At 72.5% G+C, this 56,827-nt stretch carries 52 protein-coding genes (1 of these 52 cut by a window edge); 28 read left to right on the forward strand and 24 right to left on the reverse strand.

Going from position 1 to position 56,827, the window contains the following annotated elements:
• The first annotated feature begins 279 nt into the window (after window positions 1–279).
• On the forward strand, window positions 280–1,734 hold the full coding sequence (locus I6A60_RS11460) for a cytochrome P450 (RefSeq protein WP_203042563.1): 1,455 nt from the start codon (window positions 280–282) through the stop codon (window positions 1,732–1,734).
• Between the two features lie 61 nt (window positions 1,735–1,795).
• Window positions 1,796–2,314, forward strand: coding sequence for a hypothetical protein (locus I6A60_RS11465; protein WP_203017744.1), 519 nt, complete (start codon window positions 1,796–1,798; stop codon window positions 2,312–2,314).
• Window positions 2,315–2,337: 23 nt separating this feature from the next.
• Here the strand turns inward: I6A60_RS11465 and I6A60_RS11470 are convergent, their stop codons facing one another.
• Window positions 2,338–3,705, reverse strand: coding sequence for a CdaR family transcriptional regulator (locus I6A60_RS11470; RefSeq protein WP_203017839.1), 1,368 nt, complete (start codon window positions 3,703–3,705; stop codon window positions 2,338–2,340).
• Between the two features lie 198 nt (window positions 3,706–3,903).
• Between I6A60_RS11470 and I6A60_RS11475 the strand changes: the two genes are divergently transcribed.
• The gene (locus tag I6A60_RS11475; RefSeq protein ID WP_203017742.1) at window positions 3,904–4,968 is read left to right on the forward strand and encodes a TerC family protein; all 1,065 of its coding nucleotides are present in this window, start codon (window positions 3,904–3,906) and stop codon (window positions 4,966–4,968) included.
• A gap of 234 nt (window positions 4,969–5,202) precedes the next feature.
• Window positions 5,203–5,619, forward strand: a complete 417-nt coding sequence (locus I6A60_RS11480; protein WP_203017740.1) for an organic hydroperoxide resistance protein — start codon at window positions 5,203–5,205, stop codon at window positions 5,617–5,619.
• A gap of 20 nt (window positions 5,620–5,639) precedes the next feature.
• On the opposite strand, the gene I6A60_RS11485 is transcribed toward I6A60_RS11480, so the two are convergent.
• Window positions 5,640–7,196 carry a flavin-containing monooxygenase gene (locus I6A60_RS11485; protein WP_374113446.1) on the reverse strand — a complete coding sequence of 519 codons (1,557 nt, stop codon included), beginning with the start codon at window positions 7,194–7,196 and terminating at the stop codon, window positions 5,640–5,642.
• A 307-nt stretch (window positions 7,197–7,503) separates the two neighbouring features.
• Here I6A60_RS11485 and I6A60_RS11490 point away from each other — a divergent pair, with 307 nt between their 5' ends.
• Window positions 7,504–8,721 (forward strand): cytochrome P450, encoded by a 1,218-nt coding sequence (locus I6A60_RS11490; protein WP_203017736.1) that lies wholly within the window; start codon window positions 7,504–7,506, stop codon window positions 8,719–8,721.
• Window positions 8,722–8,916: 195 nt separating this feature from the next.
• Here I6A60_RS11490 and I6A60_RS11495 read toward each other — a convergent pair whose 3' ends face one another.
• The 4 genes from I6A60_RS11495 to I6A60_RS11510 form a co-directional block, all read right to left on the reverse strand.
• The gene (locus I6A60_RS11495) at window positions 8,917–10,053 is read right to left on the reverse strand and encodes a phosphotransferase (RefSeq protein ID WP_203017734.1); all 1,137 of its coding nucleotides are present in this window, start codon (window positions 10,051–10,053) and stop codon (window positions 8,917–8,919) included.
• Between the two features lie 53 nt (window positions 10,054–10,106).
• Complete coding sequence (locus I6A60_RS11500) at window positions 10,107–10,778, reverse strand: hypothetical protein (RefSeq protein WP_203017726.1); 672 nt, start codon at window positions 10,776–10,778, stop codon at window positions 10,107–10,109.
• 6 nt (window positions 10,779–10,784) lie between these two features.
• The gene (locus tag I6A60_RS11505) at window positions 10,785–11,546 is read right to left on the reverse strand and encodes an SDR family oxidoreductase (protein ID WP_203017724.1); all 762 of its coding nucleotides are present in this window, start codon (window positions 11,544–11,546) and stop codon (window positions 10,785–10,787) included.
• Between the two features lie 222 nt (window positions 11,547–11,768).
• On the reverse strand, window positions 11,769–12,656 hold the full coding sequence (locus tag I6A60_RS11510; protein WP_203017723.1) for a PaaI family thioesterase: 888 nt from the start codon (window positions 12,654–12,656) through the stop codon (window positions 11,769–11,771).
• Window positions 12,657–12,811: 155 nt separating this feature from the next.
• Here I6A60_RS11510 and I6A60_RS11515 point away from each other — a divergent pair, with 155 nt between their 5' ends.
• Together I6A60_RS11515 and I6A60_RS11520 are read left to right on the forward strand one after the other, a co-directional pair.
• Window positions 12,812–13,450, forward strand: coding sequence for a superoxide dismutase family protein (locus I6A60_RS11515; protein ID WP_203017721.1), 639 nt, complete (start codon window positions 12,812–12,814; stop codon window positions 13,448–13,450).
• A 174-nt stretch (window positions 13,451–13,624) separates the two neighbouring features.
• Window positions 13,625–14,344, forward strand: a complete 720-nt coding sequence (locus I6A60_RS11520; protein WP_203015576.1) for an HAD family hydrolase — start codon at window positions 13,625–13,627, stop codon at window positions 14,342–14,344.
• Between the two features lie 21 nt (window positions 14,345–14,365).
• On the opposite strand, the gene I6A60_RS11525 is transcribed toward I6A60_RS11520, so the two are convergent.
• The gene (locus tag I6A60_RS11525) at window positions 14,366–14,911 is read right to left on the reverse strand and encodes a dihydrofolate reductase family protein (protein WP_203015575.1); all 546 of its coding nucleotides are present in this window, start codon (window positions 14,909–14,911) and stop codon (window positions 14,366–14,368) included.
• Between the two features lie 254 nt (window positions 14,912–15,165).
• On the opposite strand from I6A60_RS11525, the gene I6A60_RS11530 reads away from it, so the two are divergent.
• Together I6A60_RS11530 and I6A60_RS11535 are read left to right on the forward strand one after the other, a co-directional pair.
• Complete coding sequence (locus tag I6A60_RS11530; RefSeq protein ID WP_203015574.1) at window positions 15,166–16,371, forward strand: amidohydrolase family protein; 1,206 nt, start codon at window positions 15,166–15,168, stop codon at window positions 16,369–16,371.
• A gap of 437 nt (window positions 16,372–16,808) precedes the next feature.
• Window positions 16,809–18,062 carry an ABC transporter substrate-binding protein gene (locus tag I6A60_RS11535; RefSeq protein ID WP_203015573.1) on the forward strand — a complete coding sequence of 418 codons (1,254 nt, stop codon included), beginning with the start codon at window positions 16,809–16,811 and terminating at the stop codon, window positions 18,060–18,062.
• 45 nt (window positions 18,063–18,107) lie between these two features.
• On the opposite strand, the gene I6A60_RS11540 is transcribed toward I6A60_RS11535, so the two are convergent.
• A complete protein-coding gene (locus tag I6A60_RS11540; protein WP_203015572.1) occupies window positions 18,108–18,584 on the reverse strand; it encodes a MarR family winged helix-turn-helix transcriptional regulator in 477 nt (158 codons plus the stop codon).
• 164 nt (window positions 18,585–18,748) lie between these two features.
• On the opposite strand from I6A60_RS11540, the gene I6A60_RS11545 reads away from it, so the two are divergent.
• Window positions 18,749–20,275 carry an MFS transporter gene (locus I6A60_RS11545; protein ID WP_307873639.1) on the forward strand — a complete coding sequence of 509 codons (1,527 nt, stop codon included), beginning with the start codon at window positions 18,749–18,751 and terminating at the stop codon, window positions 20,273–20,275.
• On the opposite strand, the gene I6A60_RS11550 is transcribed toward I6A60_RS11545, so the two are convergent.
• Window positions 20,212–21,372, reverse strand: coding sequence for a type III polyketide synthase (locus tag I6A60_RS11550; protein WP_203042290.1), 1,161 nt, complete (start codon window positions 21,370–21,372; stop codon window positions 20,212–20,214). The genes I6A60_RS11545 and I6A60_RS11550 overlap by 64 nt on opposite strands.
• Window positions 21,373–21,888: 516 nt before the next feature.
• Here I6A60_RS11550 and I6A60_RS11555 point away from each other — a divergent pair.
• On the forward strand, window positions 21,889–22,161 hold the full coding sequence (locus tag I6A60_RS11555; RefSeq protein ID WP_203015566.1) for a UBP-type zinc finger domain-containing protein: 273 nt from the start codon (window positions 21,889–21,891) through the stop codon (window positions 22,159–22,161).
• Window positions 22,162–22,377: 216 nt separating this feature from the next.
• Here I6A60_RS11555 and I6A60_RS43465 read toward each other — a convergent pair whose 3' ends face one another.
• Window positions 22,378–23,490 (reverse strand): DUF2993 domain-containing protein, encoded by a 1,113-nt coding sequence (locus tag I6A60_RS43465; RefSeq protein ID WP_203015564.1) that lies wholly within the window; start codon window positions 23,488–23,490, stop codon window positions 22,378–22,380.
• Window positions 23,491–23,792: 302 nt separating this feature from the next.
• On the opposite strand from I6A60_RS43465, the gene I6A60_RS11565 reads away from it, so the two are divergent.
• Window positions 23,793–24,161 carry a DUF4345 family protein gene (locus I6A60_RS11565; protein ID WP_203015562.1) on the forward strand — a complete coding sequence of 123 codons (369 nt, stop codon included), beginning with the start codon at window positions 23,793–23,795 and terminating at the stop codon, window positions 24,159–24,161.
• 133 nt (window positions 24,162–24,294) lie between these two features.
• Here I6A60_RS11565 and I6A60_RS11570 read toward each other — a convergent pair whose 3' ends face one another.
• Complete coding sequence (locus tag I6A60_RS11570; protein WP_203015560.1) at window positions 24,295–25,014, reverse strand: alpha/beta fold hydrolase; 720 nt, start codon at window positions 25,012–25,014, stop codon at window positions 24,295–24,297.
• A 195-nt stretch (window positions 25,015–25,209) separates the two neighbouring features.
• On the opposite strand from I6A60_RS11570, the gene I6A60_RS11575 reads away from it, so the two are divergent.
• Window positions 25,210–25,836: a TetR family transcriptional regulator gene (locus tag I6A60_RS11575; protein ID WP_203015558.1), complete on the forward strand. Its 627-nt coding sequence runs from the start codon at window positions 25,210–25,212 to the stop codon at window positions 25,834–25,836.
• 207 nt (window positions 25,837–26,043) lie between these two features.
• Here I6A60_RS11575 and I6A60_RS11580 read toward each other — a convergent pair whose 3' ends face one another.
• A complete protein-coding gene (locus tag I6A60_RS11580; protein WP_305038688.1) occupies window positions 26,044–26,493 on the reverse strand; it encodes a peroxiredoxin in 450 nt (149 codons plus the stop codon).
• Between the two features lie 219 nt (window positions 26,494–26,712).
• On the opposite strand from I6A60_RS11580, the gene I6A60_RS11585 reads away from it, so the two are divergent.
• From I6A60_RS11585 to I6A60_RS11605, 5 genes are all read left to right on the forward strand, one after another.
• Complete coding sequence (locus tag I6A60_RS11585; protein ID WP_203042289.1) at window positions 26,713–27,513, forward strand: S1C family serine protease; 801 nt, start codon at window positions 26,713–26,715, stop codon at window positions 27,511–27,513.
• Between the two features lie 88 nt (window positions 27,514–27,601).
• Window positions 27,602–28,588 carry a MoxR family ATPase gene (locus tag I6A60_RS11590; RefSeq protein WP_013425018.1) on the forward strand — a complete coding sequence of 329 codons (987 nt, stop codon included), beginning with the start codon at window positions 27,602–27,604 and terminating at the stop codon, window positions 28,586–28,588.
• Window positions 28,589–28,659: 71 nt separating this feature from the next.
• A complete protein-coding gene (locus I6A60_RS11595) occupies window positions 28,660–29,547 on the forward strand; it encodes a DUF58 domain-containing protein (protein WP_203015585.1) in 888 nt (295 codons plus the stop codon).
• Window positions 29,544–30,545 carry a VWA domain-containing protein gene (locus tag I6A60_RS11600; protein ID WP_203015555.1) on the forward strand — a complete coding sequence of 334 codons (1,002 nt, stop codon included), beginning with the start codon at window positions 29,544–29,546 and terminating at the stop codon, window positions 30,543–30,545. Before I6A60_RS11595 ends, I6A60_RS11600 begins: the two co-directional genes overlap by 4 nt.
• Entirely contained in the window at window positions 30,545–31,663 is a 1,119-nt protein-coding gene (locus I6A60_RS11605) for a VWA domain-containing protein (protein WP_203015553.1), read from the forward strand. Before I6A60_RS11600 ends, I6A60_RS11605 begins: the two co-directional genes overlap by 1 nt.
• Window positions 31,664–31,680: 17 nt before the next feature.
• Here I6A60_RS11605 and I6A60_RS11610 read toward each other — a convergent pair whose 3' ends face one another.
• On the reverse strand, window positions 31,681–32,331 hold the full coding sequence (locus I6A60_RS11610) for a DUF2461 domain-containing protein (protein WP_203015550.1): 651 nt from the start codon (window positions 32,329–32,331) through the stop codon (window positions 31,681–31,683).
• A gap of 418 nt (window positions 32,332–32,749) precedes the next feature.
• Between I6A60_RS11610 and I6A60_RS11615 the strand changes: the two genes are divergently transcribed.
• Entirely contained in the window at window positions 32,750–33,004 is a 255-nt protein-coding gene (locus tag I6A60_RS11615) for a DUF2191 domain-containing protein (protein WP_203015548.1), read from the forward strand.
• A gap of 40 nt (window positions 33,005–33,044) precedes the next feature.
• On the opposite strand, the gene I6A60_RS11620 is transcribed toward I6A60_RS11615, so the two are convergent.
• The 9 genes from I6A60_RS11620 to I6A60_RS11660 all read right to left on the reverse strand — a co-directional run bounded on the left by I6A60_RS11620 (window position 33,045) and on the right by I6A60_RS11660 (window position 45,011).
• A complete protein-coding gene (locus I6A60_RS11620; RefSeq protein ID WP_203015546.1) occupies window positions 33,045–34,538 on the reverse strand; it encodes a rhamnulokinase family protein in 1,494 nt (497 codons plus the stop codon).
• 51 nt (window positions 34,539–34,589) lie between these two features.
• The gene (locus tag I6A60_RS11625) at window positions 34,590–36,656 is read right to left on the reverse strand and encodes a bifunctional aldolase/short-chain dehydrogenase (protein ID WP_203015544.1); all 2,067 of its coding nucleotides are present in this window, start codon (window positions 36,654–36,656) and stop codon (window positions 34,590–34,592) included.
• A complete protein-coding gene (gene rhaI / locus I6A60_RS11630; protein WP_203015543.1) occupies window positions 36,653–37,819 on the reverse strand; it encodes an L-rhamnose isomerase in 1,167 nt (388 codons plus the stop codon). The genes I6A60_RS11625 and rhaI overlap by 4 nt, the downstream gene beginning before the upstream one ends.
• 68 nt (window positions 37,820–37,887) lie before the next feature.
• Window positions 37,888–39,345 (reverse strand): L-fucose/L-arabinose isomerase family protein, encoded by a 1,458-nt coding sequence (locus I6A60_RS11635; protein ID WP_203015542.1) that lies wholly within the window; start codon window positions 39,343–39,345, stop codon window positions 37,888–37,890.
• A 231-nt stretch (window positions 39,346–39,576) separates the two neighbouring features.
• Window positions 39,577–39,927 carry an L-rhamnose mutarotase gene (locus tag I6A60_RS11640; protein WP_203015541.1) on the reverse strand — a complete coding sequence of 117 codons (351 nt, stop codon included), beginning with the start codon at window positions 39,925–39,927 and terminating at the stop codon, window positions 39,577–39,579.
• Between the two features lie 262 nt (window positions 39,928–40,189).
• Window positions 40,190–41,266, reverse strand: coding sequence for a substrate-binding domain-containing protein (locus I6A60_RS11645; RefSeq protein ID WP_203015540.1), 1,077 nt, complete (start codon window positions 41,264–41,266; stop codon window positions 40,190–40,192).
• 88 nt (window positions 41,267–41,354) lie between these two features.
• Entirely contained in the window at window positions 41,355–42,395 is a 1,041-nt protein-coding gene (locus I6A60_RS11650) for an ABC transporter permease (RefSeq protein ID WP_203015539.1), read from the reverse strand.
• Window positions 42,385–43,434 carry an ABC transporter permease gene (locus I6A60_RS11655; RefSeq protein WP_203015538.1) on the reverse strand — a complete coding sequence of 350 codons (1,050 nt, stop codon included), beginning with the start codon at window positions 43,432–43,434 and terminating at the stop codon, window positions 42,385–42,387. The genes I6A60_RS11650 and I6A60_RS11655 overlap by 11 nt, the downstream gene beginning before the upstream one ends.
• Window positions 43,431–45,011: a sugar ABC transporter ATP-binding protein gene (locus I6A60_RS11660; RefSeq protein WP_203015536.1), complete on the reverse strand. Its 1,581-nt coding sequence runs from the start codon at window positions 45,009–45,011 to the stop codon at window positions 43,431–43,433. The genes I6A60_RS11655 and I6A60_RS11660 overlap by 4 nt, the downstream gene beginning before the upstream one ends.
• Before the next feature lie 259 nt (window positions 45,012–45,270).
• Here I6A60_RS11660 and I6A60_RS11665 point away from each other — a divergent pair, with 259 nt between their 5' ends.
• The 4 genes from I6A60_RS11665 to I6A60_RS11680 all read left to right on the forward strand — a co-directional run bounded on the left by I6A60_RS11665 (window position 45,271) and on the right by I6A60_RS11680 (window position 49,321).
• Window positions 45,271–46,284: a LacI family DNA-binding transcriptional regulator gene (locus I6A60_RS11665; RefSeq protein WP_203015534.1), complete on the forward strand. Its 1,014-nt coding sequence runs from the start codon at window positions 45,271–45,273 to the stop codon at window positions 46,282–46,284.
• 67 nt (window positions 46,285–46,351) lie between these two features.
• Window positions 46,352–47,137, forward strand: a complete 786-nt coding sequence (locus tag I6A60_RS11670) for a (Fe-S)-binding protein (RefSeq protein WP_203015530.1) — start codon at window positions 46,352–46,354, stop codon at window positions 47,135–47,137.
• Window positions 47,134–48,603 carry a lactate utilization protein B gene (locus I6A60_RS11675; RefSeq protein ID WP_203015528.1) on the forward strand — a complete coding sequence of 490 codons (1,470 nt, stop codon included), beginning with the start codon at window positions 47,134–47,136 and terminating at the stop codon, window positions 48,601–48,603. The genes I6A60_RS11670 and I6A60_RS11675 overlap by 4 nt, the downstream gene beginning before the upstream one ends.
• A gap of 79 nt (window positions 48,604–48,682) precedes the next feature.
• Entirely contained in the window at window positions 48,683–49,321 is a 639-nt protein-coding gene (locus tag I6A60_RS11680; RefSeq protein WP_203015526.1) for a lactate utilization protein C, read from the forward strand.
• A 629-nt stretch (window positions 49,322–49,950) separates the two neighbouring features.
• On the opposite strand, the gene I6A60_RS11685 is transcribed toward I6A60_RS11680, so the two are convergent.
• Window positions 49,951–50,172, reverse strand: a complete 222-nt coding sequence (locus I6A60_RS11685) for a hypothetical protein (protein WP_041259508.1) — start codon at window positions 50,170–50,172, stop codon at window positions 49,951–49,953.
• A 231-nt stretch (window positions 50,173–50,403) separates the two neighbouring features.
• Here I6A60_RS11685 and I6A60_RS11690 point away from each other — a divergent pair, with 231 nt between their 5' ends.
• From I6A60_RS11690 to I6A60_RS11710, 5 genes are all read left to right on the forward strand, one after another.
• Complete coding sequence (locus tag I6A60_RS11690) at window positions 50,404–51,204, forward strand: SDR family NAD(P)-dependent oxidoreductase (protein ID WP_203015584.1); 801 nt, start codon at window positions 50,404–50,406, stop codon at window positions 51,202–51,204.
• A 50-nt stretch (window positions 51,205–51,254) separates the two neighbouring features.
• A complete protein-coding gene (locus tag I6A60_RS11695; RefSeq protein WP_203015524.1) occupies window positions 51,255–53,207 on the forward strand; it encodes an NAD(P)/FAD-dependent oxidoreductase in 1,953 nt (650 codons plus the stop codon).
• A gap of 175 nt (window positions 53,208–53,382) precedes the next feature.
• Window positions 53,383–54,141, forward strand: coding sequence for a class I SAM-dependent methyltransferase (locus I6A60_RS11700; RefSeq protein WP_203015583.1), 759 nt, complete (start codon window positions 53,383–53,385; stop codon window positions 54,139–54,141).
• Window positions 54,142–54,157: 16 nt separating this feature from the next.
• On the forward strand, window positions 54,158–55,450 hold the full coding sequence (locus I6A60_RS11705) for an acyl-CoA dehydrogenase family protein (protein ID WP_203015523.1): 1,293 nt from the start codon (window positions 54,158–54,160) through the stop codon (window positions 55,448–55,450).
• Entirely contained in the window at window positions 55,447–56,553 is a 1,107-nt protein-coding gene (locus I6A60_RS11710) for a type III polyketide synthase (protein WP_203015522.1), read from the forward strand. The genes I6A60_RS11705 and I6A60_RS11710 overlap by 4 nt, the downstream gene beginning before the upstream one ends.
• A 9-nt stretch (window positions 56,554–56,562) precedes the next feature.
• On the opposite strand, the gene I6A60_RS11715 is transcribed toward I6A60_RS11710, so the two are convergent.
• Window positions 56,563–56,827, reverse strand: the 3' portion of a protein-coding gene (locus I6A60_RS11715) for an FtsX-like permease family protein (RefSeq protein WP_203015521.1). It continues 2,033 nt past the right edge of the window; the window shows 265 of its 2,298 coding nt (coding positions 2,034–2,298); its start codon lies off the right edge, out of view; it ends in the stop codon at window positions 56,563–56,565.

Consider the following 56,827-nt stretch of genomic DNA (forward strand, 5'->3'; position numbering starts at 1 on the left):
GCCGACGGGCAATCCGACAGTGGCCGTCGCGCTGGTCGACCCGGCCGGGCACATCGTCGCGTCGCATCCGGCCGGGGGGGGGGGGGGCCCCCCCCCCCCGCCGGCCCCCGCGGGCGACCTCGCCCTGGTGCTGAAGATCGCTCTGCTCGTGGCCCTCGTGGCGGTCCCGCGTTGACCACATGCGCTCGCCCGTCTCATGGCGGCGACGCGACCCGGCCCCGCCGACACCGATGCCCCGACCAGGACAGACCAGTTTCCGATCATGGAGGACAGCACGCGATGACGCCACCCGCTACCACCGCTCCCCTCACCTCGCAGCCACGGGCCGTCGGCGAGGTTCCCGGCCAGTCCGGCGGCCCACTGGCCGCCGTCCGGAGGCTGCGCGCGGACCCGCTGACCAGGCTCACCCAGCTGCGCGACGAGCACGGGCCGATCGTGCGGCTCTCCACCTGGCCGGTGTCGGCGTTCCTGGTGTCCGATCCCGCGGTGGCCGCTGACGCGCTGGTCAGCGGGCATCGCGCGTACGCCAAGGGCGCCGTCGTGCGGGGCGCCGGCTCCCGAACGAACGTGACCCAGCCGTTGACCTACCTGCTCGGCGACGGCCTGCTGACCAGCGCCGGTGACGTGCACCGCCGGCAGCGGCGGCTGATCCAGCCGCTGTTCCACAAGCACCGCATCGCCGAGTACGGCGAGCAGTTCGTCTGCGTCACGGACGACACCGCGGCGACCTGGCGGGACGGCCAGCGGCTCGATCTGCACGCCGAGATGACCGAGATGACGTTGGGGATCGTCGCGCGGACCCTGTTCGACGTCCCGCTCGACGACGAGGTCGTCACGGTGGTCCGCGACGCGGTGGCCCGTAACCTGCCGGCGGCCCGGCGCGCGGCCCTGCCCGGCTTCACCCGGGTCGAACAGCTCCCGGTGGGCGGGCCGGCGCGCCGGCGCGACAGCCGGGAGGCACTCGACCGTGCGGTCTACGAGATGATCGCCGACCGGCGCGCCACCGGTGCCACCGGCTCCGACCTGCTGTCGCTGCTGCTGGACACCCAGGATGCCGACACCGGCGAGCGGATGAGCGACAGCCAGATCCGCGACGAGGCGATGACGCTCCTGCTCGCCGGCCACGAGACGACCGCGAACGCGCTGGCCTGGACGTTCCACCTGCTCGGCGAGCACCGGGACGTGGCCGCGCGGCTGCACGCCGAGGTCGACGCGGTCCTCGGCGGCCGGCCCCCCACGTTCGAGGACCTCCCCCGGCTGGCCTACACCAACGCGGTCTTTTCCGAGTCGATGCGGCTGTTTCCGCCGGTCTGGGCGATGGGCCGCCATCTCGTCGAGGACCGGGAGGTGGCCGGGTACCTGCTGCCCGCCGGGTCGACGCTGGTCTTCAGCCAGTGGGTGATCCACCGCGACGAGCGCTGGTGGCCGGACCCGACCCGCTTCGACCCGACCCGCTGGCTGGACGCGGACGAATCCGGCGGCACCGGTCAGGAGAGCACGGCCGGCGGCCCGCACGCCCCGGGCCGGCCGCGGTTCGCCTACTTCCCGTTCGGTGGCGGGCCGCGCCAGTGCATCGGGAACAGCTTCGCGGTGGCCGAGGGCGTCCTGGCGCTGGCGACGATCGCCCGGCGCTGGTCCTTCACGGCCGCGACCGGCGATCCGGTCGTGCCCGAGCCGCTGGTCACCCTGCGCCCCAAGGGCGGCCTGCCGATGATCGCCCACCTGCGGCACTGACCCGGTCGCCGCGTCCGCCGGCGGCCCACCATCCCTTCATCATCCAGTTCGGGAGAGATACGTGAACAGTCGGAACCGGCTTGGCCGCTCGGTCCTGCTCACCGGCGGCCTGCTACTGCTCGTGCCGGGATGCCGGGCCGGCGCCGCGGCGGTGTCGACGGCGGACGCCGCGCCCGCCACCGCCCCGGCCGCCGTCGCCGGGTCGAGCGCTCCCGTCGGGGCCGGGACCGGCGGCGCCGGCTCGCTGACGCTCGGCATCACGAGCCCGATCGCCGTCGCGGGCCACGTTGACACCGCCGTGAGCTGTCAGATCGCCGGGCGACGGTACGCCGAGTCCGCGACCGGCTCCGTCGGCGGGTCGACCGTGGCCGAGAGCGTCCGCGTCGCCAGCTACACCGGCCCCGGCTCCTACTCGGCGCTGGTCACCGTCTCCCTGGTCGGGCCCGACGCCGCCCGGTACGCCGTCGACGCGGTGCCGGCGACCGTCATGATCACCTCGACCGGCGGCTCGGTCTCGTTCAGCGCCAGCACCAGCGCCGGACGCACGCTGGCCGGCTCGATCAGCTGGGCCTGCTCCTAGCCCGGCAGACTGCCCCGCCGGTGTCAGGGGGTCGGCGGGTCCCAGTCCAGGAGGCGGGCGCCGAGCACGGCCGTCTGCAGCACGTAGCGGTCTGTCGGTGCGGTCGGGTCGTGCCCGGTGAGCTGGTGCACGCGGTCCAGCCGGTAGGTGAGCGCCCGGGCCGACAGGTGCAGCCGGCGCGCAGCGGCGAGCGCGACGGCGCCCGCCGCGAAGTAGGCGTCCAGCGTGTCCAGCAGCGGGCCCGCGCCACCGCGGGCGGTCCGCAGCGGGCCTAGCACGCTGTCCACCAGCTCGACCAGGGCCTCCCGGTCTCGCAGCAGCACCCGGAAGATCAACAGGTCGTCGGCATGGGTCGGCTGGCGCACGAGGCCGAGACGCCCGGCCAGCTCGACCACCGAGGACGCCTCGGCGAATCCGATCCGCGTGCCGGTCACCCCGGTACGCGGGCGGCTGACCCCGACCCGCCAGGGCGGTGAGCCGGCCGCCGCCGACAGGGCGGCGGTGAGCGCCCCGAGCGCCCGGGGCGCCCCGCTGGAGGCGACGGACGCGTTCCGCAGCGGGGTGAAGAACGACGAGCCTCCCCCGCCTGGCCCCGGCCGGCCGCCCACCTCCGGTCCCTGCTGACCGGCACCGGCCGCGGGTGGGCCGGGCCGCGGCGGCTCGGGCTGGACCGGTTCCGCCGTCGTCGGGTCGTCGGCGGGCTCCTGCGGCACCACGCACACGAGCAGGCCGTCCTTGACCGCGACGAGCGGCTCGGTAGCGCAGGTCGAGCGCAGCGCCGCGTCCACGGCTCGGCTGGTCCCCCGGCCGTCGACGAACCGGCGCTCGCCGGCCGCGACGAACACGACATGCGGGGCCTCCAGGTGCAGTCCGAAGGCGGCGGACCGTTCGAGCACCAGGCCCGGGTCGGTCGACGTTCCGGTCAGCAGGTCGTCGATCAGCTCACGGCGCAGGGCCTCCTCGGCCCTGGCCCGCGCCGACCGGGCGGCCTCGTAGCCCTCGCACACGGCGGCGACCGCGTCGTCGCTGGCCCGCAGCACGGCGGCGGCCGCCGCCCGCGTCCGGTCGGCCTCGTTGCGGGTGCCCGCGGCACGCACGGCGGGCAACGACGGCCAGGCCCGCCAGGTCGCGGACAGATAGAGGTCGACGAGCGCCCGCAGCGACGCCCCCGACTCGGCCGCCGCCTGGCCGAGCCCGTGGAAGCGGGCCAGCTCCGCCGCGGCGAGCCGGCGGCCGGTCTGGGCCGCGGACGCGAGCGTCGGCAGGTAGTCGCCGAGCAGGCTGGCCGGCAGCCGGGCGTCCTGCGCGGCCAGGACCGCCGCCCGGGGCAGCCTGGTCAGGCTGGTGCCCGGCAGGCCCGGCGAGCCCTCGGGCTCCTCGTCAACCGGCACGGTCACCCTCCGATCTCTCGAATCACCAGGGCAGCGAGACCGCCCGGTGCGCGTTTCTTGCCGAGTCTCGGCAATCAGACCCTAGCCAACGTCGCGCACATCGCGCCCTTGCTGCCGTGAGTCCGCAAGGCCGTGGCCCGTTGAATAGGACGTGGGCCCAGCCAGGCCCGACTACCCGGACTCACTGGAGGAACGGTCATGCACGTCCCCATCTGGGCCTGGGCAGCCTTCGTCGCCGCCCTTGTCGCCCTGCTGGCCATCGATCTGCTCGCGCACCGGCGGGCCCACGTGATCAAATTTCGCGAGGCGGCGCTGTGGAGCGCGCTGTGGGTGAGCCTCGGCCTCGGCTTCGCCCTCGTCATCTGGGCCTGGCAGGGGCCGACGGCGGCCGGGCAGTACACGGCGGCCTGGCTGCTGGAGAAGAGCCTGTCGGTCGACAACCTGTTCGTGTTCGCCCTGATCTTCGGGTACTTCAAGGTGCCTCGGCAGTACCAGCACCGGGTGCTGTTCTACGGCGTGCTGGGCGCGCTGGTCCTGCGGTTCGCCTTCATCGCCGGCGGCATGGCGCTGCTCAACGCCTTCCACGTCGTGATCTACCTGTTCGGCGCGTTCCTGGTCTTCACAGCGATCAAGATGGTGCGTGGGTCCGGGGTCGAGATGGACCCGGGCCAGAGCAGGGCGGTCCGGCTGCTGCGCCGGGTCATGCCGGTGACGGACCAGTACGAGGGCCAGCGGTTCCTGCTGCGCCGCCGGGGCGTCCTCGTCGCGACGCCGCTGCTGGCCGTCCTGGTCGCGGTCGAGACGGCCGACGTGCTGTTCGCCTTCGACTCGGTCCCGGCCGCGCTTGGCGTCACCGACCAGACGTTCCTGGTGTACACGGCGAACGCGCTGGCCATCCTCGGGCTGCGGTCGCTGTTCTTCCTGCTCTCCGGTGCGCTCGACCGGTTCCACCACCTGGGCACCGGGCTCGCCGTCATCCTCGCGTTCATCGGCGCGAAGATGCTGCTCACCGACGTCGTGCACATTCCGATCGCCGTCTCGCTCGGCGCGATCGGGGTCGTGCTCACCGCGTCGATCATCTGGTCGCTGGTCACCCCGGCGCCAGAGAAGCCGGCCGAGCCGGAGTCGTCGCACGAGCCCGGTGACCCGCCCGCCGCACTGGAGGGCACCGCCGAGCCGGCGCTGGACGGGGAACTCGTGGGCTCTCCCGCTGGTGACTCGCGATTGGTCGACCAGGGCGCGGGCGACCTCGTTCAGCGGTAGCCCGGTGCACGGGCCGGGTGGTCGCCGGAGCAGCCGGCCACCCGGCCCGCTTTCACGTCCATGATCACCGTTTCGGCCCTCCGGTGGCTGTGGAAGGGCCCTCAGCACAACCATCGGAGGGCCCAGGCAGCGATCTACGACCCTCGTCACCATCCTTGCGTCAGAGAAATAGGGCGCAATATGGTTGTGCACGATCGATCGACTCGCGATCGACCACCGGCGATCGGAGGAACCATGGAAGCGATCTACACCGCCACGGCCACCGCCTCGGGCGACGGCCGCAACGGTCACAGCGAGAGCGACGACGGCCTGCTCTCGGTCGACGTCCGGATTCCCAAGGAGATGGGCGGCCCTGGTGGGGCCACCAACCCGGAGCAGCTGTTCGCCGCCGGCTACGCCGCCTGTTTCCACTCCGCGCTCAAGCTCGTCGGCGGGTCGGAGAAGGCCGACCTGGAGGGCTCGCAGGTCTCGGTCAGCGTGTCGATCGGCGCCCGGCCCGACGGCGGCTTCGGCCTGGCCGTCGAGATCGACGTGCACGCCCCGCGCCTCGACCGCGAGACCACCACGGCGCTCGTCCAGAAGGCGCACGAGGTCTGCCCCTACTCGAACGCGACCCGGGGGAACGTCGAGGTCGCGCTCACCGTCGTCTGACCACGCCCGGCCGCCGCCGGCTAACCGATCTTGAAGCCGGTGTACCCGGCGGCGGCTATCTCGTCGCAGCGCTGGCGGAACGACGGGAGACCGGCGACATAGGTGGTGTACATGCGCTTCTTGCCGGGGACGTTGGCGCCGTTGTACCAGGAGTTGCAGTCCGGGTGCATCAGCACGCTGCCGCTGACCAGCGCGAGGATCTCGTCGATCCATTCGGCCTGCGCGGACGGCAGGGCCTCAATGGTCCGGTGGCCGCCGGCGCGCAGGTGGGCGACGCAGTCAGCGATCCACTCGATGTGGTGCTCCATGGCGGCCAGGAAGTTCGACGCCGCCGACGGGCTGCCCGGGCCCTGGACCAGGAACAGGTTGGGGAAGTCGGAGACCTGCAGGCCGAGGTAGGCGACCGGGCCCTCGGTGGCCCAGACGTCGCGCAGCAGCGCGCCGCCGCGGCCGCGCACCTCGATGCGGGACAGCGCGCCGGTCAGGGCGTCGAAGCCGGTCGCGAACAGGATCGCGTCGAGCTCGTGGTGCTCCCGCTCGGTCCGGATACCGGTCGGGGTGATCTCCTGGATCGCGTCCTTGCGCAGGTCGACCAGGGTCACGTTGGGGCGGTTGAAGGTCTCGTAGTAGCCCTGGTCGATGATCGGCCGCTTGCAGCCGAACGGGTAGGTCGGGACCAGCGACGCCGCCGTCTCCGGGTCGTGCACGATGCGCGCGACGGCCTCGCCGTAGAGCGCGGTGGCCATGCGGATGGCCTCGGGGTCGAACATGACGTCGCTCCAGTAGAGCGCGCCGACGACGCCCTTCTCCTTGATGGCGCGCAGCTGCTCCTCCCGCGACGCGGTCCGCAGCGGCGGGAGGCCGCCCATCTTGACCAGCACCGAGAACGCGCTGGTCCGCGCCGCGCCGACGTGCGCGAGCAGCTGGGCCGCGCGGATCTCGTCGTACCGGGACCGCAGCTCCTCGAACTCGCCCGGCTCGTACCGCCGGGCCGGCGACGGCAGCGTGTAGGCGGCCGACCGCTGGAACACGGTCAGGTGCTCGGCCTGCTCGGCGACGACCGGGATGGCCTGGACGCCGGTCGAGCCGGTGCCGATGACGGCCACCCGCTGGCCGGTGAAGTCGTGGCCCTCGCGCGGGAACCGGTTGCTGTACAGGGTTGAGCCGCGGAACGTCGCCAGGCCGGGAATCCTGGGGTCGAGCGGCGCGGACAGGATGCCGGTCGCGGCGACGACGAACGGCGCGACGAACCGCTCGCCGGCCTCGGTCGTCACCAGCCAGGTCTGGTTGGCCTCGTCGAAGGTCATCGCGGCGACCCTCGTGTCGAACTGGATGTCGCGACGCAGGTCGAGCCGGTCGGCGACGAAGTTCAGGTAGGCCTCGATCTCGGCCTGGCCCGGAAGCAGCTCGCTCCAGGTCCATTCCTGCTGGATCTCGGCCGAGAAGCTGTACGAGTACTCGATGCTCTCGATGTCGCAGCGGGCCCCGGGGTAGCGGTTGAACAGCCACGTCCCGCCGACCCGGTCCGCCGCCTCCAGGACCCGGACCCGCAGGCCGAGCTCCCGCAGCCGGTACAGCGCGTAGAGACCGGAGAACCCGGCACCTACGACGACAGCGTCGAGCCTCCCGACCTCGTCGCCGCTCTCGCGGGACGCTAACGCCCGCGCCGTACCCGCCGCCACGTCGACCACAGCTCGCTCCTCCGCCAGACTCCCACCGACCCCGATAAGTCTATATATTTCAAGTCGGCGGTAGCGGCGTCAAGGCCAGCGACAGGGGCCTGGACGGCCGGCCGCCGTGGTCACGCCTGTGCCACCTCGGCGACGAGACCGGTACGGGCGGGCCGCCCGCAGGACCAGCCGAGCGCGCCGAGAGGGACGGGACATGAACGTCGAGGAAGCCGCCCAGGTGTTCACCGACCCGCGGGCCTACGCGGACGAGGACCGGTTCCACGCCGCCTGCGCCCTGCTGCGCCGCGAGTCACCCGTGCACTGGGTCGAGTCCGACAGCCTGGCGCCGTTCTGGGCGATCACCCGGTACGACGACGTCATGGAGATCTCCCGCGACTCCGAGACCTGGCACAACGCCCCGCGGACGGCGGTCAACCAGGACCCGGCGCAGCCTCCGCCGCCGGTGCGGACGCTGGTGCAGATGGACCCGCCGGACCACCTGGTCTACCGGCACGTCAGCGCCGACTGGTTCAAGCCGGCCGGGGTCCGCCGGCTGTCCAGGCGCATCGAGGAGCTCGCGAAGCGCTTCGTCGACCACATGGCGACGCTCGGCGGCGAGTGCGACTTCGTCGCCGACGTCGCCGCGCACTACCCGCTGTACGTCATCCTGTCGCTGCTCGGGCTGCCCGAGGACGACTTCCCCCGGATGCTCAAGCTCACCCAGGAGCTGTTCGGGGCGAACGACGCGGACCTCGCCCGCAACACCAGCGACTCCGCGGCCGCGGAGACCCTGCTGGAGTTCTTCGAGTACTTCCAGGGCGTGACCGAGGAACGGCGCAAGAACCCGGGCGACGACCTGGCGTCCGTGATCGCCAACGCGTCGATCCACGGGGAGAGCATCGGCATGCTCGAGGCGGTCGGCTACTACGTGCTGATCGCCACCGCCGGGCACGACACGACGAGCGCGGCGATCTCCGGCGGCCTGCACGCGCTGCTGACCCACCCGGACCAGCAGCGCCGCCTGGTCGCCGACCCGGGCCTGGTCACCACGGCGGTCGACGAGATGATCCGCTGGGTGTCGCCGGTGAAGCACTTCATGCGGACCGCGACCAGGGACACCGAGGTCCACGGCGTCCCGATCGCCGCCGGCCAGGCCGTCCTGCTCTCGTACCCGTCGGCGAACCGCGACGAGGACGTCTTCGAGCACCCGGACGCCTTCGACGTCGGGCGGACCCCGAACAAGCACGTCGGCTTCGGCTTCGGCGCGCACTACTGCCTCGGCACCCACCTGGCCCGCCTGGAGGGCCGCGCCCTGTACGCCGAGCTGGTCCCCCGGCTGCGCTCGGTCGAGCTGGCCGGCGAGCCCGAGTACATGCGAACCCTCTTCGTCGGCGGCCCCAAGCGCCTCCCGATCCGCTACACCCTGACCTGACACACCCCGGCCTGGCCGCACCGCGCGCGGCCAGGCCGACGGCCGGTCCGACGGCCGCCTTGATCGCCGTTTCCGCCCTGTGGTGGTCGCAAATGGGCTACGTCCACGACCGCCGGAGGGCCGAAACGGCGATCATGGAGCCTCCGGGTGATCCACGAGGAGCGGCACCGGCCAGCGGCGTCCGCCGAAGGGCCGTCAGGACGTCAGCAGGTCCAGGGTGCCTAGGTCGCGGATGGCGGCGCAGGCGTTGGCGGCCATCGACAGGAACATCTGGTCGGAGCGCTCGGTCGGCGCGCTGGCGCTGTACATGCAGCCCAGGATGGTGATGAGCGGGCCCTGCGGCTGGCCGAGCCGGTAGTCCGTGAAGCAGTCGTCGAGCGAGTAGTCCGTGACGCCGTACTCGACCAGGGCCTCGTGGTAGGCCCCGACGAGCGCCTTCTGGTCGGTTCGGCGCAGGGCGGGCGGAAGCGCGGTCGACAGGAAGTAGGCCAGGTCGCGCCCGGGGAAACCGACCTCCAGCGACTGCCAGTCGACGGCCGTGACGTCGTCGTCGGCGGCGAACAGGAGGTTGTCGAGCCGGTAGTCGCCGTGGATCAGGGAGTGGCGCCCGGCGATGCGCCGGCCCCACCCGGACATCGCTTCGGCGGTCTGGCGCAGCGTGTCCGCGTCCTCCGGTGCCAGCATCGCCGCGAACCGCTCGACGAAGCCCGCGGTCGCGGTCACCAGCAGGCGCCCGAAGTTGGTCAGGGCTCGTTCGTCGCCGCGGCGCAGCCAGGCCAGCCCGCCGCCGGTCAGCCGGTCGTCGTTCCAGAACGATGCGTGCAGCCCGGCGAGGTTGCGGACCGCGGCGGCGGCCTGCTCGACGGTGCATCCCTCGACCTGGCTGCCGGGTAACGCGGGGTGGGCGTCCTGGAGCACCAGGGTGAATTGGCGGGCGTCCGCCGTGATGTCGGCGCTCCAGCAGCGCGGGACCCGGATCTGGGCCGCCGGGGCGAACAGGCGGTAGAAGTTGACCTCGGTGCGGTAGCCGAGGCCGATCAGGTCCCTGACCTCGTCGGGGCCGGTTGCCATCTTGAGCACCACGGTCCGCGGCGCGTCGTCCTCGGCGCCTGGACCGGGCCGGGCGTCGAGGACGAACCGGTAGCTGGCGCCGAGCTGGCCGGTGCCGATCGGCTCGTACGACAGCCCGGTCACCTCGAGGTCGGTGCCGCCGGCGCGCAGCACGCTGGTCATCCATTCGGGGGTGACCTCGGCCGGGTCGTCGACCACCCAGACGCCGGGTGCCGCCTCCGCCTCGTCCAGGGGAGTGTCCGACAGGTTGCCGCTCTTCATTAGTCCCTCACCTGGGTGTTCAGCGCCGGTTGGTCACGACATTCGGCCGGAGTTCAGGGAGTCAGACCCGGGCCCGGCTGTTCCCGGCGCGGCGACACCGGTGGCAGCCGGGCCCGGTCGCCCTGGACCGCGTCCATCCGGGCCTCGCACAGCCGGACGTCGCCGGCCAGCAGCTCACCGGTCGAGCGGATGCGCCCGCCGTCGAGTGACCTGGTCAGCACGAAACGCAGGTCGGTGAGCACCGGGGTGGGGCGGCGGTAGCGCAGCTCCAGCCCGGCCGTCTTGCCGGCCACGCCGACGTCGCAGTTGTGGTGCTGGATCGCCGCGTCGAAGAACAGCGCCAGGAAGCCGCCGTGCACCAGGCCCGGCGGGCCCTCGTAGGCGACGGGAAAGTTGACAATGCCCGTCGCCTCGTCGCCGTCGACGACGATCTCGTACTCGGGGAAACCCGGGTTGAACGCGCCGATGTGACGGGAGTGGTCCAGGTAGACCCGGCCGTCGCCGTCGGCCGCGGCGCCGACGCGGGGCGCCGGATCGGCCGAGGCGAGCGGCGCCAAGCGCCGCTCAGCCTCGGCCAACGCGTCGAGGAGCGCGTCCAGCTCAGGGGCCGGGTGTTCCAGCGACAGCGCGAGACCGGTGACCCGCCGTAGCCGGGCGGCGAGCTCGACCGTCTGCGCGAGGGGCGCGACGCCGAACGTCCAGCGGTCCGCGCCCGGCGTCGGCACGTCGTCCTACTTCGGGGAGAAGCGCTGGCCGCCGTCGAGCCGGATGGTCGAGCCGTTGAGCATCGGGTTCTCGATGATCCCCACGGCGAGGCGGGCGTACTCCTCGGGCCGGCCCATCCGCTTCGGGAACGCCGCGTCCTTGGTCAGGACCTTCTCGAACTCCTCCGGGATCCCAGCGGTCAGACCCGTGTGGAACAGGCTCGGCGCGATCGCGTTCACCCGGATACCGAGAGAACCCAGGTCACGAGCCATCGTCAGGCACATCGCGGCCACACCACCCTTGGCGGCCGTGTAGGCGATCTGCCCGATCTGACCCTCGAACGCGGCGATCGACGCGGTGTTGATGATCACACCGCGCTCGCCGTCCTCGTTCGGCTCCTGCTTGCTCATCTGCCAGGCGGCGAGCCGGGCCACGTTGAACGTGCCCGTCAGGTTCAGGTCGATGACCTTCTGGAACTCCTTCAACGGCAGCGGCCCCTCCTTGCTGACCGTCCGGATCGACCGGGAGCCGCCCGCGGTGTTCACCACCGCGTCGATCCCACCCAACGCGCTGGTCGCCGCGTCCAGGACGCCCTCGACGCCCTCGAAGTCCGTGACGTCGCAGACGTGGAAACTACCGCCGAGGTCATCGGCGACGGCCTGTCCGGCGCTGGTCGGCAGGTCCAGGATCGCGACCTTGCCCCCACGCGCGACGACCAGTTCCGCCGTCGCCTTGGCCATGCCCGAGGCACCACCCACGACGACCGCCCGCAGCCCCTTGAGCTCCACGCGCCGTTCCTCCCTGCTCGGGTCCGACAGGCACGAGCGCGGGGTACCCGACCACTCGTGGCTGACCTGCCGGAACAACTGGATCTTTCCTGCCGGCCGGGCGCTGGCTTGGCGCCCGGCGGTTCTCGGTACGACGGATAAAGTATGCGTTTCCAGCTGCCCGCGCCCGGGCCGCCTCGCCCACCGGTCCGCCGGCCGGAACCCGCCGTCGGGCGGGGTCCGTCAGACGGGGTCGGTGAGGCGCACGGTCGCGACGGTGCTCAGCTTGCCGACCCCGGCATCGGTGATGCGCACGACGGAGAACCGGCCGTCGCCCTCGGCCACCGCCCGCGCCGGGCCGGTCGAGATCGGCCGGAAGTACCGGACGTTCATCGCCTCCACCACGACCGGACCCGCCGCCAGCGAGGACGCGGCCTCCTCCGCGGCGAACGAGACCAGGCCGCCCTGAATCGCGCCCGTGGCGTTCAGCCCGTCGGGACGGCGCGCCATCTCGAACGTGCCGGGCACGACGGTCCGGCCACCGACCCGGTCCGCGAGCGGCTGGGCCAGGGGTGGCGGGTTGCCCCAGGCCCGCGGGAAACCCTCGGGAAACACGTCGCGCGGGTTCGGCGACGCGATGAAGGAGACGAGCGCGACCGCCAGCGGCGCGCCCGAGGCCTCGTCGTGGAACCGCGTCTCGCTGACGACCACCGTCCGGCCGACCTTCAGCAGCCGGGCGACGACGCCGATCCGGACGCCGCTGCGCGCCTGGGCGTACAGCTGGATCTCCAGGTCGAGCGTCAGCGGGATCCGGGGGCTGAGCGCCTCGCCCACGACGGTGCCGGCGATGACGTCCGCCCAGGTCGCCAGCACTGAGGTGCGCAGCGTCGACGTTCCCGGCACACACAGGTGCGGCGTCACCTGCGCGCGCCCCTGCAGGGCGCCCTCGCCGCCGGTCAGGCGCAGGCCGAGCTCGGTGACGATGTGGCTGGTCGGCGGGGCCTCGTCGTGGGCGGCCGCCCGCGCCGCCGGAACCTCGCCGCTCGCTCCGCCGGCGGGAACGGGGCTGGCGGGAACGGCGGGGGCCGGCGCCGGGTGCGCCCCGGGCCCGGACCGTGCTGCGACGTCCATGGGCCAATCCTCGCATAAAGGGTTAGATATTTTCAGGCCGCCTCCGGCCGGCTCGGGCACGGCTGGGCCGCCACCGGACCCCGATCCGGAATCCATCACGTGGCGCGCACGAGCGCCTACTTTACGTTTACCTTCATGTGACACACAGTGACTTCATGCGCTACAGCAGACTGTCTGCCGTCACGACCGGCATGATCATCGCCCTCGTCCCACTGGCCCTCGCCGGCTGCGGCTCCACCACGGACCCGTCGGCGTCCGCCGCCACACCCTCGGCCTCGGCCTCGACGAGCTCCACGCCGTCGCCGCCGCCGGTCCTGACGGTCCCGCCCACCGTCGTGCTCACCCGGTTCGCCCGGTACAGCCAGGACGCCAAGGCCATCACCTACGACCCGGCCCGCGTCCCCGTCGACGCGGACGTAGCCGTCGTGTCGGCGCAGGCCGCCGGCCATACCGTCACCGTGCTCGCGGTCCGCGGGCTGCCACCGAACCAGCACTTCGGCGCGCACGTGCACCAGAACGCCTGCGGTCAGAGCCCCGAGGACGCCGGCTCGCACTACCAGCACCAGGTCGACCCGAAGCAGCCGTCCGTGGATCCGGCCTACGCCAACTCCCAGAACGAGATCTGGCTCGACTTCACCACGGACTCGACCGGGTCCGCCCATTCCGACTCCACCGTCAACTGGGTCTTCGACGCCCGCCCGCACAAGTCGATCATCATTCACGCGATGCCCACCGACACCGCGCCAGGGCACGCGGGCCAGGCCGGCGACCGGCTCGCCTGCGTCGATCTCTGACCGGGCCCGCCGACCGTTACCTCCTGACCGGTTGCGGAGCCGGCGGCCCCCCTCGGGCCGCCGGCTCCGCGCGGCCGCGGTCCGGCCGCCGAGTCACGGGGCGGATCACTCGATTCGCCCACCGGCCCGCGAATCCGGGCTGATCTTCTGGGGCCCGGCTGTCAGAATCGCCTCGTGCTACACGGGGTTTTCTTCGATCTTGACGACACGCTCGTCGACCAGCGGACGGCGGCCGACGCGGCCGTCATCGGGTGGGCGGCCGGGCACGGCATCACCGATCCGCGGGCCAGCGAACGCTGGGCCAGCATCTCCGAGGTCCACTACGCGCGCTACCAGCAGCGGGAGATCACCTTCACGGAGCAACGGCGCGCCCGGGTGCGCGAGTTCCTCTCGCCCACCGTGACCGACAGCGAGGCGGACACCCTCTTCGCCGGCTACCTGTCCCGCTACCGGGCCGGCTGGGCACAGTTCGACGACGCCGTCCCGGCCCTGCGCCGGGCCCGCACGGCGGGGCTCACGGTCGCGGTCCTCACCAACGGGGACGAGGAGCACCAGCGGCTCAAGCTGCGCGAGGTCGGCCTGGTCGGGGAGATCGACGTCCTGGTCGCCTCCTCGATGCTCCCGGTCGGGAAGCCGGACCCACGCGCCTTCGCGGGCGCGCTCGCGATCCTCGGCCTGAGCGCCGAGGAGGTGCTGATGGTCGGCGACTCGCTGCACAAGGACGTGCGGGCCGCCCTCGACGTGGGCATCAGCGCGATCCTGCTCGACCGCTACGGGGCCCATCCCGGGGTCGACGTTCCCCGGATCCGTAGCCTGCACGAGCTCTCGTTCGCCGATCGGCGCTGGGCCGCTGACGCTGTGCACGGCGACGGACGGCCGCACCCACCACGGTGAGGCTCCCCACGTCCGACGGGGTCAGGCGCGCGGGCCGATCACGTCGTAGCGGGCGCAGGTGAAGGACCGGTTGCGGGCGACCTCCACGAGGCGCAGGTCCAGCCGGCGCGGGAGCAGCGGGCGGCCGGCACCGAGGGTCACCGGGGCGATCGAGACGATCACGGCGTCGAGCAGGCCCTCGTCGGCGAACTGGCCGGCGAGGTCGCCGCCGCCGACAACCCAGACGTCCTTCCCACCGGCGGCCGCCGTCGCCTCGGCGTGGACCGGCCGGATGCCGCCGCGGGCGAAGCGGATGTCCGCCCCGTCGATCGTCCGCAGGTCTCGGCTGGTCAGGACCCAGGTCGGCTGCCGGTAGTCCCAGGTGCCGCCGGTGGCGATGTGGTTGTCGAGAAGCCACTGGTACGTGGAGGAGCCCATGACCAGCGCGCCGACCTCGCCGAGGAAGTCGTCGTGGTTCATCGGGCCGGCCGGGTCGACGTCCTGGGTGAGCAGCCAGTCGAGCGAGTGGTGCTCGTCGGCGATGAAACCGTCGAGGGTCGTCGCGGTGTAGTAGGTCGTGCGGCTCATCGGTCGGCTGCTCCTGTGGTCTCGTCGGTGCCCCGCGTGCACGTTCGCGGACGGCCCGGGGTGTGCGGCCAGTCTGTCGAGCGTGGCCGGCTCGACGCCCGACAGATCTTGCTGCACGGCGCGCGGAACGTCGATGCCATGCCGACCCAGCAAGCTCGCCAATACATCTAGATGTCTTGGCGCGGTTGCAGTAGAAACGAGGTTTGAGGGGACCGCTGCGCCGCCCCGGCCAGCCGTCCGGTGCGGAGGTGCCGATGGTCCACGACGACGGTGCGGGCGGCGCGGTGTCACGACCGGTAGACGCCGACAACCACTACTACGAGCCACTCGACGCGTTCACCCGCCATCTGGACCGCAAGCTGCGCCATCGCGCGGTGCGGGTGGTCCAGGACGGGTCGCACGCCGAGATGGTCATCGCCGGCAAGGTCAACAACTTCATCCCGAACCCGACCTTCGACCCGGTGATCGTCCCGGGCTGCCTCGACCTGCAGTTCCGCGGCCAGATCCCGGCCGGCGTCGACCCACGCAGCCTGTCGAAGGTCGAGCCCATCTCCCCCGCCTACCGGGACCGTGACGTCCGGGTCGCGACGATGGACGCCCAGGGCCTCGACGCGGTGCTGCTGTTCCCGACGCTGGGCTGCGGCGTCGAGCAGGCGCTGACGCACGACGTGCCGGCGACGATGGCGAGCCTCACCGCGTTCAACCGCTGGCTCGAGGACGACTGGGGCTACGCCTACCAGGACCGGATCTTCGCCGCTCCGATGATCTCGCTGGCCGACCCGGTCGCCGCCGTCGCGGAGATCGACCGGGTCCTCGGGCTCGGCGCCCGGGTCGTGCACGTCCGCCCGGCGCCGGTGCCGACCGGCGGCGACCGGGGCCGGTCCCTGGGCGACCGGGCGCACGACCCGGTCTGGGCCCGGCTCGCCGAGGCGAACATCCCGGTGGCCTTCCACCTCGGCGACAGCGGCTACAACAGGACGGTCGGCGCCGCCTGGGGCGGGCCTGAGGAGTTCGCGCCGTTCCGCGCGCCGGACCCGCTCGGCAGCGTCCTCATCGCCGACCGGGCCATCCACGACACGATGGCGAGCCTGATCGTCGGCGGCGTGTTCACCCGGCATCCGACGCTGCGGGTGGCGAGCATCGAGAACGGCTCCGACTGGGTGTATCCCCTGGTCAAGGGCGTGCGCAAGCTCGCCAACCGGGCGCCGCGCCTCGTTCCCGAGGACCCGCTGGACACGCTGCGCCAGCACGTCTGGGTGACGCCGTACTACGAGGAGGACCTGCGCAAGCTGGCCGACACGATCGGGGTCGAGCGGGTGCTGTTCGGCTCCGACTGGCCGCACGGCGAGGGCCTCGCCGAGCCGGCGTCGTTCGTCGACGAGCTGGGCGCCTTCAGTCCCGACGAGGTGCACCGGATCATGCGCGCCAACTGCGCCGAGCTCATCGGCCTGCCCGGCTGACGACCCAGCGCTGGCCGCCGGGTACTCGGTGGACACCGCGAGCAGCCTCGTGGTTAAGTGTCGAAACTCACTGAATGTGACGCTGGTCTCGTGGCGGGGGGGCCGTCCGGATCGCTGGGCCACACCGTCGAGGGCACGCCGCCACCCGATCCCGTCGAGCCGGGGCAGCTCCCGGGCCGTAAACCGGCCCGGGGCCGACCCGACAGGAACCCTCGGCTGGGGCGGCCGCGCTCGACCTGACTGACGAGGTCCCAATACCGAGCGTCACCGCCGACGCTGTCGCTTCTTCACCAGGTGGCAGGGCCGTTCCCTCGGCGGCAAGGCCGCGGACGCACTCAGAACCCACTTCGAACGGGCGGAAGCTGGACCCTTCGCCGCCCGGCATACGCGCAGATTCTTGGTCGTCCATGCCGACCCACCACGAAGAAAGGGAACCGATGATCCGCAAACGACGGACCATGTTAGGCGTAGCCGCAACCGCATCGGCCTTACTCTTAGCCGCCGGCTGTGGCTCGTCGAGCTCCGGCGGGGGTAACGCCTCCGCCTCCGGCAAGCCGGCGAACAAGACCATCACGATCGGTGTGCTCACCGACGTCACCGGGCCGGCGTCGTCCGGCAACAAGACGTTCGTCGACGGCGTGAAGGCGGGCGTCGTCTACGCGGCCCGCAACGGCTACAACATCAAGATCGAGATCGCCGACACCGCGACCAACCCGACGACCGCCCTGGCCGCGGCCCAGAAGCTCGTCACCCAGGACCACGTCTCGGCCGTGTTCGGCCAGTCCGCCATCTTCTTCACCGCGTCGAACTACCTGACGGCGCACAACGTCCCCGTGATCGGCATGAGCGAGGACGGCCCGGAGTGGATCACCGCGAAGAACATGTTCTCCGTGGCCGGACCGCTGCAGCAGACCAAGGTCGCGGAGACCACCGGAAAGCTCTTCAAGCTGCTCGGCGTCACCAACGTCGCCGCGCTCGGGTACGGGGTCTCGCCGGTCTCGGCCGAGGGTGCCGCCTCCGGCGCGGCGTCGGCGGAGGTGGCGGGTCTCAAGGTCGGCTACCTCAACGGCAAGTTCCCCTTCGGCAGCACTGACGTCGGGCCGGAGGTTCTGGCCATGAAGTCGGCCGGGATCGACGGGCTGTACCCGACGGTCGACCCGAACACGGGGTTCGCGCTGATCACGGGCCTGCGTAACCAGGGCGTCGACCTCAAGGCCGCGCTGCTGCCCACCGGCTATGGCGGCGACCTGCTCCAGGCCGGCCCCGGCGCGCTCAACCAGGCCCAGGGCGTCTACTTCACGCTCGGCTACGAGCCGGTCGAGATGCAGACCGCCGCGACCAAGCAGCTGCAGGCCGACTTCAAGAGCGCCGGCATCACCACGGCGCCGACGTACGCCGCGTACAACGGCTACGTCTCCACCGGCCTGCTGGTCCGCGCGCTCAAGGCCAACGGCGGCAACACCGCCGCGGCGTCGATCATCAGCTCCCTGTCGAGCATCCACGACTGGGACGCGATGGGCCTGTTCGGCAGCCACAAGGCCGACATCAACGACCGCGTGAACATCGTCGGCGGGGCGGACAACTGCACCTGGGTGACCAAGCTCGAGGGCGACAAGTTCACCCTCGTCAAGGGCGCGACACCCATCTGCGGCGCCCTCGTTCCCGGCAAGACGGTGGCTCCGGCCTCCTGACCGTGCTGCTCGGCCCGCCGGCCAGCTGGCCGGCGGGCCGAGCCGTCATCCGCTCGCTGACGGCCCGTCCGCCGGGCGGGGCCAGGGCCGGCCGCTGCGGCGTTCGATGCCGGCATTGAACCTCTTCAGGAAAGCCGCGAACGCGGCGACCTCCTCGGCCGTCCAGTCCTCGACCACCTGGTCGATACCCGCGACGATGTCGGCCCGCTGCCGGTCCAGGCGGCGCGCACCCTCGGCCGTGATCCGGAACTTCCGCGCCATCCCGCCGTCGGGGTCCGCGATCCGCTCGACCAGGCCCTCGCGGCGCATGGCCGCCGTCTGGCGATGCAGCGTCGAGACGTCGAGGCCGAACGCCTCGCTGAGCTGCCCGAGGGACATCGGGCCCTGCATCCGGATCCGGCTCAGCAGGATGTAGGCGCTGCGCTCCAGGCCGCCGGGCCGCTGACCGCCCCGCGCGGACAGGTGCGCGTACCGGCCGAGCAGCATGCCCTCGTACTCGATCAGGTGCGTGGGCCGGTCCATCTCGCTCCTCCCCGCGCCACCTCACCGTGCCGCCAGGACGCCCGGTTTCTCCGGCATCACGGTTCTACGGCATCCTCCGCACTCGGTCGAGTTTGCATCATACAAACTTCTTGTATTGTGCAAACTCGTCGACGGCGGCGCGCCGCGGGAACAGCGAGGTACCGGTGAGCAGCAGCTCCGCACCGACCACCCGACCGGGACTGATCGTGGCCGTGCTGGCCGCGGGCGGCATCGTCGCCACGCTCATGCAGACCCTGGTCGTGCCGCTCATCGGCGAGCTGCCCCGGCTGCTGGGGACCAGCGCCGGCAACGCCTCGTGGGTGATCACCGCGACGCTGCTCGCCGGATCGGCGGCCATCGCGGCGATCGGCCGGCTCAGCGACCTGCTCGGCAACCGGCGGATGCTGCTGGCCTGCGTCGGATCGCTGCTGGTCGGCTCGGTGGTCTGCGCGCTGTCCGGCTCGCTGGCGCCGATGGTCGTCGGGCGGGCACTGGAGGGCGTCGGGCTGGGCGTGGTCCCGGTCGGCATCAGCGCGCTGCGGGAGCTGGTCCCGCCCGAGCGGCTCGGCTCGGCCATCGCGCTGATGAGCTCGTCGCTCGGCATCGGCGGGGCGTTCGGGCTGCCGTTCGCCGCGGTGATGGCCGAGCACGCCGGGTGGCACGCGGTGTTCTGGGTCGCGGCGGGCCTGAGCGCGGTGGTCGCCGTGCTGATCTGGCTGCTGGTTCCCGTCCTGCCGCCGCGCGCCGCGGGCAGGTTCGACGCCGTCGGCGCGGTCGGGCTCGGCTTCGGGCTGGTGTGCCTACTGCTCGCCGTCTCCAAGGGCGCCGACTGGGGCTGGACCAGCGGCACGACGGTCGGCCTGATCGCGGTCTCGCTGGCGGTGTTCGCCGCGTGGGGCTGGTGGGAGCTGCACGCCACGGACCCGCTGGTGAACCTGCGGATCGCGGCTCGCCGCCAGGTGCTGATGACCAACCTGGCGTCCGTCGTGCTGGGCTTCGCGCTCTACGCCTCGCAGCTCATCCTGCCCCAGCTGCTGCAGCTGCCGAAGGCCACCGGCTACGGCCTGGGCCAGTCGATGCTGGCCATGGGCCTGTGGATGGCGCCGTCGGGACTGCTGATGCTGCTGGTCGCGCCGTTCGGCGGCCGGCTGTCGCAGGCGCGCGGACCCAAGGTCACGCTCATCGCCGGCAGCCTGATCATCGCGGTCGGCTACGGATCCTCCATGATCCTGCTGTCGACGGCCTGGGGCCTGCTGATCGTCTCCTGCGTCTGCATGGTCGGCGTCGCGTTCGCCTACGGCGCGATGCCCGCCCTCATCGTGAGCGCCGTCCCGTCCTCGGAGACCGGGTCGGCCACAAGCTTCAACACCCTGGCGCGCTCGATCGGCATCACGATGGCCTCGGCGGTCGTCGGGGTCGTCCTCACCCAGCGGACCACCCTGCTGGGGAGCCGGACCGTGCCGTCGGAGAGTGGCTTCCGGCTGGGACTGCTGATCGGCTGCGGGGTCGCGGTGGCCGCCGCCACGGTCGCGCTGGCCATCCCGTCCCGGCGCGACGCCCCGCCCAGCCAGGAGGTCGCGGCGCCGGTCCCCGTGGCCGCGCCGTCACCGGAGGCCGGCGACCCGGCTCAGAACCGGACCAGCGCGGCCTCCGTCGTCAGGCCAGGACCGAACGCCATCAGGAGGGCGTAGTCACCCGGCGCCGGCCGCTGCCCGGCGTCGCCCGACATCAGCCGCCGCAGCGCGAGCAGCACCGTGACCGACGAGCAGTTGCCATAGTCGCGCAACGTCTCCCGCGACGGGCGCAGCTGGGCGTCCGTGAGCCCGAACGCGTCGCCGACCGCGTCGATGATCCGGGGGCCGCCCGGGTGCAGCACCCAGTGGCGGATGTCCCCGGGAGTCAGCCCGGTCCCGGCGAGCAGGCGGTCCACGAAGCCCGGCGTGCTGGCCCGGATCAGCGACGGGATGGCCGGCGACAGCCGCAGGCGGAAGCCCTCCTCGTGGATCCGGATCGACATGTGCTCGGCCGTGTCGGGCACGACCTCGGTCCGGGTCGCCAGCACCCGCGCGCCGATCGCGACCGCGACGCCGCCCAGATCCGGACCGTCGGCGGGCCCGGCCGGCCCCGCCGCCGCGGTCGGCACCGGGGTGGGCCCGGCGACCGGGCCGGTGTCGCCCTGGACCGCGCCGAGCAGCACGCTCGCGCAGGCGTCGCCGAACAGGCCGTGGACGACGGCCTGTTCGCGGGTCGCCTCCCCGCGCAGGTGGGCCGAGGTCACCTCGACGCAGGTCAGCAGCACCTGCTCGTCGGGCCGGGCCGCGAGCGCGTCGAGGGCGGCCCGCAGCCCGACCAGCGCCGCGTAGCAGCCCATGTGGCCGACGAACACCCGCCGCACGTCGGGCCGCAGCCCCAGCTCGGCGACCAGCTGGGAGTCCGGGCCGGGGCAGGCGTAGCCGGTGCTCGTCACCATGACGAACGTGCCGACCTTCGAGCGGTCCCGGCCGGCCAGCACGGCGGGCAGCGTGCGCCGGCCGAGGTCGAGGGCACATTGCTCCCAGGCCTCGACGCGAGGGCCGACCGGCGGGACGCCGTCCCGGAACGCGGTGCGCGGGTCCCAGTTCAAATGCCGGCGCTCGACGGTGTTCGCCTCGACGAACAATCGGCGCGCGTTCGGGACGTCGGCGAAGACCGCGGCATAGAACTCGTCCCAGATGTCGGTCTGGGCGATAGGCGCTCCGGGCGCTGCGGTACTCACGGCGAGCAGCGCGGGAAACATTTCTGCGGGCATCTCGGCTCCGGATGGACGCGACCTGACGGGTCCCATGGTGAACAAGGAGGAAACACGCGCCAGACGAGTCGGCGGTCGACATCGAGCCTGCAGCGTCGCAGGTCCTGGCATCCGTCTGGCGCTGGAACCGGGCGGCGGCGACCACGGCCGCCCGCGAGTCACGGGTCACGGAAGAAAGGAGAAAGAGAATGCCCGGGAAGAACGAGCTCATCGCCGCGGCGCGGCGCGTAAAGCCGTCACCGGGCGCCCGGTGACGGCGTGCCGAAATTACCCCCTGTTTTCGCAGGCCAGATCGTAGGACGCCCGGCGAGGCCGTCGCGGGTGTTCCGAACACATTGGACCATCAATGTGACCCAGCTCTCAGGGCCGGCCTCGCCCGCGTCCGTTCCGCCATTGGCGTGGGCGCGTGCCAGGATGGCTGGCGTACAACGACGCCGACGAGAACGCTCCGTCGCGGGTCGGCGTGGCGCACGTCGTGCGCGATGTCCTTGTCGTCCGGTCGGAGGTACCAGCCAGATGAGCACGACCTGCACCCACCTGGACACCGTCGAGGTCACCCAGCTGCCCGCGGCAGTCGCCGGCTGCGCGGACTGCCTGGAGATCGGCGGGAGGTGGGTCCACCTGCGCATGTGCCAGGCCTGCGGCCGGATCGGCTGTTGCGACAGCTCCCCGAACCGCCACGCCTCGGCGCACGCCCGCCGGGAGCAGCACCCGATCGCGCGCTCCGCCGAGCCCGGCGAGGACTGGAGCTGGTGCTACGTGGACGACGTCGCCTTCGTCCTCAGCTAGTCCTGCCCGGCCCGGCTCCGCCCGACAGGCCCAGCTCGGCCCGGCCTCGCCCACGGACATGATCGCCGATTCGGCCCTCTGGTGGTTGTGAATCGGCCCTGATCACGACCAGACGAGGGCCGAGACGGCGATCACCGAGCTGGGCCGCTGGGCGGCCCGGGCCGACCTAGGCCGACCGGGCCCAAACCGGCCGCGCGCCAACGGCGGTGGCCGTGATCAGCCCTGGGCGGGTTTGCACGGCGCGGGCGGGGCCGCCTTGGGCAGCACCACGTCCGCCGCGGTCGCCGTCAGCGAGAGGCCGGACGCGTCGGTCGAAGCCTGGTTGACGGTGAGCCGGAACGGCAGCTCGCCGACCGGCAGCGCGATCGACGGGAGCAACTGGCCCAGGCCACCGAGGGGGATGCTCAGGTTGAGCGCCCCGCGCAGGGTGATCTCCGTGGGGACCAGGGTGAGCTGGTTGTCGTGGATCTGGAAGGTGGTGACGCCGCCGACCTGCTGCGGCCCGATGATCGGCACGTCCGCGGTACCGGTGATCTCCAGGCTCCGGCCGCCGTCCGTCGGGTTGACCTGGACGTCGCCCGGCTGGCCGGCGAGGTAGGTGTTCAGGTCGTCGTAGCGGACCCGGACCGTGGCCTGAATCCTGTCGACGCGCACCTCGCCGACACTGTTGGTCAGGATCTGGTGCAGAGGGACGTGGACTCCCTTGAGGTTGGCCTGGACGAACGCGATCCGCGGCCCGGGAGTGGGAACGTTCTCGACGGTCACACCGATGTTCGTGAACTTCCCGAACAGGATCTGGGTGAGGAACGGGAAGCCGCCGATACTGACGTTCTTCACCGTCGGCGGGGCGGTCCCGCAGGCCAGGCCCTGGGTGACGCTCGTCCGCAGCTGCTTGGCCATCTCGCTCTCGGCGACCGACACCGCGATCCGGTCGACGATCACGAACAGCAGGATGAGGATCATCGCGATCGCGCCGAGGATCATCGCGAGCCGCGGGGGCCGGCGGCGCCACCACGGCGACGGTTCCGGGGCGGACGTCCCGCCGTATCCGCCGGGGGGTATCTGGCCGCCTTCGTCCTGGCCCAGCGTGGCGCCGAAGCCGCCGGACCCGCCGGGCGGGTAGCCCGTCTCATGGTCGTCGTACGGCCGGGTCGGACGGACCGGTCTTCCTGGCTCATCGAACGATCCGGTGGCGGCCGGCTGCGCCGACCGGCCAGGGCGAGAGGAGCTCGTGTCCGCCGGGCGCCGCCAGCCCCAGGACGAGTCGGATACCCCGCTGTCGGAGGTGTCTCCGGGGCGCTGCCCGTCCGCGCCGCGCTCCTGGTTCACCGGATCCGTCTCCCGATCTCCCCGCCGCCGGGGCCGCAGCGTCGCAGTGACGTCACCGTAGCGTCACAGTGGCGGACCGCGCCCACCGCGTCGTCAGCCCGGCCGCCGGCCGCCGTTCGTCGCCTTCGTACTGGCCGCTGTGCCGGCGCCCTGCGACCACTCTCGCACCCACCGTCAGCCGCCAGACAGCGCAGTCGGCAATACGCCACACGAAGGGGCCGATGTCGTCCCGCGCGGCCGGCCGCTGCACGGTTACCCCTCCATGATCGCCAAGCCGCGCCGCGCATGCTAGCGTCCGCGGCATGAACGCGGGCCGGATCAGTAGTGCGGCGCTGATGGCGGCGGGGCTGGCCGGGGTCGTCATGCCGGTCCGGTTCGCGGCGGCCCTCGACCTGCCTGCCACAACCGGCCGAGGCCGGACCGAGACCAGGGCCGGGCTTGGCGGTACCTACGCCGCCCTCGGCGGGTGGGCGCTCGTCAGCCGGGAGCCGGTGGCCCGCCGGGCGGTCGGCGTGGCCTGGCTGGGAGCGGCGGCCGTCCGGCTGGGTTCGACGGCCGTCGACCGACCCCGCACCGACTGGGTCTACTGGGCCTCGCTCGCCATGGAGCTCGGCTTCGGCGCCACGGCCCTGGCACCGCTGACGAGGCCCGGACCAGCGCCCTCGCCCTGACCGGGACCGACTACCTCGACCGCCGATGGGGCCCCTGATCGCCGTTTCGGCTCTCTGATGGTCGCTACCGAGACTGTTTCGTAGCCATTAGAGGGCGGAAACGGCGATCAGGACGACGGGCGAACCTTGGCGCTCAGACCGTGGCGACCTCCTGGAGCGCGTCGGCGACGGCCCGGGGCTCGGTGATCATCAGGTCGTGGCCGGTGTCGATGTCCCACAGCCGGCCGGCCGCGCGCGCCTTCCCCATCAGCTCCGGGTCGCGGGTGGCCAGGGTCGAGGTGCAGACGATGTGGTACTGCGGGATCGCCCACAGCGCGGTCTCGTTGGTCAGCGCCAGTGGCTGCTCGAAGCACCGCCACGGGTGCGGGGTGAGCCGTTCGTCCATCCAGGCGAGGTCGCCGGGGTCGGTGACGCCGTAGAAGGCGCCCGCCTCGGGGAACGGGATGAGGACGAGCTCGACGCCGTCGACGACCTTGCCCGTCGGACGGGTCGCCTGGATGATCGGCCCGGCGACGTCGACCAGCGACTGGCCGTTGACGGGGTTGGCCGCGTCCAGGTAGACGAGGCGCCCGACCCGGTCGGCGGCGCGGTCGGCGATGCCGGTGATGACCATCCCGCCGTAGCTGTGCCCGACGAGGATCACGTCGCGCAGGTTCTCGTGGTGCAGCAGCGCGACGACGTCCTGGATGTGCAGGTGGAGGTCGACGTGCGGGCCGACCAGGTGGGCCCGCTCCCCTAAGCCGGTCAGCGTCGGCGCGTACACCTCGTGCCCGGCCGCCCGCAGCAGCCGTGCGACGGGCTGGTAGCACCAGCCGCCATGTCCGCCCCCGTGTACCAGGACGTAGGTCGCCATGATCCCGCCTCCTCGCGGTTGGCGCGCCGGTCAGCCGGGAACCGGAGGAATCATCCGGAAGCGGGACCAGACGCGAGTAACACGGTTACCGAAGTAACCACGTTACTGTAGAGGTGTCAAGGGAACCTCGGCCCCGCGCGGTTCGCGCGGTGGTGCGCTGGTGGGGTGCCCGTCCGAGACGTGAAGGCAGGCCAGGTGGCGGAGTCCGAGACGTCCGACCTCATCGTCGACGTCGTCCTCACGCTGCTCGAGTCCGAGGGCTACGACGCCGTCCAGCTGCGCGCGGTGGCCCGCGACGCCCACGTCTCGCTGGCCACGATCTACAAGCTGTTCCGCACCCGCGACGAGCTTGTCGTCACCGCGGTCGGCCGGTGGCTCACGACCAACGGCTGCGCGCCCGTTCCGCCGCCCCCGCCCGGCGAGAGCCTCTACGACGGCCTGATGCGGGTGTTCCGCCATGTCTTCGAACCGTGGGAACGCAGCCCCCGGATGTTGGAGGCCTACCACCGGGCCCGGTCGACGCCGGGCGGGGAACGGCTCGAACACCAGACCATGGCCGTCATCGAACCGGCCGGCCGGGCCGTGCTGGCGGACGGCGAGCCCGGCTACATGGAGGACATCGCCCTCGTCCTGACCAACGTCGCCTACGCCGTCGTGGCCCGCTTCGCCGCCGGCGAGCTCGACATCACCGCGATCCTGCCGACCCTCGAACGCGCCGCCTACCGGCTGACGGCGAACAACGAGCCCGAGGCCCGAGCGGCCGGCGGGCCCTCCCCCGAGCCCCGGCGACGCCGGCCAGAACAGCGCCACGAAGCGACCTAGCGCCGCACTCGACAGGGTTGGCCTCGTCCCGAGACCGGAAGATCGCTGTTTCCACCCTCGCATGGCTGTAACCGCAGCGGTTTTGCGACCATGCCAGGGCCAAAACCGCGATCATGGGAACGCCCGGCTCCAGACCAGGGCGGATCCGGCTCGGCTCCAGGCCTGATCCGGCCCGGCTTCCGGCCGGGCCGGATCGCGCGGGGTGGGTCAGGCGCCGAGGGCGGCCAGGGCCTTGTCGGCGTGGGTGTTCATGTTCAGCTCGCTGTTGATGACCTCGATGATGACGCGGTCCGTGCCGATCACGAAGGTGGCGCGCTTGACCCGCAGCAGGTCGAGCGACCGCTTCACACCGAACTCCTTCGACACGGTCCCGTCAGCGTCCGACAGCAGCGGGTAGTCGAAGGAGTGCTTGTCGGAGAACTCCTTCTGCTTGGCGACCGTGTCGGTGCTGATGCCGATCCGCTGGGCTCCGGCCTTGGCGAACTCGGCCGCGAGGTCGCGGAAATGGCAGCTCTCCGCGGTGCAGCCCTTCGTCATGGCGGCCGGGTAGAAGAACAGCACGACCGGCCCGTCCGCCAGCAGTGTGGACAGCTTGCGGGGGGTGTTGGTCTCGTCCGGCAGCTCGAAATCCGGCGCGGTGTCGCCGACGCGCAGCATCGTTTGCGTTCCTCTCGCTGAGGCCGGGCCTCGGGCGGGGTCCGGCGCCCCTGGCCACCAGGCCGGCAGCCGCTTGTGCACGATGTTCTTTTGCACAATAGTCCGGTTCGGCCGCGGCCTGCCACGGGCCGTGGCGCCGGCGCAACCCGGCCACGGACCGCGCTGGGTGCACAGACTTTGTTCAGGTGCTGCTCAGGTATCGCCCCTACTGTCGCGTTTATGGCCCGCGCGTCCAGCTCCCGAGCCCCGTTCGGGCTGCTCGTCGGGCTGCGCGGCACCCGCGTGCTGCTGGGCGTCTGCGGCGTTCTCGTCGTCGCCGTGGCCGTTCTGGCCGGAGTGCTGGTGGGTCGGTCCGGCGGGAGCGCGCGGGCGCAGGACGCCCCGGCCCCGACGCCGAGCCCGACCGCGAGCGGCTCCCCCAGCGTCGCGGACATCTACCAGAAGATCGGGCCCTCGGTCGTCGTCGTCGAGACCGCCGACGGCTCCCTCGGCTCCGGGGTGATCGCCGCCGACGACGGCACGGTCCTCACCGCCGACCACGTCATCGCCGACGGCGGCGCCATCACCGTCGTCTTCTCCGACGGCACCCGGTCGACCGCCACGGTGGCCTCGGCGGACGCGAAGACGGACATCGCGACGCTCACCCCGGCGACGCTGCCGCAGACGCTCGTCCCCGCGACCCTCGGCGGCGGCGCCCAGGTCGGTGGCCCGGTCGTCGCGATCGGCAACCCGCTCGGGCTGACCTTCAGCGTCTCCTCGGGCGTCGTCTCGGGCCTGAACCGGACCGCGACGACCGACAACGGCAAGTTCTCCGGCCTGATCCAGTTCGACGCCGCGGTGAACCCCGGCAGCTCCGGCGGCCCGCTGCTCGACGCGAAGGGCCTGGTCATCGGCGTCGTCGTCTCGATCGCGGACCCGGGCGACGACGACGCGTTCGCCGGCATCGGCTTCGCCGTGCCCATCGCCGGCGCGCTCGGCGGCGGCGGCGGGCCCGGCGGCGGCCGCGGGCCGCAGATATGACAGCCACACACGACGCCGAGCCCTGGTGGGCCGAGAACTCTGGCGGCCCGAGAACCGACGGCCCGAGAACCCCGGCGGAAGGAGCCAGATGACCGCGGTTGCCCCACCGTCGGCGAACCCCCTTGAGCAGGTGCTGTTCGAGGTCAAGCGCACGATCGTCGGCCAGGACCTGCTGCTGGAGCGGATGGCGGTCGGGCTGCTCTCCGGCGGCCACCTGCTCGTCGAGGGCGTCCCCGGCCTGGCCAAGACGCTGGCGGTGAAGTCTTTCGCCGCGACGATCGGCGGCCAGTTCCAGCGCATCCAGTTCACCCCGGACCTGCTGCCCGCCGACCTGGTCGGCACCCGGGTCTACCGGGCGCACACCGGCGAGTTCGAGACCTCCCTCGGCCCGGTCTTCACCAACCTGCTGCTGGCCGACGAGATCAACCGGGCCCCCGCGAAGGTGCAGAGCGCGCTGCTGGAGGTGATGCAGGAGCGCCAGGTGACGATCGGGCGGGAGACCTTCCACGTCCCCGACCCGTTCCTGGTCATGGCGACGCAGAACCCGATCGAGTCCGAGGGCACCTATCCACTGCCCGAGGCCCAGGTCGACCGTTTCATGATGAAGGTCGTCGTCCACTACCCGACCCCGCCCGAAGAGCACACGATCGTCGACCGGGCGCTGCGGCCACCGGCCCCGCCACAGGCGGTCATCACCCCCGAGGACCTCGTGCGGATGCGCGAGCGGGTGGCGCAGGTCTACGTCGACCCGGCGATCGTCAACTACGCCGTCCGCCTGGTCGCCGCGACCCGCGCGCCGGGGTCGGTCGGCCAGACCAGGCTGGACCGTTACGTCACCTACGGCGCGAGCCCGCGCGCGACCATCGCGCTGGTGCTGGGCGCGCGGGCGCTGGCGTTCCTGCGCGGCCGGGAGTACGCGCTGCCGCACGACCTGCGCGAGCTCGCGTTCGACGTGCTGCGCCACCGCATCGTGCTGTCGTACGAGGCGCTCGCCGACGACGTCGACCCCGACAAGGTCATCGGCAGCGTGCTGGCGGCCGTGCCGATGCCCGAGGTCCCGCTGCGGGACCGGTGAGCCGTGCGCCAGCCACCGCCGAGCCGCACGCCCCCGGCGACCAGCGACCCGGCGACCAGGGACCGGGCACGGTGACGACCGCGCCCGACCGGCTGCTGCTGCGCCTCGAGTGGAAGGTCATCCGCCGCCTCGACGGGCGGGTGCTCGGCGGCTACCGGACGGCCTACCGCGGCGCCGGCCTGGACTTCGCCGGTCTGCGCGGCTACCTGGAGGAGGACGACGCCCGCCACATCGACTGGAACGCGACCGCCCGGCTGGACGAGCCGCAGGTCCGTCAGTTCACCGAGGACCGTGAGCTGACGCTGTGGCTGGTGCTCGACCGGTCCGCGTCGATGACGGTCGGGCGGCCGGGCCAGGGCAAGCACGACGTGCTGGCCGAGCTCGCGCTGACCCTGGCGCGGCTGTTCGGCCGCGGGGGTAACCGGGTCGGCGCGCTGCTCTACGACGGCGCCACGACCCGGATCGTGCCGCCGGGCCTCGGGCGCGGTCATGTGCTGCGGATCGGCCACGAGCTCGACCGCACGGCGCAGGCACCGCCGGCCGGCGGCACGACCGACGTCGCCGCGATGCTGGGCGCCGTCGCGTCGCTGGCCCGGCGACGGTCGTTGATCATCGTGGTGTCCGACTTCCTCGGCGCCGGCGCGTGGGACCGGCCGCTGCTGCGGCTGGCGCACCGGCACGACGTCGTGGCGCTGCGCGTGGTGGACCCGGCCGACGACGACCTGCCCGAGGCGGGCCTGGTCCTCGTCGAGGACACGGAGACCGGGGAGCAGCTGATCGTCGACTCCAGCGACCCGCTGTTCCGGGCCCGGCTGCGGGCCGGGGTCGACGAGCGGGAGGCCGCCCTGGCCGCGGGCATGCGGCGCGCGGGCGTACCGCTGCACCGGGTCGAGACAGGCCGCGACCCGGTCGAGTCGCTGGTCGAGGTCGTCGCGAGCACCCGCTGGAGGCGTGGATGAGGCTCGCGTCCCCCTGGCTGCTGGTCCTCGGCCTGCTCGTCGTGGTCGCCCTGGCCGTCGGGGCCCGGGCGGCGGCGCGGCGACGCGAGGCGGCGCTCGCCGCGGCGGGCGTCGATGCCGCGCTGGGCCGGCGCGTGCCCCAGCTCGGGACCTGGCTGAGCCTCGCGGGCATCGCGGTTCTCGCGCTCGCCTGGGCGCAGCCCGCTGCCCGCGTGCCCGTCACCCGCGCCGCGGGCACGGTGATCGTCGCCGTGGACGTCTCGAACAGCATGGCCGCGACCGACGTCGCGCCGACCCGCCTGGGCGCGGCGCAGAAGGCCGCGACCGCGTTCGTCGACGCCCAGCCGTCGAGCGTCAACGTCGGGGTCGTCGCCTTCGAGAACGGTGCGCTCACCACCGACCTGCCCAGCGCCGACCACGCGGCGGCCGACGCGGCGATCGAGCGCCTGAAGGTCTCGGGCGGCACCTCGCTGTCGGCCGCGATCCTGACCTCGCTGTCCGCGATCACCGGGAAGACCGTCGCGCTGGGCCGGGACGGCGCGGTGCCGAACATCGGCTACTGGGGCTCGGCGACCATCGTGCTGTTCTCCGACGGCGAGGACGGCGGCGCGGAAGGCGCGGCCGGCGGCGGCAGTGGTGCAGGCGGCGGGGGCACCGGCGCGACCGAGGCCGCGGCCGACACCGCCGAGGCCGCCGGCGTGCACGTCGAGACGATCGGCGTCGGCACCACGGCCGGAGCGACCGTCGACGTCGGCGGCTACCGGCTGCACACCGCGCTGGACGAGGACACGTTGAAGGCCATCGCCCAGACGACCGGCGGCTCCTACCACCCGGCGTCGAGCGCGGCCACGCTGGACGGGATCGCCTCGACGATCAAGCTGCGGCTGACGACGCACCGCGAGGACCTGCCGCTGGCCGGGGCCTTCATCATGTTCGCGGTCCTGCTGCTGGCGGCCGGCGGGCTGGTCACCGTGATGCGCACGGGAAGGCTCGTCTGATGTCCCTGACCTGGCCGTGGGCGCTCTGCACGCTGCTCGCCCTGCCGCTGCTCGCGGCGTTCGCCTGGTGGTCCCGGCGACGGCGGCGGCGGGCGGCGGTCCGGGTCACGTCGATCGCGCTGGTCCGGGGCGCCCTGCCGGGCCGGCTGCGGTGGTACCGGCGCGTCCCGGCGGCGCTGCTCGCGCTCGGGCTGGTCGCGCTCAGCATCGGCGCGGCCCGCCCACAGGCGACCGTGCCGATCACGTCCAACTCGACGACGATCATGCTCGCCCTGGACGTGTCCGGTTCGATGTGCTCCACCGACGTGCCGCCCAACCGGATCACCGCCGCGGAGAAGGCCGCGACGGCCTTCATCAAGGCCCAGCCGGCGGGCTCCCGGATCGGGCTGGTCACGTTCTCCGGCATCGCGGGGCTGCTCGTTCCGCCGACGACCGACAGCCAGAAGCTGCTGGACGCCCTGCAGAACCTGACGACGTCGCGCGGCACCGCGATCGGGCAGGGCATCCTCACCTCGATCGACGCGATCGCGGACGCCGACCCGTCGGTCGCGTCGACCGGCTCGGCCGTCAGCGGGAACGGGACGGGCCCGTACGCGGCCGACGTCATCGTCGTGCTCACCGACGGCGCCAACACCCAGGGCGTGGACCCGCAGACCGCCGCGAAGCAGGCCGCCGCTCGCCGCCTGCGCGTCTACACGATCGGGTTCGGCACGACGACGCCGGCGCCGATGGTCTGCGGCAGCTCGCAGGTCGGGGGTCTCGGCGGGTTCGGTGGCTTCGGCGGGTTCGGCGGGGGTGGCCGGCTCGGTGACCGCAGCCCGCTGGTCATCGACGAACAGGCGCTGCGCGACGTCGCGGCCACCACCGGCGGCACGTACTACCGGGCGCAGAACGCGGGCCAGCTCCAGGACGCGCTTGGCACCCTGCCGCGGAACATCACCGTGACGCACAAGCACCAGGACATCGCCGCCTGGTTCGCCGGCATCGGTGGGCTGCTCGTCGCCGCGGCGGTCGGTCTCTCGCTGTGGTGGAACCGGGTCCGGCGCCCGCCGGGCGCCGCCGGGTCGCCTGGGCCGCCGGCCAGGGACGAGGGACGAGCGCTCCAGGTGGGCCGCTGATCCAGTGCCGGCCAGCGTCAGCGGCGGCGGGACTCCGGGAGGCGGCTGGGGCCGACGTGATCGTCCAGCCAGGCGGTCAGGCGGCGCATGTCCCGCCACGCCGTGGCCACCTGCTCCACACACTCTGGCTCGGCCAGCCACGCCGGCTCGCCGAACTCACGATGAGCGGTCAGCGTCTTGTGCCGGAGCAGCTCGATCCGCGGATGGTCGGCGTCGTAGCCGCGCGGCCGGGTCTTGAGCACGGTGCCCGACACCTCGTACCCGGCCCCACGCAACTGTTCGACGACTGCTTCCAGCCCCGGTCCGAGCAGGTCGTCGGCGATGGCCGCCCGCAGCCGTTCGACCTGGTCGGGCGCGGTTCGCCAGTAGCCGGAGGCGGCCATCAGCCCGTTCGCCGAGACCTGGACATAGCCGCCACGATCGCAGTGCGCGCCGATCGCCGTCTTGTACGGAGACTTGTCCTTGGAGAACCGCACGTCCCGGTGGGGCCGAAACACGTGCGGCTCGCCGAACTCCGGCTCCAGGGCGTCGAGCAGGGCGAGCATCGGACCCCGGACCGCAGCCTCGTAGACCTCCCGGTGATCGGTCCAGTAGGCCTTGCTGTTGTCCGCCTCGAGCCCGTCGAAGAAGACCAGCGCCTCGGCGGGAAACCCGCTGAACTCCGACATCAGACTCCTCGACGAGTTGCCGCCACCCACAGCAATCCTAGGACCGCCCACCGACAACCCACGGCGCCACCAAGGCCATCGCAGGCCTGAATCGACCCCTCCCACAAGCCCGCCGGCGCCAGCCCGTTGGCATGATCGTCAGCGCCGACGCGACCAGTTCATGATCGGGTCGATTTGGGGTAGCCCTGGCTACCCCAAATCCCCCCGATCATGAACTGCCTGGCTGCTGCCGGCGACCTGGGCACGCCCGGACCGGCACATAGGGCCGACGCCGTGATCAAACCCGCGCCACGACCGACAAACCCTGCCAGGTTCGGTACTAGTCGACACCTCGACCGCTGCACGTAATGTTGACCTGGATACTGCTGGGTCCGTCAGCCGACGCATGACTTTTGACGATCAGTACGGGAGGTGAAATGTGGTCAGCCATAGGAAGACGGCCGTTGACCTGCCCGACGCGCTCCTGCGCGAGGCGCACGACGTCGCCCGGGCCGAGGGCACAACGCTGCGGGCTCTCCTCGAGGAGGGCCTGCGAGCCGTGCTCGCTCGGCGCCGCTCGGCCACACGGTTCGAGCTCCCCGACGCATCGGTAGCGGGCAACGGCCTACGACCCGGGTTCCGCGCCGTCGGCTGGGAGCATCTGCGGGCCGCTAGCTACAGCGATCGCACGTGATCGCGGTCGACACGAACATTCTGGGGGAAACGGCGACCGATCAGGGGTGCTCTGCTGTCGGGCATTCGTGGTCGGCGCGGTCCCAGGCCGGGGAGGGGGTCGGGGTGTAGCGGACCGGCGGGGCGGCGCGGGCGATCAGCGTGCGGCTGGCGGCGAGGGAGTCCTCGACGGCGCCCAACGCGCGAGCCTGCGTCAGGACGGTCCCCCAGGACGCGGCCTCGGTCGGGCCGGCCAGGACGGGCAGCTCGCAGGCGTCCGCGACGAGCTGGCAGAACAGGGTGTTCGCGACCCCGCCGCCGACGAGGTGCAGGACCCGGACCGGCCGGCCCGACAGTTCGGCCGCGGTCCGCACCGCGCGGCGGACGGCCAGGGCCAGGCTGTCGAGGACGCAGCGCGCGACCTCGGCCCGGCTGTCGAGCGCGACCCCGCTGACCCGCGCCGCCGCCGCGCGAACGCGGGCCGGCATGTCCCCGGGCGGGGCGAACTCCGGGTCCTGGACGTCGATCACCACTCGAAGCCCGGGGACGTCAGCCGCCGCCGCGACCAGGCCCGGCAGATCCACGTCGTCGCCGGCCTCCCGCCAGTGCCGCACGCACTCCTGTAGCAGCCAGAACCCGGTGACGTTGCGCAGGAAGCGGGTGGTCCCGTCGACGCCGAGCTCGTTGGTGAAGTTCGCCGCACGGCTCGCCGGTGTGATCACCGGCTTCGGCAGCTCCACCCCGACGAGCGCCCAGGTCCCCGTGCAGACGAAGGCGAAGTCGTCTCCGTCCGCCGGGATGCCGGCGACCGCCGCGGCCGTGTCGTGGGACGGCGCGAGCACGACCTGGGGCCGCTGGGCCAGGCCGAGGTCGGCACGCACGAGGCCGAGCGGCGTCCCAGGTGCCGCCAGCGGCGGGAACAGGTCCACCGGGACGCCGAGCCGGCCGGCCAGGTCCGTCGACCAGTCGGCCGTGCGCGGGTCGAGCAGCTGCGTCGTCGACGCGTTCGTCAGCTCGGTGCGCAGCTCGCCGGTCAGCCAGTACGTCATCAGGTCCGGGATGAGCAGGGCGTGGCGGGCGGCGGCGCTCTGCGCGGTGTCGCGCCGGGCCAGCAGCTGGAACAGCGTGTTGAACGGCTGCAGCTGGGTGCCCGTCGCGGCGTAGAGCTCGTCGGGGCTCAGCTCGCCCAGTACGGCGGCGACCGCCGACGAGGTGCCGGCGTCGCGGTAGCTGACCGGGTTGCCGAGCAGCTCGCCGTCCGCGTCGAGCAGGCCGTAGTCGACAGCCCAGCCGTCCACGCCGACGCTGTCGAGGCCGGCCCTTTCGAGTCCGACGCCGTCGAGGTCGGCGGTCAGGCCGATCCCCCGGCGCAGGCCCTCGACCAGGCCGGCGAACAGCGCGAGCACGTCCCAGCGCAGCCGGCCGCCGGCACGGACCGGCGCGTTGGGGAAGCGGTGCACCTCCCGCAGGTCCGCGCCGGCCGGGCCGATCCGGGCGACGGAGACCCGGCCGCTGGACGCGCCCAGGTCGACCGCCGCGATCGCCGCCTGCCTCATCGCGATGCCTCGTTCATCGCGCGGCCCTGCTCATCCCTGGAAGGCCACGGCTCATCGCAGGAAGGCCGCGGCCACGCCCGAGTCGACCGGGAGGTGGACGCCCGTCGTGCGGGTCAGGTCGCCGCCGACGAGGGCGAAGACCGCCGCGGCGACGTGCTCGGGCAGCACCTCGCGGCCCAGCAGCGTGCGCTTGGCGTAGAAGGCACCCAGCTCGGACTCGTCGACGCCGTACACCGCGGCGCGCTTCGCGCCCCAGCCGCCGGCGAAGATGCCCGAGCCACGGACCACGCCATCGGGGTTGATCCCGTTGACTCGGATCCCGTGTTTGCCCAGTTCGGCGGCGAGCAGCCGCACCTGATGGGCCTGGTCGGCCTTGGCCGAACCGTAGGCGACGTTGTCGGGACCGGCGAAGACGCTGTTCTTGCTGGCGATGTAGACGAGGTCGCCGCCGAGGCCCTGCTCGACCATCAGCCGGGCCGCCTCGCGGGCGACGAGGAAGCTGCCCTTGGCCATGACGTCGTGCTGCAGGTCCCAGTCGCGTTCGGACGTCTCCAGCAGCGGCTTCGAGATCGACAGGCCGGCGTTGTTGACGACGAGGTCGACGCCGCCGAACGCCAGCGCGGCCTCGGCGAACGCGGCCGCGACCGCGCCGGGCACCGAGACGTCCGCGCTGACCCCGACGGCCCGGTCGGGGCCGCCGAGCTCAGCGGCGACGGCGGCCGCCTTGTCGAGGTCCAGGTCTGCGACGACGACGCAGGCGCCCTCGGCCGCGAGCCGCAGCGCGATCGCGCGCCCGATGCCGCTCGCGGCGCCGGTGACCAGGGCGACCCGGGTGGCCAGCGGCTTCGGCGCCGGCATCCGGCGCAGCTTCGCCTCCTCCAGCGCCCAGTACTCGATGCGGAACTTCTCCGCCTCGTCGATCGGGGCGTACGTCGAGACGGCCTCCGCGCCGCGCATCACGTTGATGGCGTTGACGTAGAACTCGCCGGCGACGCGGGCGGTCTGCTTGTCGCGGCCGAAGCTGAACATGCCGACGCCGGGGACCAGGACGATCGCCGGGTCGGCGCCGCGCAGCGCCGGCGAGTCCGGGGTCGCGTGGCGCTCGTAGTAGGCCCGGTACTCGTCCCGGTAGGCGGTGTGGAGCTCGCGCAGCCGGGCGGTGACCTCGTCCAGCGGCGCGGTCGGTGGCAGGTCCAGGACCAGCGGGCGGACCTTGGTGCGCAGGAAGTGGTCGGGGCAGGACGTCCCCAGCGCGGCGAGGCGTGGGTGCTCGGCCCCGGCGAGGAAGTCCAGGACGACGTCCGCGTCGGTGAAGTGGCCGACCTGCGGGTTGTCCGTCGACGCCAGGCCGCGCACCAGCGGGGCGAGCGCGGCGGCGCGGGCGCGGCGCTCGCCAGCCGGCAGCGGCGCGAAGGCGGGCAGCGGCGGACCGAACGGCTCGGCCTTGCCGCGTTCGGCCAGGAACGCCTCGGCGGTCCGGATGATCTCCAGGGAATGCGCCTCGCAGGACTCACTGGTGTCGCCCCAGGCGGTGATCCCGTGGCCGCCGAGGATGCAGCCGATCGCCTGCGGGTAGGTCTCCTTGACCGCGGCGATGTCCAGCCCGAGCTGGAAGCCGGGCCGCCGCCACGGCACCCAGACGACGCGGTTGCCGAAGCACTCCTTCGTCAGTGCCTCACCGTCGGCCGCGGTCGCCAGCGCGATCCCGGAGTCCGGGTGCAGGTGGTCGACGTGGCTGGCCTCGACCAGGCCGTGCATGGCGGTGTCGATCGACGGCGCGGCTCCGCCGAGGCCGTGGCGGCAGAAATCGAACGCGGCCACCATCTCGTCCTCGTGCTCGACGCCCCGGTAGACGCCGGGCAGGGCCCGCAGCCGGTCGAGGCGCAGCACGGCGAGGCCGGCCTCGGTGAGGGTGCCGAGGTCGCCGCCGGAGCCCTTGACCCACAGCACGTCGATCGGCTGGTCGGTCACCGGGTCGGTCAGCGCGCCCTTGGCGGAGGTGTTGCCGCCGGCGTAGTTGGTGTTGCGGGGGTCGGAGCCGAGCCGGTGCGAGCGCTCGACCAGCTCGGCTGGCGTGTTGGCGGCTGGAGTCGCGGCGGCTGGAGTCTCGGAGTTCATGCGCCCCACCCGGCCTGCTGGCCGCCGGTCCGGTCGGCGACGATCCGCTCGGCGTAGCCGGAGCGGGTGTAGGCGCCCATCGGATCGGGATCGAGTCCTTGTGACTGCCGCAGCTCGGCGAGCAGCGGCCGGACGTCGGTGTTGTACGCGTCCATCAGGACGGCGTTCGCGCCGAGGATGTCACCGGCGCGCTGCGCGGCGGCCAGCGCGTCGACGTCGACCAGCAGGGCCTTCGCCGTCGCCTCCTGGACGTTCATCACCGAGCGGATCTGCCCGGGGATCTTGGGCTCGATGTTGTGGCACTGGTCGAGCATGAAGGTGATCTCCGAGCTTTCGGCCAGGCCGCCGACGGCGGTCACCTCGAACAGGATGCGGAACAGCTGGAACGGGTCGGCCGCGCCGACGATGAGGTCGTCGTCGGCGTAGAAGCGCGAGTTGAAGTCGAACGCCCCGAGCTTCCCGGCCCGCTGCAGCACGGCGACGATGAACTCGATGTTCGTGCCCGGCGCGTGGTGGCCGGTGTCGACGCAGACCTTGGCCCGCTCACCGAGGGTGAGGCAGTGCGCGTAGGCGGTGCCCCAGTCCGGCACGTCCATCGTGTAGAAGGCCGGCTCGAACAGCTTGTACTCCAGGATCAGCCGCTGCTCGGCGCCGAGCCGGGCGTAGACGGCGGCGAGCGCCTCGGCGAGCCGGTCCTGCCGGGCCCGGATGTCGTCCTGGCCGGGGTAGTTGGTGCCGTCGGAGAACCAGAGCTTCAGGTCGCGCGAGCCGGTCTGGTCCATCACGTCGACGCAGGCCAGCAGGTGGTCGAGGGCCTTGCGGCGCACCCGGGGGTCCGGGTTGGTGACGCTGCCGAGCTTGTAGTCGTCGTCCTGGAAGACGTTCGCGTTGACGGTCCCGAGCCGGATGCCCGCGTCGGTGGCGGCCTGGCCGAGCTTGGTCCAGTCGTCGACGGAGTCCCACGGGATGTGCAGGGCGATGCTCGGCGCGACGCCGGTGAAGGCGTGCACCCGGCCGGCGTCGGCGACCTTCTCGAACGGGTCGCGCGGGACGCCCTGCTGGGCGAAGACCTTGAACCGGGTCCCCGAGTTGCCGAAAGCCCAGGACGGCAGCTCGATCCGCTGCTGCGCCAGGGCCGTCGTGACGGCCTGTCGATCGACCATTGCGGACCTGCTCTCCAAACTGTGAAGTGACGTGTGACGCGGACCTGGCAGGGTGGGGCTGTGCTGGTCTAGCCCGGTCCCACCTCCACGACGCCGATCCCGAGCAGGTCCGCGGCCGCCCGCAGCCGGGCGCCGAGATGCCCGACGCACAGCGCCCAGTGGTGCGAGATCCCGGTCGCGCTCCAGGCGTCGGTCCACTCCCCCGGGTCCTGGCCGAAGTCGACTCGGGACGTCGTGTTGCCGATCTGGAGCAGCGGGCCGGGCACGGTCCGGCCCTCGGAGATGACGAACCGCAGCTCGCCGCCCGGCAGCTGGGCCAGGCCGAGCAGGGTGACCGGGCCGTGCCGGACGTCGAACTCGACCGAGACGCCCCAGCCGCGCTTGCCGTGGTAGGTGCCCAGACCGCGCAGCACGGGCCGGCTCTCGCTGACCGCCAGGTGGGCCGGGCCGTCGTGGCCCATCTCGACCACGCCGGCCTCGAAGTCGAGCGCCTGCAGCTCGGTGAACGAACCGCCGCCGCCGAGCCGGTCGGCGACGAGCATCGCGATCGAGGTTCGCAGCTCGTACTCGCCGGTCGCGGGGACGCCCCGGGCGGTCAGCAGCGACGCCCCGAGGATCATCCCGGCGCCGAGCCGCTCGTGCTGCTCGCCGTCGAGGCCCCGGTGGTAGTAGGCCAGGCTGTCGAGCTCGAAGTCCTCGACGAGCCGGTCGAGCCCGACGGAGACGCGGGCGGCCCACTGGAAGTCGTCGTCGACCACGCTCTGGTCGATCTCGAAGATCTCCCGGGCCAGCGCCATCCGTTCGCCGACCTCGGCGTCCGTCACGCCCGCGACCCTGACCCGCAGGTCGTCGAACTCCAGGACCTCGATGTGGCCGCCGAGCTTGCCGGACAGCAGCGCCAGGTCGGTGGAGACGTCGAGCATCCCCGGGTAGAGGTGGCCCATCAGCCCGTGGCGCCCGTGCCGCAGCGCCCCGCGCACGCCCGCGGCCTCGACCCAGCGGCCGATCTTCGCCCAGGCCCGCTCGTCGTCCAGGTAGCCGGAGACCGAGCGGAACGGGACCCCGGCGCGGGCGAAGGCGTTCGCCATCTCGGGCAGCGGGCAGGCGCCGCAGTAGGCCAGCCACTGGCCGGTGTCGAAGGTGGCGTGGTCCATCTTCGCCGTCGGCTGCAGGTTGATCAGCAGCACCGGGGCGCCGGCCCGCTGCGCGATCGGCACCAGCATCGAGGCCGTCATGTAGGTGGTGAGGAAGCCGACGATCAGGTCGCAGCCGGCGGCGCGCAGCTGCTCGGCGGCGCGCGCGCCATCGGTGGCGTCGGAGATGAAGCCGACGTCGACGACCTCGCAGTCCATCCCGCGCATCCGCGCCCCGACCCGCTCGGCGGACCGGCGCAGTGTCGGCAGCAGGTCCGGGAACTGCGGCCAGTAGGCCCCCAGGCCGCCCGCGACGAGGCCGACCAGAGGACGCCGGCCCCGAACCCGGTCCAGCTCGGGCGTCGACGTGAGGAACGCGCCCGCTGTCGTCATCGAAGTCTCCGTTCCGCTGAGGCCGGGTGGCCGTTCCCTGTCGATCCGGATCTCGCCGTCGCGGCGGCCACCACCTCCGGGCCTTGATCGGCGTTTTGGCCCTCTGGTGGTCGCGTCCGAGGTCCGATCACAGCCACGCGAGGGCCGAAACGGCGATCACAGGCACCGAGGTGGTGGTGTGCACCGGGGAGGTGGTGTGCGGCTGGCCTGCGGGGATCCATGGGATGCGCCTTAGCGCGGTGGGCTTGTGGCCGTGAGCTGGTCGTTCAGGTTGAAGATCTCGTCGAGGAGCTCGAAGCCCTCGTCCGGGCGCTGACCGTCCAGCCCGACGAAGAACCGGCCCATCTCGGCCTGCCACCGGGCGTTGACGGCGGTGGCGGCCATCGCGGCCTGCGCGGTCGCCAGGTCCTCGGCCTCGACGTAGCCGACGACCAGGCCATCCGGACGGGCGAACAGGGAGTAGTTGCCCCAGCCGGCGTCGGCGAGCGCGCGCAGCATCTCCGGCCAGACGGCCGCGTGCCACGCCCGGTACTCATCGAGCAGTTCCGGGCGGACGGTCAGCAGAAAGCAGTACCGGTTCACGGCTGGACCTGCTTCATTTACGCCTCTCCCTGTTCGGGCCAGTCCCGGTCCGACGCGGCAACCATTCCCGGGCCGAGGCGGCAAGGGGAAAAGGTTCGGCCGCCGCCCGCTGGATGGTCCGGTGGGTGCCCGTCTTCCCGGGACAGGCACCCACCGGAGGTCAGGCGGGATTTCCGCGATCGCGACCGGCCGTGTTCAGGACCGGGCCACACTCAGAATCCGGCCACACTCAGAATCAGCCGCGATCAGAATTCGACCGGGCTCAGAACTTGAACTGGTCGATGTTGGTCGAGTCGAACACCGTGGGCGGGCCGAGCACGACCGACGGGCCGTTGCTCCCGCTGCCGGCGAGCACCTTGTACGAGCCGAGCGTGCCGGCCGTGAAGGACGATCCCGCGTCGAGCGTCGCCGTGCCCGAGGCGAGCGAGGCGGCGGCGTAGCCGGCCAGGTAGCCGAGGTTCGACGGGTTCCACAGCTCGAACTGCTTGACCGTGCCGTCCTTGACGTAGGAGCGCATCTCCGACGGCAGCCCGAGACCGGTCAGGGTGACCTTGGACGCCACGTCCTTGTGGGTCGAGAGGTACTGCGCCGCGGTCGAGATGCCGACCGTGGTCGGCGAGATGATGCCCTTGAGGTCCGGGTAGGCCGAGAGCAGGCCCTGCAGCACCGTCAGCGAGGTCGCCGGGTCGTCGTTGCCGTAGACCGTGGAGACCAGCTTCATGTTCGGGTACTTGGCGAGCTGCTGCTTCATGTAGCCGATCCACGCGTTCTGGTTCGTCGCGCTGGCGGCGGCCGAGAGGATCGCGATCTGGCCGGTGCTGTTGATCTCCTTGGCGAGCAGGTCGACCTCGGACGTGCCGATGGTCTGGGTGTCCGCCTGGTTGATGAACAGGTGCGCCGGGCTGCTGCCGCAGCTGATGTCCGAGTCGAACGCGATAATCTTGATCTTGGCGGCCGCCGCCTGGTTCAGCGACGGGCACAGCGCGGACGGGTCGTTGCCGGCGATGACGATCGCGTCGGCGTGCGCCTGGATCGCCGCCTGGATCGACGGGATCTGCGCGGCCGCGGTGTCGGAGGTGCCGCTGCTGACGACGACCTTCCCGCCGAGCTCGGACAGCGCCTTCTGGCCGCCCTGGTCGGCGAGCACCTCGTACGGGTTCTGGGTGTCCTTCGGGATGAAGTAGACCGTGAGGCCCTTCTTGATCCCGCCGGCCGACGAGCCGTTCGAGGTGGCAGCGGTACCGCCCGAGGACGACCCACAGGCCGCTAACACCGTTCCGAGCGTCGCCACCGTGATGGCGACGGTCGTTCTCCTTCGTGCCGACGAGATTTTGAGCATGGTGGACGTCCCTTTCAGTGATGAGCTACCGGCGCAGGCCCGCGCCGTGAGGAAGGAGGAAGAAGGAAGGACTGGGGAGCCGGGTGGCCTACGCCCGGGGTCTTGTGCGGTGGGTGATCCGGCCGGCGATCCGGGACAGGTTCGGCACGACGACGCTGGCCAGCAGCAGGAGGCCGACGACGATCTTCTGGACCTCGGGCTGGACCCCCATCTGGGTGAGGGCCTGCAGCAGGGCGCCGAAGGTGACGGCCGACAGCACGACCCCGAGCACGGTGCCCTTGCCGCCGAAGATCGACACTCCGCCGAACAGGACGACGGCGACGACGTCCAGCTCGAGCCCGGTGCCGGCGTCGTAGCTGGCCGAGGAGTTCTTCAGCGTGAACAGGATGCCGGCGAGGGCACACACCAGCCCGGACAGGACGTAGAGGCCGAAGGTGATCTGGTTGACCCGGACGCCGGAGAACCGGGCCGCCTCGGGCTGGGTGCCGATCGCGACGATGCGCCGGCCCAGCGGCGTCGCGTGCAGCACAACGCCCGTGAGGATCGCGAGCGCCAGGAAGATCGCCGCCGAGTAGGAGATCTCGGTGCCTGGGATCGGGACGACGCCTATCTTCGTCAGCGAGATCGGGAACCCGGTGATGATCCTGGGCGCCAGGACGATCTCGGCGATGCCGCGGAACAGGGTCAGCGTCCCGATCGTCACCGCGATCGACGGCAGCCCGACGACCGCGATGAGGAAGCCGTTCAGGGCCCCGCCGAGCGCGCCCACCAGCAGCGCGATCGCCATCGCGAGCCAGATCGAGAGACCGGCGTGGAACAGGTCACCGGTGACCGTGCCGGCGAGGCCCAGCATCGACGCGACCGACAGGTCGATGTTGCCGGTCATGATGATGAGCAGGAGCGGGAGCGCCATGATGGCGACCTCGCCCTCGTTCGTCCCGATGAAGAAGAAGTTCGAGCCGTTCAGGAAGCTCGACGAGTGCGCCGTCCCCATCGCGAAGACGCCGATCAGCAGGACGACCAGCGCGCTTTCCCACCGCAGCGCCTCGCGCCACAGCGGGCGGGAGCCGGACTCGCCGGCCGGCCGCGTCGGCGCGGCCTCGGGCCGGATGGCGGTATCAGACGTCACGTCGAGCTCCCTCGGCCGAGCGCAGGCTTCGCGCGACCCGCAGGCTCAGCCAGCGGTCGAAGGCGATCGCGGCCAGCAGCAGGGCGCCGGCGATCGCCTGGTTCCAGAACGGCGAGACCTTCGTGGCGACCAGCGCCTGGTTGATGGTGTTGAGCAGCAGCGCCCCGAGCGCCGCGCCGACGACCGTCCCGCTGCCGCCGAAGATGGCGACCCCGCCGACGACGACCGCGGCGACGACGGTCAGCTCGTAGCCGTTACCACCCGTCACGTCGATCTGGGCGTGCTGGGCCAGGAAGAGCGCACCGCCGAGGCCCGCGAGACCGCCGCTGACCAGGAACGCCGTGAAGACCCGCTTCCCGGCCGGAATGCCCGCGAGCGCCGCCGCCTCCGGGTTGGAGCCGATCGCGTAAAGGTCCCGGCTCGACCGGAACGACCGCATCAGGTAACCGGCGACCGCCACGACGACGATCACGATGATCGCCAGCCACGGAACGCCGAGGACGGACTCGTACCCGACCTTCTGGTACGCCTTCGGGATCGCGGCCGGGTTGATGGTCTTGCCGTTGACGATCACGCCGTCGACGCCGCGGACGATGTAGAGCATCGCCAGCGTGACCACCAGGCTCGGTACCCGCGTCGTCGTCGTGACCAGGCCGTTCACGGCGCCGACCAGCGCTCCGACGGCGATGCCGAGCACGAACCCCAGCACCACCGGGAACCCCGGATGGTGCTTGAAGACCGACCCGACGATGTACGCCGAGAGGCCGACGACGGAGCCGACCGACAGGTCGACGTTCCGGGTGATGATCACCAAGGTCTCGCCGACGCCCAGCAGGGCGATCAGGGCGGCGCCGGTCAGCAGCTGCTGGACGCTGTTGCCGCTGGCGAAATGGTGGTTCTTGATCGTGGTCCCGACGAACACCAGCACGATCACCAGCGCGATGCCCAGCTCACGGGCCCGCAGCAGCGACGAGCCCCGGGCGAAGGTGGGCCTGGGCGGGGTCGGCGCGGAAGTCTCGGGCGCGGTCAGCGTGGTCATGCCGCGGCTCCCGCTCCGGCGGTGGCGACCGTGCCGGTGGCCGCGCGCATGACCGACGCCTCGTCAGCCTCGGCCCGGCTCAGCTCTGCGGTCAGCCGGCCCTCGTGCAGGACCAGCACCCGGTCGGCCATCCCGAGCACCTCGGGCAGGTCGGAGGAGATCATCAGCACGGCCATCCCGCCCGCGACCAGCTCGTCGAGGATGCGGTGCACCTCGGCCTTCGTCCCGACGTCGATGCCCCGGGTCGGCTCGTCAATGATCAGCAGCCTGGGCTCCCGGGCCAGCCACTTGCCCAGCACGACCTTCTGCTGGTTGCCGCCGGACAGCGTCGACACGGGGTCGCGCAGGTCGCCGGACTTCAGCCGCAGCCGCTCGCCCCAGGTACGCGCCAGCGCCCGTTCGTCCGAGCGCCGCACCAGCCCGAACCGGCGCAGCCCCGCGAGTGAGGCGAGGGCGACGTTGTGGTCGATGCCGAGCTCCATCACGAGGCCCTGCTGGCGGCGGTCCTCCGGCACCAGCGCGACGCCGGCGGCCATCGCGGCCTGCGGTGAGCCGTTCGGTAACGCGCGGCCGTCGACGCGCACGGTTCCGCCGGTGCGCCGGTCGATCCCGAAGATTGCCCGGGCGACCTCGCTGCGGCCGGCCCCGACCAGGCCCGCCAGCGCGACAATCTCACCGCGGCGCACCGTCAGGAAGATGTCGTCGAACACCCCGACGCTGCTGAGGTGCTCGACCTCCAGCACGACGTCGCCCGGGGTCGTGTCGGACTTCGGGAAGAGGCTGTCGAGGTCGCGGCCGACCATCGAGCGGATGATGTCGTCGACGGTCAGGTCCTCGATCGGGTCCGTCCGCACGAACGCGCCGTCCCGCATCACGGTGACGCGTTGGCAGCTCGCGAAGACCTCCTGGAGGCGGTGCGAGACGAACAGCACCGCCGCGCCCTGCGAACGCAGCGTGCGCATGACCTCGAACAGCCGCTCGACCTCGACGTTCGTCAGCGCGGCGGTCGGCTCGTCCATCACCAGGACGGTGGCGTTGCGCGACAGCGCCTTGGCGATCTCGACGATCTGCTGGTCTGCGACGGACAGCCCGCGAGCGAGGCGCTGCGGGTCGAGGCGGACACCCAGGCGGGCGAAGACCTCGGCCGCTGCCCGGTTCATGGCGCCCCGGTCGATCACGCGGCCCCGGCCGAGCTGCTGGCGGCCCATGAAGATGTTCTCGGCGACCGACAGGTCGGGGAAGAGCGTCGGCTCCTGGTAGATGATCGAGATGCCGGCCGCCCGGGAGGCGTTCGGGCCGTTGAAGGTGACGGGTTCTCCGCCGACGACGAGGGTTCCGCCGTCCGCCTGGTGCACGCCGGCGAGGATCTTGATGAGGGTCGACTTGCCGGCACCGTTCTCGCCGAGCAGCGCGTGCGCCTCGCCCGGGTAAAGCGTGATCGAGCCGTTGACCAGGGCCTTCACTGGGCCGAAGTGCTTGGTCGCCCCCTGCAGTACGAGGGCCGGGGTCGCCCCCTCATGTGACAGGGCCGGGGTCGTCGCCGGGTCCCCCGCGGTCTTTCCCAATCGATCGGACATCGACGGCTGGCCCCTCCTCGTCGACTCAGTGAAACCTTTCACGTTCGGAGTGCCCAGAAGCTAACCGGACGGCCGCAACAGGGTCAAGGGGCAAGTTGCCGGATCGTTACGACATGCCGCCCGTGGCACAACTACCGAGATCTGGGAGCGTTGGCCCAGCTCGGTGGCGTAACGTCGCGGTCGGTCACACGCTTCCGACGGCGACAACCGGACGCTAGCGGTTGATACGGTTCAAATCGGTCTTCGCGGAGGGAGGGACATGGCCGACTCGGTCAGCGTCGTCGATGTCGCCCGGCGCGCCGGGGTGTCCGTCGGGACCGTCTCGAACGTCCTCAACCGCCCGGACCGGGTCTCCCCGGCGACCCGCGACCGCGTGCTCGCCGCCATCGAGGAGCTCGGGTTCGTCCGCAACGAGGCGGCCCGCCAGCTGCGGGCCGGCCGGAGCCGGACGATCGGGCTGATCGTGCTGGACGTACGCAACCCCTTCTTCACGGACCTCGCCGCCGGCGTCGAGGCCGCCGCGGCGGGCGAGGGCCTGTCCGTGATCCTCTGCGACTCCGGCGACGACCCACGCCGCGAGGAACGCTACCTGAGCCTGCTCCAGGAGCAGCGCGCCTACGGGATCATGATCACGCCGGTCTCGGAGGACCGCGGCCGCATCGAGGAGATCCGCCAGCACGGCACGCCCGTCGTGCTCGTCGACCGCGCCTCCCACGGCGGCCAGTGCTCGGTCTCCGTCAACGACCTGGTCGGCGGGGAGCTGGCCGCCGCGCACCTGCTGGGGCTTGGGCACCGCCGGATCGCCTTCATCGGCGGCCCGCTCACCATCCGGCAGGTGGCCGACCGGCTCGCCGGGGCGCGCCTCGCGGTGACGAAGGCGGGCCTGGTCGGCGAGACACTGACGCTGGTCGAGACCGCCGCGCTCAACGTCGACGCCGGCCGGCAGGCGGGCGCGCGGGTCGCGGAGCTCCCGGCGGGCGCCCGGCCGACCGCGGTGTTCTGCGCCAACGACCTGATCGCCCTGGGCGTGCTGCAGGAGATGACCCGCCGGCGCCTCAAGGTCCCCGAGGATCTCGCCATCGTCGGCTACGACAACATCGACTTCGCCGCGGCCGCCGCCGTCCCGCTGACCTCGGTGGCGCAGCCGCGGGCCCAGCTGGGCCAGACCGCGGCCGAGCTGCTCATCGACGAGGTGTCGGCGCACCGCACCCACCGCCACCGCCAGGTCGTCTTCGAACCGGACCTGGTCGTACGAGAATCCACCCAGCCCTGACCCGGCCGGGCGCCGGATCCCTGAACCGGCCGGGCGCCGAATCGTTGTCGCTGACGCGGGAGGGCCCGTGAAGATAGCGCTGTTCGTGAGCTGCCTGGTCGACGGGCTGTATCCCCAGGTCGGCCAGGCCACCGTGCGGCTGCTGCGCCGCCTGGGCCATGACGTCGAGGTGCCGTCGTCGCAGACCTGCTGCGGGCAGATGCACGTCAACACCGGCTACCCCCGCGAGGCGCTGCCGCTGGTGCGCAACCATGTCGACACCTTCGCCGGGTACGACGCGGTCGTGGTGCCGAGTGGTTCGTGCACCGGCGCGATCCGCCACCAGCACGCCGACGTCGCCCGCCAGTTCGGCGACGAGGCGCTCGCCGAGCGGGCCGAGCGGGTCGCGGAACATACGTACGAGCTGTCGGAGCTGCTGGTCGACGTGCTCGGGGTGACCGACGTCGGCGCGTCGTTCCCGCACCGGGTCACCTACCACCCGACGTGCCACTCGTTGCGCCTGCTCGGCGTCGGCGACCGGCCGCTGCGGCTGCTGCGGGCGGTGCGCGGCCTCGACCTGGTCGAGCTGCCGGCGGCCGAGCAGTGCTGCGGCTTCGGCGGGACGTTCGCGCTGAAGAACCCGGACGTCTCGACGGCGATGCTCGCCGACAAGATGGCCGGCATCCTGACGACCCGGGCGGAGGTCGCCACGGCCGGCGACGCGTCCTGCCTGATGCACATCGGCGGCGGCCTGTCCCGGCTGCGCAGCGGCGTCCGGACCCTGCACCTCGCGGAGATCCTCGCCTCGACCGAGCAGGACGCGCCGGCCACGACGGCGGGCACAGCGGCGGCCACGACGGGAGCCCGGTCATGACGTTTCTCGGGCTGCCGACCGCGCCGGCCGGCGTCGGGCACCTCACGGGCACCCAGACCTTTCCGGCGGCGGCGCGGACGGCGGTCGCGGACACCCAGCTGCGGCGCAACCTCGGCAACGCCACCTCGACGATCCGGGCCAAACGGGCGTCGGTGGTCGCCGAGCTGCCCGACTGGGCCGAGCTGCGCGCCGCCGGTGCCGCGATCAAGGACGACGTGCTCGCCCACCTGGACCGCTATCTGCTGCAGCTGGAGGAGCGGGTCACCGCGGCCGGCGGGCAGGTGCACTGGGCCCGCGACGCCGTCGAGGCGAACCGCATCGTCACCGAGCTGGTCGTGGCCACCGGCGTCGACGAGGTCGTCAAGGTCAAGTCGATGGCGACGCAGGAAATCGGCCTGAACGAGGCGCTGGCCGCGGCCGGGATCGCCGCGATCGAGACCGACCTCGCCGAGCTGATCGTCCAGCTCAGCGACGACCGGCCCAGCCACATCCTGGTGCCGGCGATCCACCGCAACCGGGCCGAGATCCGCGAGATCTTCCTGCGCGACATGCCGGGCGTCGACCGGGCGCTGACCGACGACCCGGCGGCGCTGGCGGCGGCGGCCCGCGCGCACCTGCGGCACAAGCTGCTCACGGCGAGCGTCGCAGTCAGCGGCGCGAACTTCGCCGTCGCCGAGACCGGAACCCTCGCGGTCGTCGAGTCCGAGGGCAACGGCCGGATGTGCCTGACCGTCCCGCGCACGCTCATCACCGTCATGGGCATCGAGAAGGTCGTCCCGACCTGGCGTGACCTGGAGGTCTTCCTCCAGCTGCTGCCCCGCTCCTCGACCGGCGAGCGGATGAACCCGTACACGTCGATGTGGACCGGGGCGACCGAGGGGCAGCAGTTCCACCTCGTGCTGCTCGACAACGGCCGGACGGCCACGCTGGCCGACCCGCGGGGCCGGGCGGCGCTGCGCTGCATCCGCTGCTCGGCGTGCCTGAACGTCTGCCCGGTCTACGAGCGGGCCGGCGGCCACGCCTACGGGTCGGTGTACCCGGGGCCGATCGGCGCTGTGCTGTCGCCGCAGCTCACCGGCCTGGGCGGTGGCGGCGAGTCCGGCGGGATCAACGCGAGCCTGCCCTACGCGTCGACGTTGTGCGGCGCCTGCCTCGACGCGTGCCCGGTCGCGATCGACATCCCGTCGATGCTGGTCCACCTGCGGGCCCGGGCCGTCGACGCCAAGCGGGAGGCCCACCGGCTCCCGTCGGCGGAACGCGCGGCGATGACCGCCGCCGCTTGGATGATGAGCGACCCGGCTCGCTGGACCCGGGCGCTGCGCGCCGGCCGCCTCGGCCGCCTGCTGCGCGGCCGCCGCGCGCTGCCGCCACCGCTGTCGGCCTGGGCCGGCGCCCGCGACGTCCCCCAGCCCCCAGCGGAGACGTTCCGGGACTGGTGGGCCCGCGAGGGGAACACGACCCCATGAGCGCGGGGGCCCGCCCGAGCGGCTCTCGGGTGGCCGCGACGGCGGCCGTCAAAAGAAGTCGAAACGAACGGGAGAACCCGTGACGTCTGCCCGAGACGAGGTGCTGGCTCGCATCCGGTCGGCGCTGTCCGACGACACCCCGGCCGAGCCGATCCCGCGCGGCTACCGGCCGGGCCGGGCCGACTCGACCGGCGACCTCGACCTGTTCGCGCGGCGGGTGGTCGACTACCACGCGACGGTGACCTTCGTGGCGCCCGACGAGCTGCCCGAGGGGATCGCCGCGCGGCTCGACGAGAACCGCGTCGGCCGGCTGGCCGTGCCGGACGGCCTCCCGGCCGGCTGGACCGCCGAGCTGCGCGCGACGGTTCTCACCGACACGCCGCCGCTGTCCGTCACCGACCTCGATGCCGCCGACGGCACCCTGACGACCTGTGCGGTCGCGGTCGCCGAGACCGGCACCATCGTCCTGGACGCCGGGGCAGGGCAGGGCCGGCGCGCGTTGACGCTGATCCCGGACTACCACCTCGTCGTGGTGCGGGCCGACCAGATCGTCGCGACGGTCCCGGACGCCGTGGCGCTGCTCGCCGTGGCCGGGCCGGCCCGGCCGCTCACCTGGATCAGCGGTCCCAGCGCCACCAGCGACATCGAGCTGAACCGAGTCGAGGGAGTGCACGGCCCGCGAACGCTCGACGTGCTGGTCGTCCGCGCCGTCGCGTAGCTCAGGCGCGCGACAGGATCTCTGTTTTGGCCCCCGCGTGGCTGTAACCGCGGCGTTTTTGTGACCATCTGAGGGCCGAAACGGCGATCAAGCCAGCGGTCGGACCTCGCCGGACCCGGCGCTAGCCGGCGGTAGGTGTGCGGGCGGTCAGGCCGGGCTGCGGGCGGTCAGGCCGGGCGCTGGGGTGACCGCGCGGGTGTCGCGCCGCGGCGACGGGTCGTGGGCCGACGGCAGGCGACCGGCGGCAGGCGGTCGCGGCGGCCGGACGGCCGCGCACGACGCGATCGCTTCCTAGGCGCGGCGGGGCCGTGGGCGACGGCGAACGGGGGCTGGCCGGGCCGGGCTGTCCGCGGCGGGCCGGCGGAAGCTGGTGGGCTCGGTCTCCGCGGCCGCGGCGTCGCTGCCCTCGGGGTCAGGGGGCCCGAAGTCGGGCGCCTGGAAGAGGTCGACCGACGGACGCGGCGCCTCCCGCCTGGGCGAGGAGCGCGCCGGTTCCGACGCGGAGAACAGGGGGTTAGGCGATGTGGCGATGAGAGGTCTCGCTTCTGGGGTGGGATGTCGCCTGGATCGACGGCGCGGCACACCGGCGGCGGAGCCAGGCTCCGCCGCGGATCCGGCGCTCGGTGCCGTCAGAGATGCGACATCTTGCTGAACGGGCTCGGGATGCGTTCCTGCTGCGACCCGAAATCGACCAGTACGGCGATGTCCTGCTCGACCCCGATGACCTGGCCGAGACCGTACGTGTCGTGGATGACGCGGTCACCGATGGCGAAGCGATCGCACGGCGGAATGACCGGATCCTTGAAGGGACTGGTGGGCAGACGGCGCTTGGGTACCGCTGACTTGGTCATTGGCTCCAGTATGCGCCTACCGGGGGTGACGCCGCGCCGGTAGGCGCCGAAGAGCCGCCGATCCGAGGCCCTCAGCGGAGGTTCCGCGTCTTAGTAAGCGCTCACTTGCCAGCTCGTGGTTCGCGGGCTACCGTCGCCCAGGTCCGGCCGAGTCGGGTGCGAGGAGCGCGATGAGCGAGCGTCGAGGCAGGGTCGAGGCAGGGTCGAGGCAGGGTCGAGGGCAAGGTCGCGATCGTCACCGGTGCCGGTTCGACGCCAGGGCCCGGGATGGCCACCGGTCGGGCCTGCGCCATCGTCCTGGCCCGCGAGGGCGCCCGGGTCCTGCTGGCCGACGTCGACGGCGCGCGGGCCGAGGAGACCCGGGAGATCATCGAGGGCGAGGGCGGCCAGGCCGTCGTCTTCGCCGGCGACATGACGAAGGCCGCGGACTGCGCGGCCATGGTCGCCGCCGCCGTCGACGCCTTCGGGACGCTGGACATCCTGGTGAACAACATCGGCGTCTCGATCGCCGGCAACGTCGTCGACACCGACGAGGCCGACTGGGACCGGGTGCTCGACCTCAGCCTGAAGACGATGTTCCTCGCCAGCAAGAACGCCGTACCGGTGATGGCGGCCAAGGGCGCCGGGGCGATCGTGAACATCGGGTCGATCGCGGGATCGCGGGGCGGGAACTACGTCGGCTACGCGGCGGCCAAGGGCGGGGTGAACGCGCTCACCGTCGACATGGCCTTCTCGCACGGACGCCAGGGGATTCGGGTCAACGCCGTCGCCCCCGGCCATATCACCACTCCCCTGCTGTTCTCCGTCCTCGGCGTCACCCCGGAGGCCGACTACCGCCAGCGGCTCGCCGCCGCGGCCAACCTGCTGGGCACCGCCGGTGACGGCTGGGACGTCGGGTGGGCCGCCACCTTCCTGGCCAGCGACGAGGCCCGCTGGATAACCGGCGCGGTCCTCCCGGTCGACGGCGGGGTGATGGCCGTGACGCCGCTGATGATGGCGGCCGGCCTGCGGGCCGAGCAGCCGCCCGCCTGAACCTTTCTCGCCGCCCGCGCCCACCCGTTCAGCCGAAAGCGAGCACGCCCATGAGCACCGGACCGGAATCGCCCGACGCGGAGTTACTGGCGGCCACCGACGAGCAGATCGACGACGCCGTCCAGTACGCCGATCCGATGGCGCTGCGCGGCCTGCTTTACCAGCTCACCGGCGACGAGTCCGTCGCGACCACGAAGGTCGAACCGGTCCCGGGCTATGTCGGGGGAAACCTCTCGTTCGGGCTGACCGACCCCGCGGACATCGCGTTCCTCCGAGCCCGGGCCGCGCGTTTCCTGAAGGAACGCCGGGACAGCGGCGCGCAGCCGATCGGACCCGGGCCGGCGGAACGGCTGCCGCGCAGCCTGGCCCTCGCGGGAGGTATGGCCGAACTGCCCGCCGCCGACGTCGAGCTGTGGGTGGAGGAACTGTCGCTCGACCCCTGGGCGCGCGGCCTGACGTGGGAGCGGCCGCCGGAGCCCGACCGGCTCGGCGAGTTCTCGGTCGTCATCATCGGCGGCGGGATGGGCGGCCTGAACGTGGCTGCCCAGCTCAAGCACGCCGGCCTCGCGTTCACGCTGCTGGAGAAGAACTCCGGCGTGGGCGGAACGTGGTACGAGAACCGCTATCCCGGCGCACGGGTCGACTCGCCGAGCCGCGCCTACACCCACATTCTCGGCGTCGAGTTCGACACGCCGTCGCCGTGGTGCTCCCAGGCCGAGAACGAGAAGTACTTCAACTGGTTCACCGATCGGTTCGGCCTGCGTGAGCACATCGAGTTCGACACCGAGGTCACGACGGCGACCTGGGACGAGAGCGGCGCGGTCTGGGAGGTCGTGGCGGACGGCCCCGGTGGGCGCCGGGTGCTGCGCGCCGACGTGGTCGTCAGCGCCGTCGGCCTGCTGTCGCGCCCGAGCCTGCCTCGGATCACCGGGATGGACACCTTCGCGGGCCGGTCCTTCCACACCGCGCGCTGGCCCCAGGACTTCGACCCGGACGGCCAGCGGGTCGCCGTGATCGGCACCGGGTGCTCCGGAGTCCAGATGGTCCCGGAGCTCGCGAACCTCGCCGGGCACGTGACCGTCTTCCAGCGGACCCCGCAGTGGCTGTTCGAGCACGACGGCTACCGGTCGCCGTTTCCGGACCAGGTCCACTGGCTGGACCGGAACTTTCCCTACCATCCGCACTTCATGCGGTTTCGGACCAACTGGCTGCTCGGCCCCTACCTGTCCGGGCCGCTGCGGGAGATCGACCCGGACTTCGTCGACCCGTTCGCGCGCAGCGCCGTCAACAAGCAGATCCGCGACGAGCGCGTCGCGTTCATCGGCAGGAAGCTGGCGAGCCGGCCGGAGCTGGTCGAGAAGATGATCCCGCCGCACCCGCCGTTCTCGACCCGGCCCGTCCAGGTCGACTCGCGGTACAACATGTACGACGCGATCATGCGCGACGACGTCACCCTGGTGACCGACGGAATCGACCGGATAACGCCGGCCGGGGTCCGCACCGTGGACGGCGCCGACCATGAGGTCGACGCGATCGTCTACGCGACGGGGTTCAAGGCGAACGAGTGCCTGTGGCCCATGGAGGTGCTCGGCCGAGACGGACGGTCCGTCCACGACCTGTGGGCCAAGGACGGCCCGCGTGCCTACCTCGGCGCGATGCTGCCCGGCTTCCCCAACTTCTTCCTCATCTACGGGCCGAACATGAACCCGTACGGCGGCCTCGGGGTCGTCAACCACCAGGAGATGGTCACCCGTTTCCTGCTGGACTGCGTCAAGGAGGTGCTGCTCACCGGGAAACGGTCCGTCGAGGTCACCGAGGCGGCGTACTGGGACTACAACGACCAGCTCGACGAGCGCGAGAAGTACAAGATCTACAAGGACGAACGGGCGAACAGCTACTACCGCAACGAGCACGGACGATCAGTGACGAACTGCCCGTTCCCCGGCAACGAGATGTGGCACCGCCTGCGCCACCCGAACTTCGACGAGGTCCTCGTCCGCTGACGGCCGGCCGCACCCCCGACCGGCCGACGAGCGACCCGTTTTCCCAGAACGGGCGCGGGCGCCGAACGCCTGGGCGATACTGAAGATCGTCACAGTTCGCCACTTTTCTTCCGGGGGCTGGGTGAGCGGGTCGACAGGCCGGTCAGGCTCGACGTATCGGGCACCCCTGACCGGTCTGGAGTCGGCCCGAGCCGGTCCCACCCCGGCGAGCGGAACCGGCCGGCCACCGCGGCGGCGGCGCAACGACCCCGCCCAGTACGACGACCTCGCCGACCAGTGGTGGCCCACCCACGGCCAGTTCGCGGCCCTGCACTGGCTGGCCGAGGCCCGGGCGCGGCTCATCCCGCCGCCCCCGCGTGCGGGCGCCCCGCTGCTCGACCTGGCCTGCGGCGCCGGTCTGCTCGCGCCGGTGCTGACCGGGGAGCTCGCGGGCTGGCGGCACGTAGGCGTCGATCTCTCGTCGGCAGCGCTGCGCCAGGCCCGCGAGCACGGCGTCACGACGGTCCGGGCGGACGTCACCCAGCTGCCCTTCCGGGACGGGCAGTTCTCCTGTGTCGTGGCCGGCGAGCTTTTCGAGCATCTGGAGGACCTCGACGCGGCCTGCGCGGCGATCGCGCGGGTCCTCACGCCGGGCGGGACCGTCGTGATCGACACGCTCGCGGACACGCTGTTCTGCCGGATCGCCCTGGTTCGCATCGCCGAGCGGCTGCCGGGCGGTCCGCCGCCGCGCCTGCACGACCCCCGGCTGCTGGTCTCGCCCGACCGGCTGGGCGCGGCGCTGAAGCGGTCCGGCATCGACCTGCGCGTCATCGGCGGGCTTCGCCCCTCCTTTCGTGACTACCCCCGTTGGTTGGCGCGTCGCGCCGACTCGGTCCGGATGGTCCCCATCCGTTCGACCGCGGGCGTCTACCAGGCCGTCGGAACCCGGTCGTGACGAGAGGACGACGGCGATGAGCGTCGAACTGGGCGGCCGGGTCGAGAACACACACGTCGAGAACAAACGGGTCGACGGGGCGGGGCTCGCCCGCGAGGTCGTCGCGGCGATCGCCACGCGGGCGGGCGAGGCGGACCGGCTCGGGGAGCTACCGGCCGCCGACCTCGACGACCTGCGCACGGCGGGCCTGCTGGGCCTCCTCGTCCCCCGGCGCCTGGGCGGCCTGGGCGGCACGTTCGCCGACTGGGCCGACGCCGCGCGCGTCCTCGCCGAGGGCAGCGGCTCGACCGCCCTCGCGCTGAACATGCACACCTCCGTCGTGGGTGCCCTGGCCGGGACCCCGGACGAGCTGGCCCGGGCGATGGGCGCGCCGGAGTCCTACTTCACCGCGCGCGACCGGGTGCTGGCCCAGGCAGCCGCCGGGTCGTTCATCGCCGTCGCGATGAGTGAGCGGGGCGCGGGCTCCCGGCTGTCCGGGCTGCGGACCTCCTACCGCCGCGAGGGCGACGGCTACCGGATCACCGGCCTCAAGTCGTTCTGCTCGGGCGCCTCGCACGCGGACCTCTACTTCGTCGCCGCCCGCGCCGCCGACGACACGGGCGACGACGACGACACGAGCGGCGACCGCACGGGCGGCGACGACGGGCAGCCGGCTGGAAAGGTCAGCCACTTCCTCGTCCCCGCCGGGGCGGGGGTGACCGTCGAGCCCAACTGGGACACCCTCGGGATGCGCGGTACCGGCAGCCATGACCTGCGCCTCGACGTCCGGGTCCCGGCGGACGCGCTGATCGGCGGGCTGGAGGGCCTGAGCCTGCTGATCGCGCAGATCATGCCGCAGTGGCTGGTCGCGTCCTACGCGGCCGTCTACGCCGGGGTCGGCCGGGCCACGTTCAACGCGGGCGTCGAGCACGCCCGCGGCCGTACCGCGCCCGGCCTGCCGAACGGCCTGGTCGGCCTGCCGGCGGTGCGGGCCAGGTTCGGCCGGGCCGACGTCGCGCTCGCCGCGCTCGACCTGGTGGTCGACGAGTGCGCCCGGCGGGTCGACGCCGATCCGGGTTCCCCGGCGACGAACAGCTGGGTGTGGCGGGCGAAGCTGCTCGCCGGGCAGACCGCGCAGGACGTCGCGACCTCCATCGTGGAGGCCTGCGGGACGGCGGTCACCCGGCGTGGGCATCCGCTGGAACGGCTCTACCGTGACGCCCGGTGCGGATCCCTGCAGCCGGCCACCTCCGACGTGTGCGCCGACTGGCTGGGCCTCGCGGCGCTGGGCGGCGACCCGGACGCGGACGCAGACGTGCCCCGGTGGTGACGGCGCGGCCCCGAGGCGCGGCACGGCCCGCGAACCCCCGGCCCGCGGGCACCGGGACGGCGGCCGTCATCACCGGGATCGGGACGGCCTTCCCCGGGCTGCTCGACCAGCGGAACCTGTGGGACGAGTACTTCGACCGGCGGTGCGGCGGCGACCGGGTCGCCCGTCGGATCTTCCTCGGATGCGGGGTCACGACCCGGCACGCCGTCGTGGACCCGCGCGACGAGGACGTCAGCGGGTGGTCGACGGGCGCGCGGATGCGCCGTTACGTCAGGGACGCCCAGCCGCTCGGCCTGCGGGCGGCCAGCGCCGCGCTCGCCGACGCCGGGCTGAGCGCCGCCGACGTGGGCCTGTTCGTCGTCGTGTCGTGCACCGGCTACAGCACGCCCGGCCTGGACATCCAGCTCGCCCGCGAGCTGGGCATGTCGGAGCGGGTCCGACGGCTGGTGATCGGCCATATGGGCTGCTACGCGGCCATTCCGGGGATGGGAACGGCCGCCGACTTCGTTCGGGCCCGCGGGCTGCCCGCGCTGGTGCTGTGCGTGGAACTCACCTCCCTGCACGTCCAGCCGGTGCCCGAAGGCGGCGGGCGCGACCTGGAGCAGGTCGTCGCGCACGCCCTGTTCGGCGACGCGGCCGCCGCGATCGTCCTCGTGCCCGACGCCGCCGACGGCCTAGAGGTCCTCGACACCACGGCCGCGACCGCCCCGGCCAGCGAGGAGCTGATGACCTGGGAGGTCACCGACCACGGGTTCCGGATGGGGCTGTCCTCGAAGGTCCCCGACGTGCTGGCGTCCCACGTCGAGGCGGCGACGACGGCGTTGCTCGACCCCTTCGCGCTCGGGCTCGCCGACGTCCAGGGCTGGGCCGTGCATCCCGGCGGGCCCCGCATCGTCGACGTCGTGGAGGAGCGGCTCGGGCTGGACCGGGCGCGGACCGACCCGAGCCGCCAGATTCTCGACTCCCGCGGCAACTGCTCGTCGGCGACCGTGCTGCTCGTCCTCGAACGGCTGCGCGGCGCGCTCGACGTCGGCGCCCCCGCCGTCGGGATGGCGTTCGGCCCAGGGCTGACGCTGTGCCTGGCGCTGCTGCGCCGCAGGTGACGGCCGGTCTCAGCCGTTGCGGGCCGACTCGGGACCGGTGAGGCGGGTGAGCAGCGGCATCGTCGACGCGATGATCCCGAGCGACAGGGCCAGGCCGGCCGCGACGAACGCGTAGTACGTGACGCCCGGCGGGACCAGGCCGTAGTCAAGCTGCGATCTCAGGAACATCGCCGACGCGGCGAAGCCCGCCCCGGTCGCGAGCAGGGCCGCGGACAGCAGCGGCAGCACGCTCTCCATGCCGACCACGCGGCGCAGCACCGCCAGCGGCGCCCCG

Origin of the sequence: Frankia sp. AgB1.9 (assembly GCF_016786355.1) — a bacterium.
Taxonomy (GTDB): Bacteria; Actinomycetota; Actinomycetes; order Frankiales; family Frankiaceae; genus Pseudofrankia.

Bases quoted from the DNA above. Each gene is read 5' to 3' on its own strand.
- I6A60_RS11460 (WP_203042563.1), top strand. From the start codon at position 280: ATGACGCCACCCGCTACCACCGCTCCCCTCACCTCGCAGCCACGGGCC.
- I6A60_RS11475 (WP_203017742.1), top strand. From the start codon at position 3,904: ATGCACGTCCCCATCTGGGCCTGGGCAGCCTTCGTCGCCGCCCTTGTC.
- I6A60_RS11480 (WP_203017740.1), top strand. From the start codon at position 5,203: ATGGAAGCGATCTACACCGCCACGGCCACCGCCTCGGGCGACGGCCGC.
- I6A60_RS11490 (WP_203017736.1), top strand. From the start codon at position 7,504: ATGAACGTCGAGGAAGCCGCCCAGGTGTTCACCGACCCGCGGGCCTAC.
- I6A60_RS11495 (WP_203017734.1), bottom strand. From the start codon at position 10,053: ATGAAGAGCGGCAACCTGTCGGACACTCCCCTGGACGAGGCGGAGGCG.
- I6A60_RS11510 (WP_203017723.1), bottom strand. From the start codon at position 12,656: ATGGACGTCGCAGCACGGTCCGGGCCCGGGGCGCACCCGGCGCCGGCC.
- I6A60_RS11515 (WP_203017721.1), top strand. From the start codon at position 12,812: ATGCGCTACAGCAGACTGTCTGCCGTCACGACCGGCATGATCATCGCC.
- I6A60_RS11525 (WP_203015575.1), bottom strand. From the start codon at position 14,911: ATGAGCCGCACGACCTACTACACCGCGACGACCCTCGACGGTTTCATC.
- I6A60_RS11530 (WP_203015574.1), top strand. From the start codon at position 15,166: ATGGTCCACGACGACGGTGCGGGCGGCGCGGTGTCACGACCGGTAGAC.
- I6A60_RS11535 (WP_203015573.1), top strand. From the start codon at position 16,809: ATGATCCGCAAACGACGGACCATGTTAGGCGTAGCCGCAACCGCATCG.
- I6A60_RS11540 (WP_203015572.1), bottom strand. From the start codon at position 18,584: ATGGACCGGCCCACGCACCTGATCGAGTACGAGGGCATGCTGCTCGGC.
- I6A60_RS11550 (WP_203042290.1), bottom strand. From the start codon at position 21,372: ATGCCCGCAGAAATGTTTCCCGCGCTGCTCGCCGTGAGTACCGCAGCG.
- I6A60_RS11555 (WP_203015566.1), top strand. From the start codon at position 21,889: ATGAGCACGACCTGCACCCACCTGGACACCGTCGAGGTCACCCAGCTG.
- I6A60_RS11565 (WP_203015562.1), top strand. From the start codon at position 23,793: ATGAACGCGGGCCGGATCAGTAGTGCGGCGCTGATGGCGGCGGGGCTG.
- I6A60_RS11570 (WP_203015560.1), bottom strand. From the start codon at position 25,014: ATGGCGACCTACGTCCTGGTACACGGGGGCGGACATGGCGGCTGGTGC.
- I6A60_RS11580 (WP_305038688.1), bottom strand. From the start codon at position 26,493: ATGCTGCGCGTCGGCGACACCGCGCCGGATTTCGAGCTGCCGGACGAG.
- I6A60_RS11585 (WP_203042289.1), top strand. From the start codon at position 26,713: ATGGCCCGCGCGTCCAGCTCCCGAGCCCCGTTCGGGCTGCTCGTCGGG.
- I6A60_RS11590 (WP_013425018.1), top strand. From the start codon at position 27,602: ATGACCGCGGTTGCCCCACCGTCGGCGAACCCCCTTGAGCAGGTGCTG.
- I6A60_RS11600 (WP_203015555.1), top strand. From the start codon at position 29,544: ATGAGGCTCGCGTCCCCCTGGCTGCTGGTCCTCGGCCTGCTCGTCGTG.
- I6A60_RS11605 (WP_203015553.1), top strand. From the start codon at position 30,545: ATGTCCCTGACCTGGCCGTGGGCGCTCTGCACGCTGCTCGCCCTGCCG.
- I6A60_RS11610 (WP_203015550.1), bottom strand. From the start codon at position 32,331: ATGTCGGAGTTCAGCGGGTTTCCCGCCGAGGCGCTGGTCTTCTTCGAC.
- I6A60_RS11620 (WP_203015546.1), bottom strand. From the start codon at position 34,538: ATGAGGCAGGCGGCGATCGCGGCGGTCGACCTGGGCGCGTCCAGCGGC.
- I6A60_RS11625 (WP_203015544.1), bottom strand. From the start codon at position 36,656: ATGAACTCCGAGACTCCAGCCGCCGCGACTCCAGCCGCCAACACGCCA.
- rhaI (WP_203015543.1), bottom strand. From the start codon at position 37,819: ATGGTCGATCGACAGGCCGTCACGACGGCCCTGGCGCAGCAGCGGATC.
- I6A60_RS11635 (WP_203015542.1), bottom strand. From the start codon at position 39,345: ATGACGACAGCGGGCGCGTTCCTCACGTCGACGCCCGAGCTGGACCGG.
- I6A60_RS11645 (WP_203015540.1), bottom strand. From the start codon at position 41,266: ATGCTCAAAATCTCGTCGGCACGAAGGAGAACGACCGTCGCCATCACG.
- I6A60_RS11655 (WP_203015538.1), bottom strand. From the start codon at position 43,434: ATGACCACGCTGACCGCGCCCGAGACTTCCGCGCCGACCCCGCCCAGG.
- I6A60_RS11660 (WP_203015536.1), bottom strand. From the start codon at position 45,011: ATGTCCGATCGATTGGGAAAGACCGCGGGGGACCCGGCGACGACCCCG.
- I6A60_RS11665 (WP_203015534.1), top strand. From the start codon at position 45,271: ATGGCCGACTCGGTCAGCGTCGTCGATGTCGCCCGGCGCGCCGGGGTG.
- I6A60_RS11675 (WP_203015528.1), top strand. From the start codon at position 47,134: ATGACGTTTCTCGGGCTGCCGACCGCGCCGGCCGGCGTCGGGCACCTC.
- I6A60_RS11685 (WP_041259508.1), bottom strand. From the start codon at position 50,172: ATGACCAAGTCAGCGGTACCCAAGCGCCGTCTGCCCACCAGTCCCTTC.
- I6A60_RS11695 (WP_203015524.1), top strand. From the start codon at position 51,255: ATGAGCACCGGACCGGAATCGCCCGACGCGGAGTTACTGGCGGCCACC.
- I6A60_RS11705 (WP_203015523.1), top strand. From the start codon at position 54,158: ATGAGCGTCGAACTGGGCGGCCGGGTCGAGAACACACACGTCGAGAAC.